Raw genomic sequence first — 55865 nt, 5'->3', positions numbered from 1 at the left:
AGGTAGGCCAACTCGTCCTCGTCGCCGGCCATCGACAGCAGGATCCGGGCCTGGCCGAGCAGGTCGAGCGCGATGTTGGCGAGCGCGACCTCCTCCTCCAGGACGGGTGCGTGGCCCATCAACTCCCCCAGGCGGTGGGAGAGCACCAGGGCGTCGTCGCCCAGAGCGAGGGCGGCGTCGGCCGTGTGCGCCGCCGTGGGCGCGGGTGCTTCGCGCGTCACAGGTGCTTCACCCCCTCCGGGATCTCGTAGAACGTCGGGTGGCGGTAGGGCTTGTCGGCGGCCGGTTCGAAGAACGGGTCCTTCTCGTCGGGCGAGGAGGCCGTGATCGCCGAGGACGGCACGACCCAGAGGGAGACGCCCTCGCCGCGACGGGTGTACAGGTCGCGGGCGTTGCGCAGGGCGAACGCGGCGTCCGGCGCGTGCAGACTGCCGGCGTGGGTGTGGGAGAGGCCGCGCCGGGAGCGCACGAAGACCTCCCACAGGGGCCAGTCCGTGTCGGTCATGCCTGCTCCACTCCTGTCCTGGTGCTGTGCTTGGCCGCGTAGGCCGCGGCTGACTCGCGTACCCACGCGCCCTCGTCGTGTGCGGCTTTGCGCTGCGTGATGCGCTGTTCGTTGCACGGCCCGTTGCCTTTGAGGACTTCCTTGAACTCGGTCCAGTCGATCGGGCCGAAGTCGTAGTGGCCCCGCTCCTCGTTCCACTTCAGATCCGGGTCGGGGAGCGTCAGACCGAGGGACTCCGCCTGCGGGACGCAGATGTCGACGAAGCGCCGGCGCAGTTCGTCGTTGGAGTGGCGCTTGATCTTCCAGGCCATCGACTGCGCGGAGTGCGCGGACTCGTCGTCGGGTGGGCCGAACATCATGAGCGACGGCCACCACCAGCGGTCCACCGCGTCCTGGGCCATCGCGTGCTGCTCCGTGGTGCCGCGGCTGAGGGCCAGCAGGAGTTCGTAGCCCTGGCGCTGGTGGAAAGACTCCTCCTTGCAGACGCGGACCATGGCGCGCGCGTACGGGCCGTAGGAGCAGCGGCACAGGGGGACCTGGTTGGTGATCGCGGCGCCGTCCACCAGCCAGCCGATCGCGCCGACGTCCGCCCAGGTCAGCGTGGGGTAGTTGAAGATCGACGAGTACTTCTGGCGGCCGGTGTGGAGCTTGTCGAGCAGATCCTCACGACTGGCGCCGAGGGTTTCGGCCGCGCTGTAAAGGTAGAGGCCGTGGCCCGCCTCGTCCTGGACCTTGGCCATGAGGATGGCCTTGCGGCGCAGGGAAGGCGCGCGGGTGATCCAGTTGGCCTCCGGCTGCATGCCGATGATCTCGGAATGAGCGTGCTGGGCGATCTGGCGCACCAGCGTCGCGCGGTAGGCGTCGGGCATCCAGTCGCGTGGCTCGATGCGCTCGTCGGCGGCCACGGTGGCGTCGAAGACGCGCTGATACGTGTCGTCGGCGTCGATGTCCCCTTCCTGCCCGGCGGACCCGTGTGTGCGGGCCGTCTGGTGCGCGGCAGCTGTCGCCATGCGGTCCCCCTTGACCTAGGGCCCCGGCTGGGCGCCGCGACCTCGGCTCTGCCCGAGCCTTCTACCGACCGATCGTTCGGTCCGTGCGATTCCATGGTGGGACGGCCGTCGTATGGTGTCAACCGCTGTGGATAACCTGCGTGCGTCCCCTGTGGACAACCGCTTCACCCCCCGCCGTTTCCTGGTGCCGTCGGGGGAGGGCTGCGCCGAACGGGTGATGCTGAGTACCGTTCGCGATTGCGCGACGCAGCGCGAGGACCACCGGGATCGGGGAACGGGGCGGAATGGACGCGTACGACGGAGGCTCCGGCGCTCCACAGGGGCGCAGCAGAGCGGACGAGCCGCAGACTCCGCGTGCCGAGGGCGCCCTTCCCGGCGGCGCCCTGCCGGGCCCGCGGTCCGAGCTGCCGAGCCCTCAGCCCGGACGGCAGGCCGACCCCGTCGACGCCGTGCCCGCTGACGCCGAGCCCGGCAGCCCCGTGCCCGGCAGCCCCGTGCCCGGCAGCCCCGGGGCCGACACCCAAGCGGCTGGCGTCCCCGAGGCGGGCAGCCAGGAGGCCCGTGTGCCCGGGGCCGGTGAGCCGGGGGGCGTCGCTGACGAGGCCGGTGACCCGGAGCCGGTGGCGGCCGAGGCCGGTGAACCGGAGGCGGGCGCTCCCGGGCCCCGTACCGGTGTGGCGGCGCTCTCCCCCCGTTATCAGGTCTGTGCCGCGCTGGCCCTCGCCGTCGTGGCGGTCGCCGTCTGTCTGCAGGTCGGGATGGTGTTCCTGCACGTCGCGCCGTCGAACACCGTCACCAAGGCGCACGGCAAGGCGATCGACGACTGGATCTACCCGGAGTTCGAGCAGAACTGGAAGCTGTTCGCGCCGAATCCGCTGCAGCAGAACATCTCCGTACAGGTACGCGCTCAGGTGCGCACCGCGGACGGCGGATCGAGTGCCACGGGCTGGTACGACCTGTCCGCGCAGGACGGCCGGGCCATCGACGGCAACCTGGTGCCGAGCCACACCCAGCAGAACGAGCTGCGCCGCGCGTGGGACTTCTTCACCGCGACGCACGACAACGACAACCGCCCGGTCGGGCTGCGAGGCGCCCTCGCCGAGACGTATCTGCGCCGCATCGTGGTGCTGCGACTGGAGCGCGGCGGCGTGACCGCCGGCGGCGGTGTCGTCGAGCGGGTCCAGGTCCGCTCCCGGACCAGCAATGTGACCCCGCCGAAGTGGAGCACCGAGAAGGTGTCGACGGACCCGGTGTACCGCGAACTGTCCTGGTGGTCGGTGCCGGACGGCGCTGCCGAAGGAGGCACGAGGTGAACCGGTTCTCACTGGCGGTGTCCGCCGGCATCGCCCGTGTCACGGAGTCGGCGGCGGGGCCGTACCAGAGCGCCGTGGTCCGTATCGGCTTCAGCGCGACGTGGCTGCTGTTCCTGTTGCGCGAGTTCCCCCACCGTGAGGAGCTCTACGGCCCCGACGGTCCCTGGAACTGGGAGCTGGCCCGGCAGCTGATCGACTCCAACGGCGCGTTCACGGCCTTGATGTGGTCCGACGGGCGGGGCTGGTTCGAGTTCGTGTACGCGCTCACGCTGCTCTCCAGCGCGCTGCTGCTGCTGGGCTGGCGCACCCGCACGATGTCGGTGCTGTTCATGGTCGGCGTGCTGTCGCTGCAGAACCGCAGCGTCTTCGTCGGCGACGGCGGCGACAACGTTCTGCACCTGATGTCGATGTACCTGGTCTTCATGCGCTGCGGCCGGGTGTGGTCGCTGGACGCGCGACGGGCCCGGCGCGAACAGGAGGCACGCGCGCGCGGCGAGCGGGTCACGGACCGGGTCGGACCCGTGCTGTGGGCCGTGGCCGGGTGCGCGCTGGTCACGGTGAGCGTGGCGGACCGTTTCCACAGCGAGTGGACCATTCCCGCGCTCCTGTGGGCGGCCTGGTGCGCGCACGGCCTGTGGTGGGCCGTCGGGCGGCTGAGGAAGTCGGCGGAGCCGCGGATCCTGCTGGACGTGATCGGCAACGTCCTGCACAACGGCGCCTTGGTCGTGATCATGGTCGAGGCCTGTCTGATCTACGCGACGGCCGGCTGGTACAAGATCCAGGGCTCGCGCTGGCAGGACGGCACCGCCGTGTACTACCCGCTGCACCTGGACTACTTCTCTCCCTGGCCGATGCTCGCCGACCTGCTCACCGCCAGCGGCACGATGGTCGTGATCGTGACCTACGGGACCGTCATCGTGCAGGTGGCGTTCCCGTTCACCCTCTTCAACCGGCGGCTGAAGAACGTCCTGCTGGCGGTGATGATGACCGAGCACGCGGTGATCGCCGTCGTGCTGGGGCTGCCGTTCTTCTCACTGGCGATGATCACGACCGACGCGGTCTTCCTGCCCACTCCGTTCCTGCACCGGCTCGGCGGCTGGGCGGTGCGCGCGTGGGAGGAGTTGTTCTCCCGGGGCGACGGCGGGGGCAGGACGGCGCCGGAGCCGGCGGACCAGGAGGGCGCCGAGCCCGCGCGCGTAGGGTTCACAGCATGACCGACCCCGTGGCCGCCGGCCTTGATCCGCTCGGGCGGTGGCGCCGCTTCGCCGGCGACGCCGTGCTGCTCGACGGCTTTCACGCCCTCAAGCACGCCGTGCGTTTCGGGGCCCGGGTCCCGGTGGCGGTCGCCGTCGACCGGCGCGCGGCCCTCGCCCTCGCCGAGGAACTCGCCCCCGACGTGCGCGACACCCTGGACGGGCTGCTGACGGAGGTCCCCGAGGCCACGTACGCCTCCCTGGTGCCGCGCCCGCATCCCACCGCGGTCGCGGCCCTGGCCGTGCGGCCCACCCGGGCGGCCAATCTGGAGCGGCTGGGGCGCGTGCCCCGGGCGGCTCCCGTGGTGGTCCTCGACCATCCGCGCAACCTGGGCAACGCGGGAGCGGTGATCCGGCTGGCCGCCGGGTTCGGGGCGACCGGAGTGGTCACCACCGGCACCCTCGACCCCTGGCATCCGACCGTGCTGCGCGGCGGGGCGGGGCTGCACTTCGCGACCGCCGTGGAGCGTGTGGCCGTCGACGAGCTGCCCGCCGGCCCGGTGTTCGCCCTCGACCCGGAGGGCGACGACCTCCGGGGCGTCAAGCTCCCGGACGACGCCCTTCTCGCCTTCGGCTCGGAGCGCAGCGGGCTCTCCGTCGAGCTGCGCGCGCGGGCCGACCATCTCCTCGCCCTGCCGATGCGCCCCCAGGTCTCCAGTTACAACCTCGCCACCAGTGTGGCCATGACGCTGTACCACTGGAGCGCCTACGGGAGCGCCCCGCCCGGCGCGCCGCCCGTCCCTTAGGCCCCCTCGCGCCCTCGCCGGTCCGGACGCCTGGTCCCGCCCGGGGCCTGGGGCCTGGGACTTGGCGGTGAGCCGGGGATTTGGCCTGGGGCTGGCCCGGGACCTGGCCCGGGACCCGCAGGATGTCTCGCGGAACTTTCAGGGGCGGCGCCGTCCCCTCGCGCCGCCGCGCCCTTCCTGCGGTCCTCAGACCTCTCTGCGGACCTCCACCACACGGAAACGGTTGGCGACGAACGCACCGTCGGTGAGAGCCGCGTTGGCCGCCGGGTTGCCGCCCGAGCCGTGGAAGTCCGAGAACGCGGCCGTCTGGTTGACGTAGACCCCGCCGGTGAGGTTCAGCGACAGCTGGGCCGCCTCCTCCAGGCAGACCTCCTGGATCGCCGCCTCCACCTCGCCTTCGGTGGTGTACGCGCCGACGGTCATCGCACCCTTCTCACGCACCGTGCGCCGCAGCAGGGCGACTGCGTCGGCCGCCGAGTCCACCGCGACGGCGAAGGAGACCGGACCGAAGCACTCGCTCATGTAAGCGGCCTCGTCGTCCGGCTTCGCACCGTCCAGCTTGACGATCACCGGGGTGCGCACGACCGCGTCCGGGAACTCCGGGTTGCTCACCTCGCGGGAGGCGAGGGCGACCTCGCCGAGACCCGCCGCGGCTTCCAGGCGGGCCTTCACGTCCGGGTTGACGATCGCGCCGAGCAGGGCGTTGGCGCGGGCGTCGTCGCCGAGGAGGCCGTCGACGGACCGCGCGAGGTCGGCGACGACCTCGTCGTAACTCTTCGGACCCTCTTCGGTGCGGATGCCGTCGCGGGGGATCAGCAGGTTCTGCGGGGTCGTGCACATCTGCCCGCTGTACAGGGACAGCGAGAACGCCAGGTTGGAGAGCATGCCCTTGTAGTTCGCGGTGGAGTGCACGATCACCGTGTTGACGCCGGCCTTCTCGGTGTAGACCTGCGCCTGGCGGGCGTTGGCCTCCAGCCAGTCGCCGAAGGCGGTGGAGCCGGTGTAGTCGACGATCCTGATCTCGGGCCGGGTGGCCAGCGTCTTGGCGACGCCCTCGCCGGGGCGCTCGGCGGCCAGCGCCACCAGGTTCGGGTCGAAGCCGGCCGCGGCGAGCACATCCCGGGCGACGCCCACGGTGAGCGCGAGGGGCAGCACCGCGCGCGGGTGGGGCTTGACCAGGACGGCGTTGCCGGTGGCCAGGGAGGCGAACAGGCCCGGGTAGCCGTTCCACGTCGGGAAGGTGTTGCAGCCGATGAGCAGGGCGATGCCGCGCGGGACCGGCGTGAAGCTCTTGGTCAGCGTGAGCGGGTCGCGCTTGCCCTGGGGCTTGCTCCACTCCGCCGTGCCGGGGGTGCGGACCTGCTCCGCGTACGCGTAGGCCACCGCTTCCAGACCGCGGTCCTGCGCGTGCGGGCCGCCGGCCTGGAACGCCATCATGAAGGCCTGGCCGGAGGTGTGCATGACCGCGTGCGCGAACTCGTGCGTCCGGTCGCTGATCCGCTTGAGGATCTCCAGGCAGACCACCGCGCGGACCTCCGGGCCCGCGTCCCGCCACGCGCGCTGTCCGGCCTTCATGGCGGGCAGCAGCTCGTCCACGTCCGGGTGGGGGTACGTCACGCCCAGCTCGAGGCCGTACGGCGACACCTCGCCGCCCACCCAGTCGTCGGTGCCGGGCTGGCCGAGGTCGAGGCGGGTGTTCAGGACGGCGTCGAAAGCGGCCTTGCCGGCCGTCATGTCCAGGCTCCCGTTCTCCCCGTATGCCTTGGGGTGTTCCGGGTGCGGGGACCAGTACGCGCGGGTGCGGATCGCTTCCAGGGCCTGGTCGAGGGTGGGCCGGTGCTGGGCGATCAGAGCGTGCGCGGTCAGTTCGGCGGCGGCCATGCGGGACCAACTCCTCGTCTTGAGAACTCTCCGTCGAGCTCATGGCCTGGCGGAAACCTGGGCGGGAACAGCCAGTCACCGCTAGAGTAACCGAACGATCGGTCGGGACAAGGGGGCCTGCCGCATCTGTGGAAAACCCCGTGCGGGAGGATCGCGCACATGACAGCACTCGACCTCAGCAGCCCCGTGGCCGTCGTCGGCGCCGGCACCATGGGCCAGGGCATCGCCCAGGTCGCGCTGGTCGCGGGCCACCCCGTGCGGCTGTACGACGCCGTTCCGGGCCGTGCCCGTGAAGCGGCCGCCGCGATCGGCGCCCGCCTCGACCGGCTCGTCGAGAAGGACCGCCTCGCGGCCGGTGACCGCGACGAGGCGCGCGGGCGTCTGCACGCCGCTCAGGACCTCGCCGACCTCGCCGACTGCGCTCTGGTCGTCGAGGCCGTCGTCGAACGCCTGGAGGTCAAACAGGAGCTGTTCCGGCAGCTGGAGGACGTGGTCGGCGAGGACTGTCTGCTCGCCACCAACACCTCTTCCCTGTCGGTGACCGCCGTGGGCGGTGCCCTGCGCAACCCCGGCCGCTTCGTGGGCCTGCACTTCTTCAACCCGGCGCCGCTGCTGCCGCTGGTCGAGGTGGTCTCGGGGTACGCCACCGACGTCACCTCGGCCACGCGCGCGTACGAGACCGCCCGCTCCTGGGGCAAGACGCCGGTCGCCTGCGCCGACACCCCCGGCTTCATCGTCAACCGCATCGCGCGGCCCTTCTACGCCGAGGCGTTCGCCGTCTACGAGGCGCAGGGCGCCGACCCGGCCACCATCGACGCCGTCCTGCGCGAGTCGGGCGGCTTCCGGATGGGCGCCTTCGAACTGACCGACCTGATCGGGCAGGACGTCAACGAGTCGGTGACGCACTCCGTGTGGCAGTCCTTCTTCCAGGACGCGCGCTTCACGCCGTCGCTCGCGCAGCGCCGTCTCGTCGAGTCGGGCCGGCTCGGCCGCAAGACCGGCCACGGCTGGTACGACTACCGGGACGGGGCCGAGCCGGCCGAGCCGCACACCGCGGAGAAGGCCCAGCCGCCCGCCTACGTCGTCGCCGAGGGCGACCTGGGCCCCGCCTCCGAGTTGCTCGCGCTGATCCGGGAGGCGGGCATCCAGGTGCGCGAGGACGAGGAGGACCACGGCACCCGCCTCGTGCTGCCCGGCGGCGGCCAGCTGGCGCTCGCCGACGGCCAGACCTCCGTGGAGTTCCGCGACGTCGTGTACTTCGATCTCGCCCTGGACTACCGCAGGGCCACCCGGATCGCCCTGTCGGCCTCGCAGGACACCGCCGCGCAGACGATGGCCGAGGCGATCGGCCTGTTTCAGGCGCTCGGCAAGGACGTCAGCGTCATCGGCGACGTCCCGGGGATGATCGTCGCCCGTACGGTCGCCCGGATCGTCGACCTCGCGCACGACGCCGTGGCCAAGGGCGTCGCCACCGAGGAGGACGTCGACACCGCGATGCGGCTCGGCGTGAACTACCCGCTCGGCCCCTTCGAGTGGAGCCGCCGGCTCGGCCGCATGTGGGCCTACTCCCTCCTGGACGACCTGCACGACCGCGATCCCTCCGGCCGCTACGCGCCGTCCCTCGCGCTCTACCGGCACTCCTACGCCACCGAGAAGCGGGAGGGCGCCTCGTGACCACGGCCAAGCGCGACACCTACACCCCGGAGACCCTGCTGTCCGTCGCCGTCCAGGTGTTCAACGAGCGAGGGTACGACGGCACCTCCATGGAGCACCTGTCCAAGGCGGCCGGCATCTCCAAGTCCTCGATCTACCACCACGTCGCCGGCAAGGAGGAGCTGCTGCAGCGAGCAGTCAGCCGTGCCCTGGACGGCCTCTTCGGGATCCTCGACGAGGAGCACGCGCGCGTGGGGCCCGCCGCCCACCGCCTGGAGTACGTCGTACGGCGCATGGTCGAGGTGCTCATCGGCGAACTGCCCTACGTCACGCTCCTTCTGCGGGTGCGCGGAAACACCGACACCGAGCGGTGGGCGCTGGAGCGGCGCCGCGACTTCGACCACCGCGTCGCCGAGCTGCTGCGGGCGGCCGCCGCCGACGGGGACGTCCGCGGCGACATGGACGGGCGGCTCGCCACCCGCCTGGTCTTCGGCATGATCAACTCGATCGTCGAGTGGTACCGGCCCGGCGGCCGGGGGATGGTCGAGAGCGAGGTGGCCGACGCGGTGGTGCGGCTGGTCTTCGAGGGCCTGCGGAGTGCCCCGGCCGGTCCGGCCACCTCGAACGGCCCGACGTCCTGAGGCCCGTGCCTCCCCGGTCCACACCTGCGGTCCCTGTCTGCGCCTCTGCCCTCGGGCTCAGCCCTGTGGCTCCAGGTCCTCCTCCTCGAACACCAGCAGAGTGCGGGTGCTGAGCACCTCGGGGATCGCCTGGAGCCGGGTGAGCACCACCTCGCGCAGCGCCCTGTTGTCGGGCGTGTGCACCAGCAGCAGGACGTCGAAGTCGCCCCCGACGAGGGCGATGTGGGAGGCGCCGGGCAGCTGTCTGAGCTGCTCGCGCACCGTCCGCCAGGAGTTCTGCACGATCTTCAGGGTGATGTAGGCGCTCGTGCCCTGTCCGGCCCGCTCATGGTTCACGCGGGCGCCGAAGCCGCGGATGACCCCGTCGTCGATGAGCCGGTTGATCCGCGCGTAGGCGTTGGCCCGCGAGACGTGGACCCGCTCGGCGACCGACCGTATCGAGGCGCGGCCGTCCGCCTGCAGCATCTGCAGGATGTCCTGGTCGATGGCGTCGAGCGGGCGCGCCGGCGGCAGCGCGCCACCGGCCGACGGCGCGAGGCCCGTCGACGCCGAGAGAGTGCCCGTCGGCGGGAGGACGGGTGACGGCGGGGGGCCGGTCGTTGCGGAATCCGTCGGCGGGAGCGCGGCACCGTTCTCCGGCCCTTCGGCCATTTGTTCAGGTGCCATGTCCCCCCGCCTTCTCCGTGTGGACGTACTGCGTCCATCTCAGGCTGTGGAGAACCGTTTGTCCACAGCCTGAGGGGCCCTGTAGCCAAAATGTGCCGACGACCGAACAATCGGTAGGTGAGGCGGGTCACAGCCGACACGCCTCCCGTAGCCGCATCCCCGAGGAGGTGCCGTCATGACGGTCATGGAGCAGCGGGGCACGTACCGGCCGACTCCGCCGCCGGCCTGGCAGCCCCGCACCGACCCCGCGCCGCTGCTGCCGGACGCGGAGCCGTTCCGCGTCCTCGGCACCGACGCGGCCGCACACGCCGACCCGGAGCTGCTGCGCCGGCTGTACGCCCAGCTGGTGCGCGGCCGCCGCTACAACGTCCAGGCCACCGCCCTGACCAAGCAGGGCCGACTCGCCGTCTATCCGTCCAGCACCGGCCAGGAGGCCTGCGAGATCGCCGCCGCGCTCGTCCTGGAGGAGCGCGACTGGCTCTTTCCCAGCTACCGCGACACCCTCGCCGTCGTCGCACGCGGCGTGGACCCCGTCGAGGCCCTCACCCTGCTGCGCGGCGACCGGCACACCGGCTACGACCCCTACGAGCACCGGGTGGCGCCGCTGTGCACCCCGCTCGCCACGCAGCTCCCGCACGCCGTCGGCCTCGCACACGCCGCCCGCCTCAAGGGCGACGACGTGGTCGCACTCGCCATGGTCGGCGACGGAGGCACCAGCGAGGGCGACTTCCACGAGGCGCTGAACTTCGCCGCCGTCTGGCAGGCCCCGGTCGTCTTCCTCGTCCAGAACAACGGCTTCGCCATCTCCGTCCCGCTCGCCAAGCAGACCGCCGCCCCCTCACTGGCCCACAAGGCCGTCGGCTACGGCATGCCGGGCCGCCTGGTCGACGGCAACGACGCGGCCGCCGTGCACGAGGTGCTGGCCGACGCCGTGCGCCGGGCGCGCGAGGGCGGAGGCCCGACCCTGGTGGAGGCGGTCACCTACCGCATCGACGCGCACACCAACGCCGACGACGCCACCCGCTACCGCGGCGACGCCGAGGTGCAGGCCTGGCGTGAGCACGACCCGATCCAGCTGCTGGAGCACGAGCTGACCGCGCGCGGGCTGCTCGACGAGGACGCCAGGCAGTCCGCGCGGGACGCCGCCGAGGCGATGGCCGCCGATCTGCGAGCCCGGATGAACCAGGACCCGGTCCTCGACCCCATGGGCCTCTTCTCCCACGTGTACGCCGAGCCCACTCCCCAGCTGCGCGAGCAGCAGGCGCTGCTGCGGGCCGAGCTCGAGGCCGAGCAGGAAGGCGCGCACTGATGACGACCGTCGCCCTCAAGCCCGCCACCATGGCGCAGGCCCTCACGCGCGCGCTGCGCGACGCGATGACCGCCGACCCGTCCGTGCACGTCCTGGGCGAGGACGTGGGCGCCCTCGGCGGCGTCTTCCGGGTCACCGACGGGCTGGCGAAGGAGTTCGGCGAGGACCGCTGCACGGACACGCCGCTCGCCGAGGCCGGCATCCTCGGCGCCGCCGTCGGCATGGCCATGTACGGCCTGCGGCCGGTCGTGGAGATGCAGTTCGACGCGTTCGCCTACCCGGCGTTCGAGCAGCTCGTCAGCCATGTCGCCCGGATGCGCAACCGCACCCGCGGCCGGATGCCCCTGCCGATCACCGTCCGGGTGCCCTACGGCGGCGGCATCGGCGGCGTCGAGCACCACAGCGACTCCTCCGAGGCCTACTACATGGCGACCCCGGGCCTCCACGTCGTCACCCCCGCCACGGTCGCCGACGCCTACGGCCTGCTGCGCGCCTCCATCGCCTCCGACGACCCGGTCGTCTTCCTCGAACCCAAGCGCCTGTACTGGTCGAAGGACGCCTGGAACCCGGAGGAGCCTGCGGACGTCGAGCCGATCGGACGTGCCGTGGTGCGGCGTCCGGGCCGCAGCGCCACACTGATCACGTACGGGCCGTCGGTTCCGGTCTGCCTCGAAGCCGCCGAGGCGGCGCGCGCCGAGGGCTGGGACCTGGAGGTCGTCGACCTGCGCTCGCTGGTGCCCTTCGACGACGAGACGGTCGCCGCGTCGGTACGGCGTACCGGCCGCGCGGTCGTCGTCCACGAGTCGGGCTCCTTCGGCGGTCCGGGCGGGGAGATCGCGGCCCGTGTCACAGAGCGCTGCTTCCACCATCTGGAGGCGCCGGTGCTGCGTGTGGCCGGTTTCGACCTGCCCTATCCGCCGCCGATGCTGGAGCGTCACCACCTGCCCGGCGTCGACCGCATCCTCGACGCCGTGGCGCGGCTGCAGTGGGAGGCCGGGAACTGATGGCACAGGTGCTGGAGTTCAAGCTCCCCGACCTCGGTGAGGGGCTCACCGAGGCGGAGATCGTCCGCTGGCTGGTCCAGGTCGGCGACGTCGTGGCCGTCGACCAGCCGGTCGTCGAGGTCGAGACGGCCAAGGCGATGGTCGAGGTGCCCTGCCCCTACGGCGGGGTGGTGACCGCACGGTTCGGCGACGAGGGCACGGAACTGCCCGTCGGCGCCCCGCTGATCACGGTCGCGGTCGGCGCGCCGGCCTCCGACGCCGTGGCCGACGCTGCGGAAGCCGGGGCCGGCACCGGGGGTTCGGGCAACGTGCTCGTCGGATACGGCACGTCGGAGGCGCCCGCGCGCAGGCGCAGGGTCCGCGCCGCGCGGCCGGAACCCGCCGCCACCGTCACGGTCGACGGCACGGCCCCGGTGGCCCCGGCGGTTTCGGTGAGCCCGGCCTCGTCGGCGGCACCGGCCGAGGCGCCCGGCGGACCCGTCCCCGTCATCTCCCCGCTGGTGCGCAGGCTCGCACGGGAGAACGGACTGGACCTGCGGGAGCTCACGGGCTCCGGGCCCGAGGGACTGATCCTGCGTGCGGACGTGGAGAACGCGCTGCGGGTGGCCGCGCCCCGAGAAGAAGAGGCACAGGCGGCGCGGGCGGCTCAGCGGCAGGCCGCCGGGCCCTCCGCCCTCACCGGAAGCCGCCGCGTCCCGCTCAAGGGCGTCCGCGGCGCCGTCGCCGACAAGCTCTCCCGCAGCCGGCGCGAGATCCCGGACGCGACCTGCTGGGTGGACGCCGACGCGACCGAACTGATGCGGGCCCGGACCGCGATGAACGCGGCCGGCGGGCCGAAGATCTCCCTCCTCGCGCTGTTCGCCCGTATCTGCACCGCGGGGCTGGCCCGCTTCCCGGAACTCAACGCCACCGTCGACCTGGCCGCCCGTGAGATCGTCCAGTTCGACCAGGTCCACCTCGGCTTCGCCGCGCAGACCGAGCGGGGCCTCGTCGTGCCCGTGGTCCGCGACGCGCACATGCGCGACGCCGAGGGGCTCACCGCGGAGATCGCCCGGCTCACCGAGGCCGGCCGCGAAGGACGTCTCACCCTCGCGGAGCTGACCGGCGGCACCTTCACGCTGAACAACTACGGAGTGTTCGGCGTCGACGGCTCCACGCCGATCATCAACCATCCCGAGGCGGCCATGTTCGGCGTCGGCCGCATCGTCCCCAGACCGTGGGTCCACGAAGGCGAGCTGGCGGTGCGCCAGGTCGTCCAGCTCTCGCTCACCTTCGACCACCGGGTGTGCGACGGCGGCACGGCGGGCGGTTTCCTGCGCCATGTCGCGGACTGCGTGGAGCAGCCGGCGGTGCTGTTGCGCACCCTGTGACCGCGGGGGCGTCGCCACGCTTCCCGCGTCCGGCGTGGTCCCTGGTGCCCGGAAGCCGGGGATCGGCCCCCATACTCGGGGGGTGAACTCGAACGAGCCCGCCGCCTACGACGCCGTCGTGCTCGCCGGCGGCGGCGCCCGTCGGCTCGGCGGGGCCGACAAACCGGGCGTGCGGGTCGGCGGGCGCGCTCTGCTGGACCGGGTCCTCGGCGCCTGCGCCGACGCCCGCGCCACCGTCGTCGTCGCAGCTCCCCGCCCCACCCCCCGACCCGTGCTCTGGACGCGTGAGGAGCCGCCCGGCGCGGGGCCCGTCGCCGCGCTGGACGCGGGGCTGCGCCGCGTCACGCAGGACGACGTCCTCGTCCTCTCGGCCGATCTGCCCTTCCTCGCCCCGGACACCGTGCGGCGGCTGCTGACCGCCCTGCGTTCCGGCGGAGCCGAGGGCGCACTGCTCACCGACGCGGACGGCCGCGACCAGCCGCTCGTCGCCGCGTACCGCACGACGGCGCTGCGCCGCGAGCTGGCGGTGCTCACCACCTCCCACGGCAACCTCACGGGGCTGCCGCTGCGCCGGCTGACCGCCGGGCTCGACCTCGCCCGCGTCCCCGACCCGGTCGGGTCCTTCGACTGCGACACCTGGGACGACATCGCCACTGCCAGAGCCCGTATCAGGGAGCATGACCACGTGTTGGATGAATGGATTTCCGCAGTCAAGGACGAACTCGGCGTCGACCTGGACGTCGACACCGGCGTCCTCCTCGACCTCGCCCGGGACGCCGCCCACGGTGTGGCCCGGCCGGCTGCCCCTCTGACCACCTTCCTGGTCGGTTACGCGGCCGCGCAGGCCGGTGGCGGCCCCGAGGCCGTCGCCGAGGGCGCGCGCAAGGCCGCCGCGCTGGCGGTGCGCTGGGCCCAGGAGGCTGAGAAGGAGGCCGGGCAGGAGGCCGGGCGGGACAAGGCCGCGGAGACCGGCGGCCCGGGACCGGACGCCGGATGACCCCGCACGGCGCCCGACAGGGCCTCGACGCCGAGGACCTCGACGTCGAGGAGGCACTCGCCCTCGTGAAGCACGGCAACGGCTCCTCCCGCCCGGCCGGCGACCTCCGCCCCGCACAGCGCGAGCCCGAGGCCTCGCCGTCCGCCCGGGCCGCGGACGCTTCCGCGCGGGCCGCGGAGGCGGGTCACCGGGCCGCCGCCGAACATCACCACCGAGCCACCGCCTGGCCGGAGGCCAGGACGATCGCCGCCCGCGCCGTCCGGCCGGGCATCCGTCCCACTCCCGTCTCCGTCGGCCTCGGCGACGCCCTCGGTCTGGTCCTGGCCGCCCCGCTGACCGCGCTCACCGACCTGCCCTCGTTCGACACCTCGGCGATGGACGGATGGGCGGTCGCGGGTCCCGGACCCTGGCACGTTCGGGAGGGCGGCGTACTCGCCGGGAGCTCCGCGCCCGCTCCCCTCGCCGACGGCGAAGCCGTCCGGATCGCCACCGGGGCCCGGATCCCCCCGGACACCACCGCGGTGCTGCGCAGCGAGCACGGTCGCACCGACGACAACGGCCGACTGCATCCGACCCGTGAGATGCAGCACGGCCAGGACATCCGTCCGCGCGGCCAGGAGTGCCGCTCCGGCGATCAGCTGCTGCTCGCCGGAGCGGTGGTGACCCCGGCCGTCCTCGGTCTCGCCGCCGCCGCCGGGTACGACACAGTGACCGCCGTGCCCCGGCCCCGGGTCGAGGTACTGGTTCTCGGCGACGAACTGCTCACCGAGGGCCGCCCGCACGACGGCCTCATCCGGGACGCGCTCGGCCCGATGCTGCCGTCGTGGCTGCGTGCCTCGGGCGCCGAGGTCATCGCCGTACGCAGGCTCCGTGACGACGCGAAGGCCCTGTACAAGGCCATCACCTCGTCCCGCGCGGATCTGATCGTCACCACCGGGGGGACCGCCTCCGGGCCCGTCGACCATGTGCACCCCACCCTGCGCCGGATCGATGCCGAACTCCTCGTCGACGGCGTCAAGGTGCGTCCCGGACACCCCATGCTGCTGGCGCGCGTCAAGGAGGACCAGCACCTCGTCGGTCTGCCGGGCAACCCGCTCGCGGCGGTCTCCGGCCTGCTCACGCTCGCTGAGCCGCTGCTGCGCACTCTTGCCGCCCGCAGTGCTCCCGAGTCGTACAGGCTGCCCTTGCGGGAGACGGTGCACGGGCACCCGCACGACACCCGGCTGATCCCGGTGGTCCTGCGGGGCGACCGCGCCGTGCCGCTGCACTACAACGGTCCGGCCATGCTGCGGGGCATCGCCGCGGCCGACGCCCTCGCCGTCGTGCCGCCGGGCGGCGCACGGGCGGGTCAGGAGACGGAGATGCTCGACCTGCCGTGGGCGACGGCCGGGATCAGTGCATGTTTCACGTGAAACGACGCATCGTTCCACGTGAAACCTCTGCCCTTCCTACGTGAAACCCCAGCTCTCATTCCACGTGAAACCTGGGCTCCGGTTTCACATGAAACCCCGCCCCGTTTCACGTGAAACAGCGTCATGCCTGTTCGGGGACCGAAGCGGCCCGGCTGACCGTGATCACCCGGTCCCCCTCCTGCAGACGGGCGAGCCGGGGGTCGGTGTAGTCGAGCAGTTCCTTGCCCCGGACGACAGCCACGACGAGATCCGCGCAGGTGCGGGGCGCCTTGCCCGCTTCCGCCTCGGTGATCGGCCGCTCGATGAGGTCCAGGCCGCTGCCGAGGGTCATCAGGCTCTCCAGCGTCCTGGCCACCGTCGGGCTGACCATCGACACGCCGAGCAGTCGTCCGGCGGAGCTGGAGCTGGTGATCACGGTGTCCGCGCCGCTCTGCTTGAGCAGCGGCACGTTCTCGTCCTCCCGAGCGGCGACCACGATCGTGGCGCGCCGGTTCAGCTGACGGGCTGTGAGGGTGACCAGGGCGGCCGTTTCGTCGAGTTGGGGCGAGACGATCACTCGTGAGGCGCTCTGTACCTCGGCCTTGATGAGCGTCTCCGAACGGGTGGCGTCCCCGGTCACCGACACCAGGCCGTCGTCCCCGGCGACGAGCGCGGCTTTGCGTTCGGTGTCCACGACGACGATGTTGTCCTTGGGGATGCCCTGCCCGATCAGGGTCTGCACCGCGTGGCGGCCTTTGGTGCCGTATCCGACGACCACGACGTGGCCGCTGGTGCGGGCGCGCCAGCGGTGGATGCGGACCTGCTGGCGGGTGCGCTCGGTGAGCACCTCCAGGGTGGTGCCGACCAGGATGATCAGAAACAGCACGCGCAGTGGTGTGATGACCAGGATGTTGACGAGCCGGGCCGTGTCACTGACCGGGGTGATGTCGCCGTAACCGGTGGTGGAGAGGGTGACGGTCGCGTAGTAGGCCGCGTCCAGCAGGCTGACAGAGCCGTCCGAGTTGTCGTTGTAGCCGTCATGGTCGGCGTAGACGATCAGGGTGGTGACGGCCAGTACCAGGAGCCCCAGGGCGAGTCGCCGCAGCACTTGCTGGAGCGGGGGCACACCGACGCGCACGGGCATCGCGATGGAGCGCCCCGCCTCGGCGTCGTCGCGGGCCTCGGTGCGCGAGCGGTACCAGAGGGACCTGAACAGTGAGAGCCTGGCCGGGCCGGGCTGTCGTTCGTGGTCCTTCATCGTGTGCCCCCTGCTGACGGTGATCCGATCGGTGGGCACCATGGTTCCCGGCGGGTTCGCGCCCGTCATGAATCAACATGTGTCCCAGACCCTCAGATGCCCATGATCCCCGGAGGTCCTCTTGCGCGACCACACTGTCGTCGTCGGCTTCGGCACGAAGGGCCGGTCCGCGATCCGGACGGCCTGTGCCGCGGGCCTGCGCAAGGAGCAGGTCGTGGTGATCGACCCGGGCGCCAAGGCGGTCGACACGGCGAAGGCCGAAGGCTACGAGGGCGTGGTCGGCGACGCGACGCGCAGCGACGTATTGCGGCGTGCGGAGGTGCAGCGGGCGGGCCGGATCATCATCGCGACCCAGCGCGACGACACGGCTGTCCTGGTCGCGCTCACCGCGCGTCAGCTCAACCCGGGCGCGAAGATCGTGGCAGCGGTCCGCGAGGAGGAGAACGCGCCGCTGCTCAAGCAGTCGGGCGCCGACGAGGTCATCACCAGCGCCGGGGCGGCCGGACGGTTGCTGGGGCTGTCCGTGCTCAGCCCGGCGGCGGGCCGGGTCATGGAGGACCTCATCCAGCAGGGCGACGGACTCGACCTGGTCGAGCGTCCGGTCACCAAGGCCGAGGCGGGCCGCGGCCCGCGCGAGACTGCCGACCTGGTGGTCAGCGTCGTCCGCGGGCATCGTGTTCTGGCCTACGACGACCCGGCGATCGGGGTGCTGCAGCTCACGGACCGGCTGGTCACCATCGTGCGGGTGGGGCCGGACCGGGTACACGCCGGCCTCGGCGCTCCCGGGATGCCGGGCGTGCCGCCGCTGCCGCCCGCCTGAACTCTCCAGCGACCGCGCGTCGTTCTGCCGCGGTCTTCCGGCGGGGGCGAGGAGTAGCGTCGTCCTCATGTATGCGATCACGATTCCCGAACCTGGCGGTCCCGAGGCGCTGGTGTGGGACGAGGTTCCCGATCCTGTCCCCGGCGAGGGCGAGGTCCTGGTCGAGGTGGTGGCCGGCGCCGTCAACCGCGCCGACATCCTGCAGCGGCAGGGCTTCTACGACCCGCCGCCCGGCGCCTCCCGCTACCCCGGCCTCGAGTGCTCCGGCCGGATCGCCGCGATCGGCCCCGGCGTCTCCGGCTGGACCGTCGGCGAGGAGGTGTGCGCGCTGCTCGCGGGCGGCGGTTACGCCGAGAAGGTCGCCGTGCCGGCCGGCCAGCTGCTTCCGGTGCCCGAGGGCGTCGACCTCCGGCAGGCCGCCGCGCTCCCCGAGGTGACGAGCACGGTCTGGTCGAACGTCTTCATGATCGCCCACCTCCGTCCCGGAGAGACGCTGCTCGTGCACGGCGGCTCCAGCGGCATCGGCACCATGGCGATCCAGCTGGCCAAGGCCGTCGGCGCGCGGGTCGCCGTCACGGCGGGCACCAAGGAGAAGCTGGACGAGTGCGCCGAGCTGGGCGCCGACATCCTGATCAACTACCGCGAGCAGGACTTCGTCGCCGAGGTGAAGCAGGCCACCGCCGGCGTCGGCGCCGACGTCATCCTCGACAACATGGGCGCCAAGTATCTGGACCGCAACGTCCAGGCGCTCGCCGTCAACGGCCGTCTCGCGATCATCGGCATGCAGGGCGGCGCCAAGGCCGAGCTGAACATCGGGGCGCTTCTCGGCAAGCGTGCCGCCATCAGCGCGACCTCGCTGCGGGCCCGTCCCCTGGAGGAGAAGGCCGCGATCGTGGAGGCCGTGCGCGAGCACGTCTGGCCGCTGGTCGCCGCGGGCCGGGTGCGTCCGGTCGTCGACCGGGAAGTCCCGATGAGCGACGCGGCCGCCGCCCACCGTGTCGTGGAGGAGAGCGGCCACATCGGCAAGGTGCTGCTGGTCGCGCCCTAGCCACCGGTCCGGAATGGTTCGCCGGGAGTCGCTCCTGCGGTGGCGTCGGGCAGACGGCGTCGAGCTGGCGCCGTCCGGCCGAGCCCTCACCTTGGAGCGGTCGCTCCGGAGCCGTCACTCCGTAGCTCTCCCTCCGGAGCGGTCCGCCCGGATCGGTGTCAGCCGCGGCGCAGGCGGAGGGCGGCGATCGCGAGGGCGATTCCCAGGCCGATCAGGACGAGACCGCTGCCGAGGGGCAGGATCTGCAGGACGGGGCCGTCGGCCCGCTCGCCCTGCGTGGCCGCCTGCCCCACGGAGTCCTGTGGCTCCGTCGAGGTCACGGGGACGGGGGACTCCGGAGGCCGGGAGGCGCCGTCGTCGGCGTGTTCGCCGTCGCCGGCCTCCGCCTCGCCGTCCCCTGAGTCGGGGTCTTCACCGGGGACGTCCTCGCCGCCCGGTTCCTGCGCTGTCCCGTCCTCGCCTTCGTCCCCGCGGCCGGGCCGCTCGCGCCCTTCGCCCGCCCGGCTGCCGGCCCGGTCGGGTTCGCGCGGGGAGGGGGAGGGCGTGGCCGGCGCGGGAGCCTGGGCGGACACCGGCACGCGTCCGTGCGCCGAGCCGGCCGCGTACGACGCGGCGCCCCCGTACGACAGGACGAGAACTCCCGCGAGGGCCGTCGTGGCCGCCCGCGTCCCGCACCATGCCCACTGCCATGGAGTCACGTCCGTGACCCCCTCCCGATGAGCGGTTGCCAAGAAAACACCCACCAAGCGTGGCATCGGCGAATTTTCACCGCATTCCGGACTCCGCCGAACGGAAACGATGGATCACCCTTCACGGGGGGCACCACGGTGATGCGGTGGAGTCGTGCGAGAGAATGACGGCATGGAGATGCCGAGGAACGAAAGCTCGCCGGAGAACGCCCAGAAGATCCTGGTCGTAGGCCAGGACGGCATGGCCCTCGGCGGCATCGACGCCGACGAGGACTCCCGCGAGATCCCGGTGACGGAGCAGGTCGAGCAGCCGGCGAAGGTCATGCGGATCGGAAGCATGATCAAGCAGCTGCTGGAGGAGGTGCGCGCGGCTCCTCTGGACGAGGCGAGTCGGGCCCGGTTGAAGGAGATCCACTCGAGCTCGGTGAAGGAGCTGGAGGACGGCCTGGCCCCTGAGCTGGTCGAGGAACTGGAGCGGCTGTCCCTGCCGTTCAACGAGGAGTCGACGCCGAGCGACGCGGAGCTGCGCATCGCGCAGGCCCAGTTGGTCGGCTGGCTGGAGGGTCTCTTCCACGGCATCCAGACCACGCTCTTCGCCCAGCAGATGGCCGCGCGGGCTCAGTTGGAGCAGATGCGCCGCGCGCTGCCGCCAGGAGTGAGCCACGAGGGCGCGGACGACCCGCGCGCCGCGGGCGGGCGTACGGGCGGGCCGTACCTGTAGCCGGCCGTACCTGTAGGCGTACGAAGTACACGTCAAGGGCCCGGCGTCGGACGCCGGGCCCTTTCACATGAGGCCGGACGCCGTCGGGCGCCATCGTCCGGTGTGGTGCGGGCGCAGCCGAGGCCGGACGACGTCAGACTCGCCGGCCGGACGTCACGCCGGGTTGCCGGTGGAGACCTTGAGCTCGATCTCGGGCATGTCCCTGGGGTCGACGTCCGTGTCGGCGGAGGGGAACTGTTCCATGACTGCCCCGTCGCCGTAGGTGTTCTCGTCGACCTTCGTGATCTTGTACTGCCAGCCGGCGGCCTGGAAGCACGCCTTGACCGAGCCGATGTACTTGAACTTGAAGTTCGGCACCCGGATTTTGGCGGGGTCGTTGTACGACTCCTGCGGTTCGGAGCACTCCGTCGCGTCGATCGTCTTGGAGGGGTCCGGCGCGCGGTAGTCCGCCGCCTTCGTCGTAGCCGGCGAGGAGCGCGTGGTCCCGCCGCCCTTCGCGTCGTCGCTGCCGCCGCCCGCGGTGAGACTGGCGATCAGACCGCCGACCGCGACCACGGCGACGACGGCCGAGCCGATGAGGACCGTCCTGCTGTTCCTGCGGCTGTCGCCCGAGCCGGAGGGGACGGCGGTCGACGGCTGCGGGCTGAGGTGATAGCCGGGCGGGGTGTGCGGCGCCTGCTGGTTGTACGCCGGAGCGGGTGTCTGGTAACCGCCCTGCTGCGGGTAGCCGTAGGACGCGGCGGGTGTCGGAGCGCCGTAGGGGTTCGGGTGGGGGCCGGGCTGGTACGGCGTCTGCACGCTCCCCTGCGGCGGGGTGCCCTGGCCGACCGGCGGGAACACCGCCGAGCCGACGCCGGCGCCGCTGGACGTCTGCGCGCCCGGGACGATGCTCGGCGGGGCCGGCTGGAAGGACGCGGCGACCCGCAGACACTCGTCACGCATGGCGACCGCGGTCGGAAAACGCTCGTTCGGGTTCTTCTTCAGCGCGCGGGCGACGAGCGCGTCGACGGCCGGGGGCAGCGCCCGGTTGACCGAGGAGGGAGCCACGGGCTCCTCCTGCACGTGCGCGTACGCGATCGCAAGCGGTGAATCGGCCTCGAACGGCAGCCGCCCGGTGACCAGTTGGAACAGCATGATGCCGACCGAGTACAGGTCGGAGCGGGCGTCCACCCCGCGCCCGAGGGCCTGTTCGGGCGAGAGGTACTGCGGGGTTCCGACGACCATGCCCGTCTGCGTCATCGAGGTGACGCCGGACTGCATGGCCCGTGCGATGCCGAAGTCCATCACCTTGACCACGCCGCGCTTGGTCATCATCACGTTGCCGGGCTTGATGTCGCGGTGGACCAGCCCCATTTCGTGGCTGATCTCCAGCGCGGCCAGGACGTCCGCGGTGATCTTCAGGGCCTTGTCGGCCGGCATCGCGCCCTGCCGGTGCACGTCTTCGTCGAGCACCGAGCCGAGCGGGCGGCCCTCGATGTACTCCATGACGATGTAGGGCGTGGTGAGCCCGTCCACGTCGTCCTCGCCCGTGTCGAAGACGGAGACGATGTTGGTGTGCGTGAGCTTGGCCACGGCCTGCGCCTCGCGGCGGAACCGCTCGCGGAAGGCCTGCTCACGGCCCAGTTCGGTGTGCAGGGTCTTCACCGCGACCTGGCGGTCGAGCACGGCGTCGTAGGCGAGGTGAACCGAGGCCATGCCGCCCTCGCCGAGCAAGTCGCGCAGCTGATAGCGTCCGGCGGCGAGCGCTCGCCCCGCGTACCGGCCCTGCGCGCCGTCCTGGCTCATTTTCTGCGTCCCCCGTAGACCTTCTGGCGCCGTTGACCGTCGTCGACCGAAAGCGCTATTCCCGGCCAAGTCTGCCGCAGGGCACCGACACGTCAAGTTCGGTGCCCGTTCCGTGACCCTAAGAGAAAGAAGCGTCGCGGAAGCGTTACAGGTGCCGTGCAGCCGGTACACAGAATTTGCACGGCTGCACGGAGTACGGGTTTGATGGCCGGTCCGTCCCGGACGGGCGCCGGGGTCCTCCCCGGGGATCGTTCCGGGGATCGTCCCGGACCGGCGGCTTGCGCGGAGGCTGTAGCGTGGCCGACGGAGACCGTGACAACACCGCGCGCACCGCGGGCAGAAACGACGGCGAGGACTGATGGCACAGCAGCGCGCTCAGGGCCCGTCCGACCCCGAGGCGACTGGCGGCGGTATGTCAGATGCGCCGGAGAACTGGGGCAACGGAGGGCTGGTCGGAGACGGCCGATACCGGTTGACCCGCAGACTCGGCCGGGGCGGCATGGCCGAGGTGTTCGCGGCCGAGGACGTACGTCTCGGCCGCACCGTCGCGGTCAAACTGCTGCGCGCCGATCTCGCCGAGGACCCCGTGTCCAAGGCCCGCTTCACGCGCGAGGCCCAGTCGGTGGCCGGCCTCAACCACCATGCGATCGTCGCCGTGTACGACTCCGGCGAGGACTTCGTGGGCGGCCAGAGCGTGCCGTACATCGTGATGGAGATCGTCGAGGGACGCACGATCCGCGACCTCCTCCTCAACGCCGAGGCGCCGGGTCCGGAGCAGGCCCTGATCATCACCTCCGGTGTGCTGGAGGCGCTCGCCTACTCGCACCAGCACGGCATCGTGCACCGCGACATCAAGCCGGCGAACGTGATCATCACGCACAACGGCGCCGTCAAGGTGATGGACTTCGGCATCGCGCGCGCCCTGCACGGCGCTTCCACGACGATGACGCAGACCGGCATGGTCATGGGCACCCCGCAGTACCTCTCGCCGGAGCAGGCGCTCGGCAAGGCCGTCGACCACCGCTCCGACCTGTACGCCACCGGCTGCCTGCTGTACGAGCTCCTTGCGCTGCGCCCCCCCTTCACCGGCGAGACGCCGCTGTCGGTGGTCTACCAGCACGTGCAGGACATCCCGGTGCCGCCGTCGCAGACCTCGGGAGGGGAGTGCCCGCCGGAGCTGGACGGCCTGGTCATGCGCTCCCTCGCCAAGGATCCGGACGACCGTTTCCAGACGGCGGAGGAGATGCGCGGCCTCGTCCAGTACGGGCTGCAGATGCTGTACGACCAGGGCGGCCACACCGGCACCTGGAACACCGGCCCGGTGAGCGCCTCGGGCGGCGTCGGCACGCCCCCCGGCGGCTTCGCGAGCACGACGGCCGTGCTGCAGCACGGGGCCCCCGGCTCCCACACCTCGCAGATCCCGCAGCCGATCCTGCCCGCCGGTTACGGCGGCGGCGACGACGGCGGCTTCGAAGGGCACGGCAACCGGGGCAGCGGCCGGGGCAAGCTGTGGATCCTCGCCGTCTTCGCGGTGATCGCCATCGCCGCGGGCGTCGCGCTCGCCGTGAACCACAAGGGCAACGGAACCGGCGGCACCGGGACCTCCCCGTCGCCCTCCGCCTCGCCGTCCGTCTCGGAGACCGCACCGAGCGAGAAGCCCAGCGACGAGGAGAGCCAGACGTCCAGCGGCGACTCCTCCGGCGACAACACCGGTTCGAACACCAACCACGACTATTCGCCGTCGTACTCGCCCTCGGCCTCTCCGACCTCCTCTCCGTCCCAGTCCGCGACGGGCGAGCCGACGGACAAGCCGACGGGCGGCCAGCCGTCGGGCGAGCCCAGCGACACGCCGACGGAGCCGAGCACCCCCGCCACGGGGACCCCGACGGGCGGGACCGACCCGGGCAACACCACCGTCGGCGGGGCTCTCGGCGGCGGGTGACCGGATCGCCGGGTGACGGGCCGGTGGATCACCGGTCCGGCGGCTGCGTCTCGTCCTCCACTTCGTCCTCCACGCGCGCGTGGGCCCTGACCGGGCTGCACGCGCGCGTGCGCGTTCCGGCGGGACCGGGCCGGGCCGAGGGGCTCCGCCGGATCAGTCCGTGAACGCCCCGCAGACGGCGTCGTACTCCCGTGTCCACCAGACGGCGAGCGCCGAGGACGCCGGGAACTGGGAGTCCGCGCGGGTGTCGCCGCGCTCGTAGTGCCAGCGCAGCATCCAGAAGTCGTTGAGCCGTTCCCACCACACGCGGTGCACGGCCGCCGCGAGTTCGCGCGGTGAGGCACCCGCCGCCCGCCGGTACGCGCGTGCGTACGTCCTCGCCTTCGGCAGGTCGAGCGTGCCGTCGGGCCGGACGAAGAAGATCGCGGCCGCGCGGACGGCCTCCTCCGCGGGGGGCTGCACCCCGAGCCGGTCCCAGTCGATGATGGCGGCGGGTGCGTCCCCGCGGTAGAGCAGGTTGAAGGGGTGGAAGTCCCCGTGCACCCAGCCGACCGGGCCGCCGTGCGGGGGGCGCCGGCCGGCGTGCCGTTCCAGGAGCCCGCGCCGCTCCAGGAGGCGGTGGCGGGCGAGTTCGTCGAAGCAGTCGGCGGGGCGGTGGCGTCGCACCCGCGCGAGGAGATCCTCGATGAGGACGAAGGTGTCCGCGGGGTCGGGGCTCGGGGCGAGGACTCCGGTTCGGCCTCGTTCCGCAGCGGCGGATCCTAAGGGGGCGGCGGGCCCGACCGGCGGCACCGGCCCTACCCGGTCGAGCCGGTCGAGCCGGTCGGCCCTGTCGGTCCGGACAGGGGCGGCGGGCGTGGGGGGACCCGCCGGGGCGGTGACGGGCTCGGCGGGCGGGGTGCGCTGCGAACGGGGGGCGCGATCGGCGCGGGCGCCGCGCCCGGCCTGGGTGGTGCGCTCCGGTTCGCGCGCCGGAGGCACCCGCGCCTCAGGCCCCGGTGCCGACTGCCCGGCGGGCGCGCGCATCACGTGCTCCAGGCTGGCGTGCACCACCCCGAGCAGCGCTCCGAGACGGCCGCACTGGCCGGGGGTGAGCTGGGAGCCGTGGCGGTGGCGGCCCTCGATCCACGGGTGGAGGGCGTAGGCGTGGCCGCCGACGACGGCGACCGTGCGGCCGTCGCGGCCGGGCAGCGGGGGAGCGACCGGGACGCCCAGATCAGCCAGGCGCTCGGTGACCCGGTGCTGACGGGTGATCGACGCGGTGTCGGCGGTGTCCGGGTCGAAGTGGTGCTTGAGGAAGTAACAACCCCGGGTGGTGCGCAGCCGGTATCCGCGGTTGAGCAGCCCCTCCTCGACGGGCTCGCAGGCGAGTGCGGAGCCGGCGGCGTACCGGTGGAGCAACGTGCCCAGAGGGGGCGCGTGGGGCATTGAGGGGGGTACACAGGAGCGCGGCACGCGCCCGATGCTAGGCCACGATTCCGGCCCGTGAGCTGGGCGTTGTCACAGATGGTCACCGGACGTCAACAGGTGTCACAGGCGGTCGCGTCAGGTCATGCCGAGGCCCGCGGCGGAGTGCCGGAGAGGGTGCCGGCGAGGGCGTCACGAGGCCCCGGCGAGCGTGCCCATGACAGCGCCACGAGAGCGCCGCGAGGAAGCCGGTGAGGGGCCCGCCGGGCGGGGCGGTCGGCGGCCGCGGGGGCCCGCAGGCCTCCTCCCCGCCCGCCCGAACGGCCGCAGGTCGCTCCCCGAGGGCTCTTCCCGTGGCGCGGGTGGCCGGGATAACGTGCCGTTGCTCCGGCCTCCTGCAAGGCTGTGACCAGGCTCCTTTCCGACTTTGCCGATTTACTTGGAAATCCAAGCAAAAACGCAGGTCAGGAGGGTTACACAGAAATGTGAAGCACTGGGTAACGTGTCGACCGCAGGGCGCTCGCCGGGGCACCTGTCACGCCTGTTCCGGCCGAGTGACACCCACCCCGTGCACGGGTGTCGGAAACAGGTGAGCCGCTCCCTCAGGCTCTTGGAGAGCCGGGGGGACCCCAGCCACCCGGCGACCCCGGGGGCCGGACCGACGGAGGAGCACACGTGACCGTGGAGAGCACTGCCGCGCACAAGCCGCGACGCAGCGCCGGAAGCAAGGCCGGCGCCAGCGGCACCGAGCGCACCCGCACCACCGCCAGGAAGAGCGCCGAGCCCGAGCTCGTGCAGCTGCTGACGCCGGAGGGCAAGCGGGTCAAGAACGCCAAGAACGCCGAGTACGCCAAGTACGTCTCCGGTGTCACCCCTGAAGACCTCCGCGGCCTCTACCGCGACATGGTGCTCACCCGCCGCTTCGACGCCGAGGCCACCGCCCTGCAGCGCCAGGGCGAACTGGGCCTGTGGGCCTCACTGCTCGGCCAGGAGGCCGCCCAGATCGGCTCCGGCCGGGCCACCCGCGAGGACGACTACGTCTTCCCGACCTACCGCGAACACGGCGTCGCCTGGTGCCGCGGGGTCGACCCGACGAACCTGCTCGGCATGTTCCGCGGCGTGAACAACGGCGGCTGGGACCCCAACAGCAACAACTTCCACCTGTACACCATCGTCATCGGCTCCCAGACGCTGCACGCGACCGGGTACGCGATGGGCGTCGCCAAGGACGGCGCGGACAGCGCGGTCATCGCCTACTTCGGCGACGGCGCCTCCAGCCAGGGCGACGTGGCGGAGTCCTTCACCTTCTCCGCGGTCTACAACGCGCCGGTCGTGTTCTTCTGCCAGAACAACCAGTGGGCGATCTCCGAGCCCACCGAGAAGCAGACCCGCGTCCCGCTCTACCAGCGCGCGCAGGGCTACGGCTTCCCGGGCGTCCGCGTGGACGGCAACGACGTGCTGGCCTGCCTGGCGGTCACCCGGTGGGCACTGGAGCGGGCCCGCAACGGCGAGGGTCCCACCCTCGTCGAGGCGTACACGTACCGCATGGGCGCCCACACCACCTCCGACGACCCGACGAAGTACCGGGCCGACGAGGAGCGCGAGGCCTGGGAGGCGAAGGACCCGATCCTGCGCCTGCGCCGACACCTGGAGGCCTCAAACCACACGGACGAGGGATTCTTCGCGGAACTCGAAGCGGAGAGCGAGGCGTTGGGCAGGCGAGTGCGCGAAGCGGTCCGCGCCATGCCGGACCCGGACCACTTCGCGATCTTCGAGAACGTGTACGCGGACGGACACGCGCTGGTCGACGAGGAGCGGGCGCAGTTCGCCGCGTACCAGGCGTCGTTCGCGACGGAATCCGAGAGCGGCTTCGCCGCGGGTACGGGGGGGAACTGAGATGGCGGTCACCGCGAGCACCAAGAACATGGCCCTGGCCAAGGCGATCAACGAGTCGCTGCGCCGCGCCCTGGAAGCGGACCCCAAGGTCCTGATCATGGGCGAGGACGTCGGCAAGCTAGGCGGCGTCTTCCGGGTGACGGACGGTCTGCAGAAGGACTTCGGCGAGAGCCGTGTCATCGACACCCCGCTCGCCGAGTCGGGCATCGTCGGCACCGCGATCGGGCTGGCCCTGCGCGGCTACCGCCCGGTGGTGGAGATCCAGTTCGACGGTTTCGTCTTCCCGGCCTACGACCAGATCGTCACCCAGCTCGCGAAGATGCACGCGCGCTCGCTGGGCAAGGTCAAGCTGCCGGTCGTCGTGCGCATCCCCTACGGCGGCGGCATCGGCGCGGTCGAGCACCACTCGGAGTCGCCGGAAGCGCTCTTCGCGCATGTGGCGGGCCTGAAGATCGTCTCCCCGTCCAACGCGTCCGACGCGTACTGGATGATGCAGCAGGCCATCCAGAGCGACGACCCGGTGATCTTCTTCGAGCCGAAGCGGCGCTACTGGGACAAGGCCGAGGTGAACACCGAGGCCATCCCCGGCCCGTTGCACAAGGCCCAGGTGGTCCGCGAGGGCACGGACCTGACCCTCGTCGCCTACGGACCGATGGTGAAGCTCTGTCAGGAGGTCGCCGCCGCGGCCGCCGAGGAGGGCAAGAACCTGGAGGTCCTGGACCTGCGCTCGGTGTCCCCGCTGGACTTCGACTCGATCCAGACGTCGGTGGAGAAGACCCGACGCCTGGTCGTCGTCCACGAGGCGCCGGTGTTCTTCGGTTCGGGCGCGGAGATCGCCGCCCGGATCACCGAGCGCTGCTTCTACCACTTGGAGGCGCCGGTTCTGCGGGTCGGCGGCTATCACGCCCCGTACCCGCCGGCGCGCCTGGAGGAGGAGTACCTGCCGGGCCTGGACCGGGTGCTCGACGCCGTCGACCGTGCCCTGGCGTACTGAGGAGAGGGTCGTGACGACGATGACGGAAGCGTCCGTACGCGAGTTCAAGATGCCCGACGTGGGCGAGGGGCTCACCGAGGCCGAGATCCTCAAGTGGTACGTCCAGCCGGGCGACACGGTGACGGACGGCCAGGTGGTCTGCGAGGTCGAGACCGCAAAGGCCGCCGTGGAACTGCCCATCCCCTACGACGGCGTCGTGCGCGCGCTGCACTTCCCCGAGGGCACCACGGTCGACGTGGGCACATCGATCATCGCGGTGGACGTGGCGGGCGGCGCGGGCCCGGTCGCCGGGGTACCGGCGCAGGCTCCCGCGCAGCCGCAGGCCTCGCCGGAGGAAGCCCGGCCGAAGGCCGAGGCGACGTCGGCCGGGTCCGTGAAGCCCGAGGCGGCGAAGCCGGCGGGCTCGGGCCGGCAGCCGGTGCTCGTCGGCTACGGCGTGGCCGCGTCCTCCACCAAGCGCCGGCCGCGCAAGGGCCCGGAGATCACCGTCCCGCGGGTCCCGGAGACCCTCCAGGCGGAGCTGAACGGCCACGGCGGCCCGGCCGCCGTGCGGGAACGGCCGCTGGCCAAGCCGCCGGTCCGCAAGCTGGCCAAGGACCTGGGCGTCGATCTCGCCACGGTGGTGCCGTCCGGCCCGGACGGCGTCATCACCCGTGAGGACGTCCACGCGGCGGCGGCCCCGGCCGCCGTGTCCGCTCCGACGGCGCCCGAGCCGGCCGCCCCGGCCCTGGTCACGGCCCCCGCGGCCGCGCCCGTGGCCTCGTACGACACGGCCCGGGAGACCCGCATCCCGGTCAAGGGCGTGCGCAAGGCGACGGCGGCGGCGATGGTCGGCTCGGCGTTCACCGCGCCGCACGTCACGGAGTTCGTGACGATCGACGTGACCCGCACGCTGAAGCTCGTCGAGGAGCTCAAGCGGGACAAGGACATGGAAGGCCTCAGGGTCAACCCGCTCCTCCTCATCGCCAAGGCTCTGCTGGTCGCCGTCAAGCGACACCCGGAGATCAACGCGTCCTGGGACGAGGCGGCGCAGGAGATCGTGGTCAAGCACTACGTCAACCTGGGCATCGCGGCGGCCACCCCCAGAGGGCTGCTGGTCCCGAACATCAAGGACGCGCACGCCAAGACGCTGCCGCAGCTGGCGGAGTCCCTCGGCGAACTGGTGTCCACGGCGAGGGAGGGCAGGACGTCCCCCGCCGCCATGCAGGGCGGCACCGTGACCATCACCAACGTCGGCGTCTTCGGCGTCGACACCGGCACCCCGATCCTCAACTCCGGCGAGTCCGCCATCCTCGCGATCGGCGCGATCAAGCTCCAGCCGTGGGTCCACAAGGGCAAGGTCAAGCCCCGCCAGGTCACCACCCTGGCGCTGAGCTTCGACCACCGCCTCGTGGACGGGGAACTGGGCTCCAGGGTGCTGGCCGACGTGGCGGCGATCCTGGAGCAGCCGAAGAGACTGATCACCTGGGGCTGAGCGGCCGAGCCCGGCGGAGGGAGCCGCGACCCGGTCGCACGGGACGCGGCTCCCTCTCCGTCGAGCCGCGCGGGGACGGGCCGGCCGTCCTCGCGCCGCGCGAGGACGGGCAGCAGTCCTCAGGCGTGCAGCCGTCCTCAGGCGGGCACGTGCACCGTCTCCACCCTGCTGGCCACCAGCCGCTCCCGCTCCCGCCGGGCCGCCCGCCCGCGCAGGCGCAGGATCTGGCTGACGCCGAGGGCCTGCAGGACGAAGACGAAGGAGAAGGCGATGGTGTAGTCGCCGCCGGTCGCGTCCAGCAGCACGCCGATCGCGAACAGCGTCGTCATGGACGCCACGAAGCCGCCCATGTTCGTGATGCCGGAGGCCGTCCCCTGGCGCTCGGGCGGGTTCGCAGGCCGGGCGAAGTCGAACCCGAGCATGCTGGCGGGTCCGCACGCGCCGAGGACCGCGCAGAGCACCACGAGCAGCCACATCGGCGCGTGGTCGCCGGGCCAGGCCAGTGTCGCCGCCCACATCAGGGCCGTCGCGCCCACCGTGCCCAGGGCCAGCGGCAGCCGCGCCCCGTGGTGACGGGCGACCGTCTGGCCGTAGACCAGACCCACGACCATGTTGCACACGACCACCAGCGTGAGGAGCTCACCGGCCGTGGCCCGGGTCAGGCCCTGTGCCTGCACCAGGAACGGAAGCCCCCACAGCAGCAGGAACACCATGGCGGGGAACTGCGTGGTGAAGTGCACCCACAGGCCCAGCCGGGTGCCCGGCTCACGCCAGGACGCGGCGATCTGGCGGCGCACGTAGGCCGCGCCCCGGTGTGGGAACGGCTCCGGTTCGTAGCCCTCGGGGTGGTCCTTCAGGAACAGCAGCAGCAGGACCAGCACCACCACGCCCGCCAGCGCGCTGCCCGCGAAGGCCGCCGTCCAGCCGACGTCGTGCAGCAGACGGGCCAGGACCAGGGTGGAGACGAGGTTGCCCGCCATCCCGGCGAGGCCTGCGAGCTGGGCGACCATCGGCCCGCGCCGCGCCGGGAACCACCGGGTCCCCAGCCGCAGCACGCTGATGAACGTCATCGCGTCCCCGCAGCCCAGCAGGGCGCGCGAGGTGAGTGCCGTGCCGTAGGACGGGGAGAAGGCGAAGCCGAGCTGACCGGCCGTGAACAGCACGACGCCGATGGCCAGCACCTTCTTCGTGCCGAGCCGGTCGACCAGCAGGCCCACCGGTATCTGCATGCCGGCGTAGACGAGGAGCTGCAGGATGGAGAACGTCGACAGAGCCGAGGCGTTCACCTGGAAACGGTCGGCGGCGTCGAGGCCGGCCACTCCCAGCGATGTGCGGAAGATGACCGCGACGAAGTAGACCGAGACGCCGATCCCCCAGACGGCCATGGCGCGCCGTCCGCCGGGGGGGTCACCCGGAAGGGTGGAGTTCACACCGCGGGACACGGGGCTCATCGGACCTCCCCGCGGGCGAGGTGGGAGAACCAGCCGATGTGCCGGCGCACGAGTTCGACGCCCCGCTCGGCGTCGCCGGAGCGCAGCGCCTGAAGGATCTCCGCGTGCTCGGTCAGGGTCTTGGCGATCCGGTCCGGATGCGAGTGCAGGACGGCGACGCCCATCCGCAGCTGGCGGTCGCGGAGTTGGTCGTAGAGCCGCGACAGGATCTCGTTGCCGCCGCTGCGCACGATCTCGGCGTGGAAGCAGCGGTCGGTCACGGCGGCCGCGGCCAGGTCGCCCGCGGCGGCCTGTTCCCTCTGCTGGGCGAGCAGTTCTTCCAGGCGTGCGACGAGCGCGGCCGGCGCGGGCACGGCCTTGCGCGCCGCGTGCTCCTCGACCAGCAGGCGGGTCTCCACCACGTCGGCGATCTCCTGTGCGGAGACCGGCAGGACCAGCGCGCCCTTCTTCGGGTAGAGCTTGATCAGCCCTTCCGCCTCCAGCCGCAGCAGTGCCTCGCGCACCGGCGTGCGCGAGACCCCCACGGCCTCGGCGAGCTCTCCCTCGGTGAGCAGGGCGCCGCCCTCGTAACGGCGTTCCAGGACACCCTTTTTGACGTGGGCGTACACACGGTCGGCGGCGGGCGGCTGCTTGACGGGGGTGAGGGCAGGCGGAGCGGAGGACTGCATGCCCACAGGATAGATACAACACGTACGCATGGGGGGACCGGTCCAGGATGCGGACCCGCGGACGGGGGCCGGTGGGAGTCGGTGCGTCGGGTCCGGGTAAGGGATGGACCAAGTAATCGGAAATTCTGCCCGGCAGACGCACAACTTTGTGTGCTACTTACGTGTCACACATGTGCGGCCCATCTGTTTCCCCCTTTGAACTTGGCCGCACCGCAGGGGCATTCGACGTAATCGGGGTATTTCAGTTGATAACCGCCATCAAGGGCGTCCGAGTCCGCAGGGCCGCAGCCGTTGCCGTCACCGCCGGCGCAGTGCTCGCGACCGGAGCCCTCACCGCGGCGCCCGCGCAGGCTGTCGCGACGCCCACGATCGCCGCCAAGACCGGCTTCGTGATGAACAACGCGAACGGCGCGGCGCTCTACAACAAGGGCATGGACACCAAGCTGCCCACCGGCTCCACCACCAAGATCATGACGGCCAACGTCGTGCTGTCGCAGGCGAACCTGAACCTGGACGCCAAGGTCACCATCCAGAAGGCCTACAGCGACTACATCGTCGCGAACACCGCGTCGTCCGCGCGGCTGATCGTCGGTGACAAGGTCACGGTCCGTCAGCTGCTCTACGGGCTGATGCTGCCGTCCGGTTGCGACGCCGCGTACGCCCTGGCCGACAAGTTCGGCACGGGCACCACGAGGGCCGCGCGCGTGAAGAGCTTCATCGCCAAGATGAACAGCAAGGCGACGGCGCTCGGCATGACGAAGACGCACTTCGACTCGTTCGACGGCATCGGCAGCGGAGCCAACTACTCGACCGCCAAGGACCTCACGAAGCTCGCCAGCAACTCGCTGAAGAACGCGAACTTCCGTGCGGTCGTCAAGACCAAGTCCTACACCGCCAAGACGATCACCAAGACCGGCTCGATCCGCACCATGGGCGCGTGGACCAACACCAACACGCTGCTCAGCAGCTACAGCGGCACCATCGGCGTGAAGACGGGCTCCGGCCCGGAGGCGAAGTACTGCCTCGTCTTCGCCGCCACCCGCAACGGCAAGACCGTCGTGGGCACGGTGCTGGCCTCCACCAGCGTGACGGTGCGTGCCGCCGACGCGACCAAGCTGCTGAACTACGGCTTCGCCCGGCTGGGCTGACCTCCGGTCGACCGCTGAGCACACGGAACAGGGCCCGTCGTGATCGTCACGACGGGCCCTGTTCCGTAGAGCGCCGCACCCGGCCCGCACCGGCTATCTGGTGACCGCGAAGTTCCGCAGAACGGCCGCCGTGAGCTCCGGCTCGCCCTCCGCCTTCACCCGGTCGGCCACCGCCTCCGCCGTCACCCGGCCGCAGGCCAGGCGGACGTACGTCTCCCAGTCGAGGGTGAACGTGGCGGCGGGCCCGAGAGCGGGGGCCGTCTCCAGGGTCCCGCGGCCCTGGATGTCCACGCGGATGGTGCGCAGGAACTCGATCGGGCCGTGCACGTCGAAGACGACCGCGGAACTGCGGGGCGCGTCGGCCTTCTCGGCGACGACCGCGGGGAGCTCGGCGAGCAGCGCGTCCCGGGCGATGTGCGCGCCCGGGGAGTCGAGGTTGCCGGGGCGGCCCAGAGCGGCGCGCAGGTCCTGCTCGTGCACCCACACGTTGAACGCGTGCAGCCGCATGGACTCCTCGAGCGTGAGCTCGGTGCCGAGCGGCCCGCGCACCGTCGTCGTGGGCTGGCGCGACTCGTTGCGCAGCTGCCGGTTGCGGCGGATGACGGTGTACTCCAGCTCGGACGTCATCTCGGGGGCCGTGTGGTGGCGGCGGACGTCGACCTGCATCTCCATGTAGCGCTGCAGGTCGTTGGTGACGTGGAAGAGGTCACGGGGCAGGGTGTGGATGGGACGAGGATCGCCGTACATCTCGCAGTCCAGCCCGATGACGTGCGACACGATGTCGCGCACCGACCAGCCCGGGCAGGGCGTCCGGCGGTTCCAGTCAGCCTCCACCAAAGGCTCCACCAGCTCGGATATCGCTTCGATGGAGTGGGTCCAGGCGTCGGCGTAGGGCTGGAGGGTGGGATGCAGACTCACGGAAACGGGACCCCTCGGCGATCGGTACTCGGGTGGGCTGTGGCGGCGTTGCCTGCGGGAGCGGGCGCTGTCGGCGGCGTCTCGAGACTCCCCCCGTTCTCGGCTGCGCTCGAATCGGGGGGACCCCCAAGCTACGCTGCTGTGAGGCACCCCGGCAGTGCTTTCGTGTGACGATCGTAGGCCCTGTGGGCTACTCGAATGCCAGGACGGTGGTAGTGTGCGCGCCTCTCTGATCCAGATCGCCGTAAATGAGGGCGAATCGGTTGAATCGCGGCGGTCGAGGGTCGCCGCGCTGGTGCGGGAACAGGCCGGCGCCGCCGACCTCGTGGTGCTGCCGGAGCTGTGGACGACCGGAGCGTTCGCCTACGAGGAGTTCGGCAGCGAGGCCGAGTCGCTCGACGGGCCGACGGCCGAGGCGATGGCGAAGGCCGCGAGCGACGCGGGCGTCTGGCTGCACGCGGGCTCGATCCCGGAGCGGGCGCCGTCCGGTGGCGCATCCGCCGGTGGCGCATCTGCGGGCAGCGCATCCGCCGGGGGCGGGAGCGCCCTCTACAACACGTCTCTCGTCTTCTCCCCCTCCGGTGACCTGGCCGCCTCCTACCGCAAGATCCACCGCTTCGGCTTCGACAAGGGCGAGGCCGTGCTGATGGACGCGGGCGAGGACCTGGTGACGGTCCGACTCCCCGGCACGACCGTCGGCGTCGCCACCTGCTACGACCTCCGTTTCCCCGAACTGTTCCGCGGTCTCGTCGACGCAGGCGCCGAGACCTTCGTCATCCCCGCGGGCTGGCCGGAGCGCCGCCGGGAGCACTGGACGCTGCTGGCCCGGGCGCGGGCGGTCGAGAACCAGGCGTTCGTGCTCGCGTGTGGAACGGCCGGGACGCATGCCGGAGTTCCGCAGGCGGGTCACTCGATCGTGGTCGATCCGTGGGGCGAGGTCCTCGCCGAGGCGGGATCCGGCGAGGAGGTCGTCACGGTCGACTTCGACCCGGCGAAGGCGGCCGTGACCCGTGAGCAGTTCCCGGCCCTGAAGGACCGGGTGCTCGGGCTGCGGCCCCCACGCCGGTGACCCCTCAGCCGTCCTTCCCGTCCCTGCCCTCCCCGTCCCCGTTCTCTCGGTCCTCCCGCTCCTTGCCCTCCCGCTCCTTGTCGGCGAGGTGGATCACGCATACCGCCACCGCGATCAGCAGCGCCGTGTCGGCGTCCTCGCGCACGATGTCGACGCTGTAGGTCTCCCGCACGTGCAGCAGACGCCGGGAGACCACGGCCAGCAGTTCGCCGTCGTACTCGACCGCGAACTCCCGGTCGAGGATCCTGCCGCTGACGTCGAGTTCGGTGCGGCCGTCCGCCAGGGCCACGCGGTAGTGGTTGCGCAGCAGCGACAGCCGCTTGCGTCTGATCGTGGCCAGCGGCTCGCCGTCCCGTTCGATCACCATGGTGTCCCGCAGGGCGAACATCTTCTGGTGGATGTCGATCAGGACGCGTCCGCGGGTGTCCTTCAGTTCGAAGGTGTCCCGCAGCCGCATCGATTTGCCGTCGACGAGGTAGACCTTGTTGCCTCGGTCGTCCTCGATCCAGTAGTCGTCACCGAAGCCGAGGAGCCGGTCGCGCACGAGGAGTCTCATACGGGTACCGCTTCCCCGGACCGGACGACGTCTCCCGGACGCGCCGGGAATCCACGAGACGTTCGACCCGACTGCCGTACCCGGTGCGCGGGAGGGGCGACGCGACGGTGAGGGCCCGGCAGGACTTCCTGCCGGGCCTCAAGGCTCCCGAGTCCTCACGTCATTCACCCACCCGAAGGCGGTTCACCCGAAGGCGGTGCACCCAAGGCCGATTCACCGGAGGCGATCGACCCGAAGGCGCCGGGCATACCGGGATGCGCATGCTCGGAGCGCCGCCTCCGCCGGTCCGTCAGGCGCCGTAGCCGTCGCTGTATCCGTCGTGGTGACGTCGTTCGGTCTCGACCACCGTGGTCGAGGCGGGCGGCACCATGACCCGGCGGCGCCGGGCGATGCTGCTGAAGGTCGTCACACCGATCAGGCCGACGATCATCAGGATGACGCCGACCAGGTCGAGGTTGACCCCCTGCATGTGCCAGTCGGTCGCAAACGTGAGGATGGCTCCCACGGCGATGAGGATGATGCATCCGCCGAGGCCCATGATGTCGCCTCCCTGTCAGGATCGCCGGTCGGTCCGGCTCCGACATCCGGGTACCCCCGCAGGCAACCGGCATGCGGGGGCGGCCCTTGGCTGCCCGGGGTGCGGCCCGAGAGGCGGCGGACCACCCCGCGGGCCGACGGGCGGCGGGCTATCCCTGGAGGAACGCCGTCAGGGCGTTGGCCAGCAGATACGGGTCGGCATCGCCGCACAACTCCCGCGCGCTGTGCATCGACAGGATGGCCACGCCGATGTCGACCGTGCGGATGCCGTGCCGGGCGGCGGTGATCGGGCCGATGGTCGTGCCGCACGGCATGGAGTTGTTGGAGACGAAGTTCTGGAACGGCACGCCGGCCTTCTCACAGGCTGCGGCGAAGATCGCCCGGCCCGAACCGTCCGTCGCGTAGCGGTTGTTGACGTTGACCTTGAGGATCGGTCCGCCGTTGACCCGCGGGTGGTGCGTGGGGTCGTGCCGCTCCGCGTAGTTGGGGTGGACGGCGTGCCCGGTGTCGGAGGACAGGCAGACGGTGCCCGCGAAGGCTCTCGCCCGGTCCTCGTACGATCCGCCGCGCGCGAAGACCGAACGTTCCAGCACGCTGCCCAGCAGCGGTCCGTCCGCGCCGGTGTCCGACTGCGAACCGTTCTCCTCGTGGTCGAAGGCGGCCAGCACCGGGATGTGGGGAAGCTCTTCGCCGCCGGTCGCCACGGCCGCCAGCGCCGCCGTCCCGGCGTGCACGGACAGCAGGTTGTCCATGCGCGGGCCGGCCACCAACTCCTGGTCGCGGCCCAGGTAGGCGGGCGGCTCCACGGAGTGGACCATCAGGTCCCAGCCGGTGACCTGGCCCGCGGCCAGCCCGGCCTCCTGTTCCAGGAACGCGATGAGATCGCCGTCGCGCAGGTCGCCGCCCAGACCCCAGACCGGCTGGAGGTGGCGCTGCTTGTCGAGCTTGAGGCCGTCGGTGTTGACCGACCGGTCCAGGTGGATGGCGAGCTGGGGGACGCGCAGCAGGGGACGGCCCACGTCCACCAGGCGCGTCGTGCCGTCGCGCAGGGTCAGCCGTCCCGCCAGGCCCAGGTCGCGGTCGAGCCAGGAGTTGAGCAGCGGGCCGCCGTAGATCTCCACGGCCACCTGGCGCCAGCCGTGCGCGCCGGTGTCGGGCTGCGGCTTGACGCGCAGGTTCGGGGAGTCGGTGTGCGCGCCGATGATCCGGAACGGCGTGTGCGGCGTGGTGCCCTCGGGCACGTGCCAGGCCACGATCGCGCCCCCGCGCAGCAGGTACTTGCCGCCGTTCGTCCCGTCCCAGGCGTCCGTCTCCGAGACCTGCCGGAAACCGGCCTTCTCCAGCCGCTCAGCGGCCGTCGCCACGGCGTGGTACGGCGACGGGCTCGCCGTCAGGAACGTCATGAGATCGTCGGTGTGGCCGCGGTCGAAGCGGGAGGGTTCGCTCATGGGGTTCACCTTAACGACGTACGAAAGCCCGCTCCCGGCGGCGGGAGCGGGCCCTCGTGTGGACAGTGTGGAGTGCTGAGCGGGAGTGCTGAGCGGGAGCGCTCGGCCGGAGCGCTCCGCCGTCGTCCGGGTGGTCCGGCTGGTCCGGACAGTCCGTCGAGTCCTAGAACGCGGCCTCGTCCAGCTCCATCAGGTCGAGCTCGACAGTCTCGGCGACCTTGCGGGCCAGGGTGACGCCGGGCAGGACGTTGGCCGCGAAGAACTTCGCCGCCGCGATCTTGCCGGTGTAGAACGCCCGGTCCTTCGCGGAGGCCGTCTCCAGCTTCTCGGCGGCGATCGCCGCGCCCTTGAGGAGCAGGTAGCCGACGATCACGTCACCGGAGGCGAGCAGCAGGCGCGTGGTGTTCAGGCCCACCTTGTAGATGTTCCTGACGTCCTGCTCGGTGGCGGCGAGGTCGGTCAGCATCAGGCCGACGATGGCCTCCAGCTCGACGGCGGCCTTGGCCAGGTGCTCGCGGGCGCCCGCCAGGTCCTCGCCGCCGGTGCCGAGCGCCAGGAACTTCTTGATGTCCTCGGCGAGCGAGTTCAGCGCGGCGCCCTGGTTGCGGACGATCTTCCGGAAGAAGAAGTCCTGGCCCTGGATCGCGGTGGTGCCCTCGTAGAGGGTGTCGATCTTGGCGTCGCGGATGTACTGCTCGATCGGGTACTCCTGCAGGAAGCCGGAGCCGCCGAAGGTCTGCAGCGACTGGGCGAGCTGCTCGTAGCCCTTCTCGGAGCCGTAGCCCTTCACGATCGGCAGGAGCAGGTCGTTGAGGGCGTGCTCGGTGCTGGAGTCCTCGCCGTCGGCCTCCTTGACCGCGATCGCGTCCTGGATCGAGGCCGTGTAGAGGACGAGGGCGCGCATGCCCTCCGCGTACGCCTTCTGCGTGATCAGCGAGCGGCGCACGTCGGGGTGGTGGGTGATGGTGACCTTGGGCGCGGCCTTGTCCATGAAGTTCGCCAGGTCGGGACCCTGGACGCGCTCCCTGGCGTACTCCAGCGCGTTGAGGTAGCCGGTGGAGAGGGTGGAGATCGCCTTCGTGCCGACCATCATGCGGGCGAACTCGATGATGCGGAACATCTGGCGGATGCCGTCGTGCTTGTCGCCGACCAGCCAGCCCTTGGCGGGGTGCCGGTCGCCGAACGTCATCTCGCACGTGTTGGAGGCCTTCAGGCCCATCTTGTGCTCGACGTTCGTGGCGTAGACGCCGTTGCGCTCGCCCAGCTCGCCGGTCTCGAAGTCGAAGAGCGTCTTCGGGACCATGAACAGGGACAGGCCCTTGGTGCCCGGTCCGGCGCCCTCGGGGCGGGCCAGCACGTAGTGGAGGATGTTCTCCGACATGTCGTGCTCGCCGGACGTGATGAAGCGCTTGACGCCCTCGATGTGCCAGGAGCCGTCCTCCTGCCGGACCGCCTTCGTGCGGCCGGCACCGACGTCCGAGCCGGCGTCCGGCTCGGTGAGGACCATCGTGGAGCCCCACTGCCTGTCGACGGCGATCTGCGCGATCTTCTTCTGGACGTCGTTGCCCTCGTCGAAGAGGATGCCGGCGAAGGCCGGGCCGGAGGAGTACATCCACACGGCCGGGTTCGCGCCGAGGATCAGCTCCGCGTACGCCCAGATCAGCGACGGCGGGGCGGTGGTGCCGCCGATCTCCTCGGGCAGGCCGAGGCGCCAGTACTCGGAGTCCATGAAGGCCTGGTAGCTCTTCTTGAACGAGGCGGGCACCGGAGCGGTGTTCGTCTCCGGGTCGAAGACCGGCGGGTTGCGGTCGGCGTCCGAGAAGGACTCCGCCAGCTCGTTCTCCGAGAGGCGGGTCAGCTCCCCCAGGATGCTCTTCGCGGTCTCGGTGTCCATCTCGCCGAACGGGCCGGAGCCGTACAGCTTGTCGCGCCCGAGTACTTCGAAGAGGTTGAACTCGATGTCGCGGAGATTCGACTTGTAGTGCCCCATGGTGACGGCTCCCGGCTCCCTAGAGAGATCGGCGAGGCACTGGATCCTCGCGCTAGTTCACGTACCAACAAGTAGCTACGATGATGCTACCCGTCGGTAATAAGTCGCAACCCCCACTCGGCCAAGTGTGAGAAGGCTCTAGTCGGCGCGACGGCGGCGACGGCGGGCGATTCCTGGCGGCGGCCGGATGATTCCCCTGCGGCTCACCGACCCGCTCGTCTCGGTACGCTTGCGCCCATGTACGGATACGGCCAGCCCATGGACGGGGCCGCACAGCAGCAGTACGCCCCGCCGCAGCAGCAGATGCCCGGCGGCCACGGCGGCTACGGCCAGCAGCCGCCGCTCTATCCGGAGCCGTCCCCGCCGTCCCTCGCGGACGCGGTGCGGGCCTTCACCACCGGTCAGTTGGCCGCCGAGGACTTCCAGCAGGTCTTCGCGACCTCCAAGGTCTACTGCCCGCGCGGCGACAACCCCGGTTTCCTCGCCCTGCACAACACCCAGCAGCCGGTGATCCCGATGTTCACCAGCCTCAAGGAGCTGCGCCGGTACGCGGGCAAGGAGTCCAAGTACTTCGTGATCACCGGGGCCGAGGTGATCGACCTGCTGCCCACCGGGTACGGCTTCGTCCTCGACATGGAGGGCGAGCACCGGATGGTCTTCGACGCGAAGGCCGTGGAGCAGATGGTCGAGTTCGCGATGCGCCGGATGTACGGCTGAGCGTTTCCGCAGGTCCTGTCCCGCCCGGTCGGCGGAGTGCCCGGAGGGAATGCCCTCCGGGCTTTCGCTGTTACGGGTGGCAGAAAGTTCAACGCTCAACTAAACTGGGACGCACGTCGCCCAAGGAGGTACGATCGACGGGATCTTCGACCACCAGGACAGCCAGGGCGGCGGCGGCACCATCACCAACGGCGACACCCAGTGGATGACGGCCGGTTCGGGCCTGCTCCACATCGAGGCGCCGCCGGAGTCGCTGGTCATGTCCGGCGGTCTCTTCCACGGCCTCCAGCTGTGGGTGAACCTCCCGGCCAAGGACAAGATGATGGCCCCGCGCTACCAGGACATCCGCGGCGGACACGTGCAGCTCCTGACCACCCCGGACGGCGGCGCGCTCCTGCGTGTCATCGCGGGCGAGCTGGACGGACACGCCGGCCCGGGAATCACGCACACCCCCATCACCATGGTCCACGCGACCCTCGCACCGGGTGCGGAACTCACTCTTCCGTGGCGTGAGGACTTCAACGGCCTCGCCTACGTCCTGGCGGGCCGCGGTTCGGTCGGCACCGAGCGCCGCCCGATCCACCTGGGCCAGACCGCCGTCTTCGGCGCGGGATCCTCGCTGACCGTCCGCGCGGACGAGAAGCAGGACTCCCACACGCCCGACCTGGAGGTCGTCCTCCTCGGCGGGCAGCCGATCCGCGAGCCGATGGCCCACTACGGTCCGTTCGTCATGAACACCCGCGACGAGCTCCAGCAGGCCTTCGACGACTTCCAGAAGGGGCGCCTGGGCACGATCCCGGCGGTCCACGGAATGGCGGAAGGCGGCCCGCAGGCCGGCTGAGTTCCGGTACCTTGCGAGAAGGCCCGAAGCCGCAACGTTGGATTGCGACTTCGGGCCCTTTCCGTTCCGCGGGGCCTGCTACGGCAGCACGTAGACCGACGCTCCGTCCGCGGTGCAGCCCGTCTGACGCACGCAGCCCCGCTTGAGCAGCATGCGCAGACAGTCGTGGACGCGCTCGTGCGAGAGGCCCGTGCGGGTGGCGATCTCCTCCACGCGGTAGCGGGCCTCGCCGCGCGTCAACGCCGGGGCGAGGAGCGCGGCGACCGCGTGCACGTCCTCGGTGACGACGAGGTTCTTCGACTTCCAGGTGGCGAGGAGCTCGCGGGGCGTCGGCTTCGACGTGTCCACGGCGGGGGGCCTCAGGGACCCGGCGATGTCCCGCAGCACGCCGGCCATCATCCGCTGGTTGTCGAGGATCTGCCCGAGGACGTCGTTCGTCCGCGCGGCTCGTTCTTCGAGACGGACGATGGCCTCGACGACCTGCGTCGGCATGACGTACGCGGTGCCGCCGGCAGGGGCGGGCTGCACGGGGGCCGGCTCCAGGGAGTAGGAGCCCTCCTGCTGGATGGTCGCGACGACCTCCGAGACCCAGAGCTTGAAGGGCTGTGACTCCGGCTTGGTGGAGCCGTTCACCAGCTGGACGAGACCGCGGAGATTCACCATCCTCATGGACTTCTTGAGCCCGTGACCTGCAATGTTGCACAAAGCGTCGGCCGTACCGACGCTTCGTGCAAGATCGTCGAGAGATGTTGTGTGCTGGTGTGCGACCCGGAGACGCAACGCGTCCCGCGTGTTCGCATAACCGAGTGCTGTGGCCACGTCCACGGCCGGGAACCAGTGGATCCCGTCCGCTGTCGTCAGCCTCCGTACCCGCGCCCCCGTCGCCGCGAAGACGAAGTCGTTGACGTCGATCGCGTCCCGCCGTGCCGCCGACTGAGGCGGCGGCGTGTTGTTCTGCTCGTGCATCGAGCATCACCTCCGCCTCGGACGCTAGGCATATGCCCCACCACCGCGTGGGCGCGTTGCGGAGGTTCATCCTTACAGGGGAGTTTGAGGCATCGATTCTTCGGTTTTGCCCGGCTCTTGGGGCTCGCAGAACTCGAACCAGATGCTCTTGCCCTCGCCCCGGGGCGCCACGCCCCAGGTGTGGGCGAGGAGTTCGATGAGGACGAGGCCGCGGCCCGAGGAGGCCAGTTCGCCGGGGCGGCGCTTGTGCGGGAGGGCGTCGCTGGTGTCGGTGACCTCGACGCGCAGCCGGCGTTCGCCGGGCGTGCCGGTGACCTCGGCGACGAGCAGCGCGTCGGCGTCGGTGTGGACGAGGACGTTGGTGAGGGTCTCGGAGACCAGCAGGACCGCGGAGTCGACCTGGTCGGCACAGGTCCAGTCGTGCAGCAGTTCGCGCACCTGCTGCCGGGCTACGGCGATCCGCTCCGGTTCGGCCTGCGCGACCGTCAGCATCGAACGGCGCACGAGCCGCCGCGCGGGCAGGAGGGCGCCCTCCTGCCCGCAGCCGCCCTCGCCCTGCCGGCACAGCAGCAGGAGGGCTATGTCGTCCTCGCGACGGTCCGCGAGGGGGCCCGTGGTGTGGTGCGAGGAGGGCCCGTGCACCGCCTGGACCAGGGCGTCGGCCAGTTCCTCCAGGTCGCCCTCGTGCGCCTCCAGGGTCTTGCGGACGCGCTGCCAGCCGGTTTCGAGGTCGTGGCCCCCGGTCTCCAACAGGCCGTCGGTGCACAGCATCAGCGTTTCGCCGGGCTCCAGGACGAGCCGGGTGGTGGGGTAGTCGGCGTCCGGGTCGATGCCCAGGGGCAGGCCGCCCGCGGTGGCCCTGACCAGCACTGTTCCGTCCGACATCCGGACCGCCGGGTCCAGATGGCCGGCCCTCGCGGCTTCCAGGACGCCGGTCGCCGGGTCGACCTCGACGTAGAGACAGGTGGCGAAGCGCAGGTCGGCGCCTCCGTTCGCGTCGGTGAGACCGTGCAGGAAGCCGGAGGCGCGGGAGAGGACGGCGTCGGGGCGGTGTCCCTCGGCGGCGTACGCCCGAAGCGCGATGCGCAGTTGGCCCATGAGGCCAGCCGCGCGGACGTCATGGCCCTGGACGTCGCCGATGACCAGGGCGAACCGGCCGCCGTCGCGCTTCGCCCGGGACGCGCCCCCGGGCAGCGGGATCATGTCGTACCAGTCACCGCCGACCTGGAGGCCGCCGCCGGTCGGTATGTAGCGGGCGGCGAGCGTCAAGCCCGGTATCTCGGGACCCAGGGTGGGCAGCATGGAGCGTTGCAGACCGTCGGTCAGCTCGCGCTGGTTCTCCGCCGCGCTCGCGCGGGTCAGCGCCTGGGCGAGCATCCTCGCGACGGTCGTGAGCACGGACCGCTCGTCGGGGGTGAAGGCCACCGGATACGTGAAGGCCGCCATCCACGCGCCCATTGTGCGGCCGGCGACGGTCAGCGGCAGGAAGGCCCACGAGTGACGGCGGAAGGGCTCGGCCAGGGGCCAGGTGAGCGGGTAGCGCTCCTTGTACCGCTCGGGCGAGGACAGATAGACGGCCCGCCCCGTGCGCACGACCTCGGCGGCCGGATAGTCGGTCTGGAGGGACATCTGAGTGAAGGGGACTTCGTCGCCAGGCTGCTGTCCGTGGTGGCCGATGATCGTCAGCCGGTCGCCCGTGACGCCGAAGACGGCCAGTCCGTCCGGTGAGAAGCCCGGCATCGACAGGGCCGCGGCGACCCGCAGCACCTCCGCCGTGGAGCGCGCCTCGGCCAGCGCCCGGCCCGCGTCCAGCAGGAACGCCTCACGCGAGCGCCGCCAGTCGCCGGTGACGGCGGTCCGTCCGGCGGCGGTGCCCGGAGTCGGCTCGGTGACCTCCTGGAGGGTGCCGATCAGCTCGTACGCCTTCCTCGCCGGATCGAACGACGGCTTCGAGCGACTGCGGACGACCCGGACGACCCGCCCCTGTTCGTCCATGATCCGGATCCGCACCTCGGCGAGGGTGCCCTCGGCGACGGCGAGCTGCACCACGCCGGTGATCTCGTTCCAGTCGACGGGGTGCAGACGGGCCCGGGTCTGGGCCTCCGTGAGGACCGTCTCCTCGGCGGGCAGACCGAGCAGCCGGGCCGCCTCGGCGTCGACCGTGACCAGCCCGGTGGCGGTGTCCCAGTGCCACACGCCGGTCGCGAGAGAGACCAGGACCTCCCCCACGGCGGGCAGCGGCTCGCCAGTGCGCATTGCCCCACTTTAAGAAGAGGGGAACGAAGAGTGCCACTGCTCACCGGCATCGCTGCCACCCGGTAATGGTGGGAGGCGATCACCACGTGCCCGGTACGCTGGGGTTGTTTCACGTGAAACACCATGAAACCCAGACCCCGATCCGCGAAGACTGGATGAACGACGATGCATCGGTACAGGTCCCACACCTGCGGCGAGCTCCGCGCCTCTGACGTCGGCAGCGACGTCCGGCTGAGCGGCTGGCTGCACAATCGGCGCGACCTGGGCGGCATCCTCTTCATCGATCTGCGCGACCACTACGGCATCACGCAGCTCGTGGCCCGGCCGGGCACGCCCGCGTACGAGGCCCTGGACAAGCTGACCAAGGAGTCGACGGTCCGCGTCGACGGCAAGGTCGTCTCGCGCGGCGCGGAGAACGTCAACGCGGATCTGCCGACCGGCGAGGTCGAGGTCGAGGTCGGAGAGGTCGAGCTGCTGGGCGCGGCCGCCCCGCTGCCCTTCACGATCAACGCCGAGGACGGGGTCAACGAGGAGCGGCGCCTGGAGTACCGCTTCCTGGACCTGCGCCGTGAGCGCATGCACCGCAACATCATGCTGCGTACGTCGGTCATCTCGGCGATGCGGCACAAGATGACGGCGCTGGGCTTCAACGAGATGGCGACGCCGATCCTGTCGGCGACCTCCCCCGAGGGCGCCCGCGACTTCGTCGTCCCGTCCCGGCTGCACGCGGGCAGGTTCTACGCGCTGCCGCAGGCCCCGCAGCAGTTCAAGCAGCTGCTGATGATCTCGGGCTTCGACCGTTACTTCCAGATCGCCCCCTGTTTCCGTGACGAGGACGCCCGTGCGGACCGTTCGCCGGGCGAGTTCTACCAGCTCGACGTCGAGATGAGCTTCGTCGAGCAGGAGGACGTCTTCCAGCCGATCGAGAAGCTCATGACCGAGCTGTTCGAGGAGTTCGGCGGCGGCCGCCATGTCACCTCGCCGTTCCCGCGGATCCCGTTCCGCGAGTCGATGCTGAAGTACGGCTCCGACAAGCCGGACCTGCGGGCTCAGCTCGAACTCGTCGACATCACCGACGTCTTCGAGGGCTCGGAGTTCAAGGCGTTCGCGGGCAAGCACGTGCGGGCGCTGCCGGTGCCGGACGTCTCCGCTCAGCCCCGGAAGTTCTTCGACCAGCTCGGCGACTTCGCCGTCTCGCAGGGCGCGAAGGGGCTGGCCTGGGTCCGCGTCGCCGAGGACGGCTCGCTGACCGGCCCGATCGCCAAGTTCCTGACCGAGGCGAACGTGGCCGAGCTGACCAAGCGCCTGTCCCTGGCCGCCGGCCACGCGGTGTTCTTCGGCGCGGGCGAGTTCGACGAGGTCTCGAAGATCATGGGTGCGGTGCGGGTCGAGGCCGCCAAGCGCGCCGGGCACTTCGAGGAGGGCGTCTTCCGCTTCTGCTGGATCGTCGACTTCCCGATGTACGAGAAGGACGAGGACACCGGCAAGATCGACTTCTCGCACAACCCGTTCTCCATGCCGCAGGGCGGCCTGGAGGCCCTGGAGACCCAGGACCCGCTGGACATCCTCGGCTGGCAGTACGACATCGTCTGCAACGGCGTCGAGCTGTCCTCCGGCGCGATCCGCAACCACGAGCCCGAGATCATGCTCAAGGCGTTCGAGATCGCCGGTTACGACCGCGAGACCGTCGAGGAGAAGTTCGCCGGCATGCTGCGCGCGTTCCGCTTCGGCGCCCCGCCGCACGGTGGCATCGCCCCCGGAGTCGACCGCATCGTCATGCTGCTGGCCGACGAGCCGAACATCCGCGAGACCATTGCCTTCCCGCTCAACGGCAACGCCCAGGACCTGATGATGGGCGCGCCGACGGAGCTGGAGGAGGCCCGGCTCAGGGAGCTGCACCTGTCGGTGCGCAAGCCGCAGCCGAAGTAGCCGGCGAGCGCCCGGCGGGGCGGCAGGAGCGCGGAAACACGGGGTGGCCCGGAACCGACGTCGGTTCCGGGCCGCTTTCGTTCTCCCGCTGCGCCGGGTCATCACCGAGGACCGGGAGGGCATCCCGCTCCTCCTTGCCCGGAAGGTGATCGGCTCCGGCGCCTGCGGACCGATCCGGAACGCGTCCGGCGACGGCGGTGGCTACGGCGGCGACGGCGGGGCCGAGGTGGGGCAGAAGCGGGGGCGGAGGCGTTCCGGCCCGCTCAGGCGTCCGGTGACGTCCCCTCCTCCAGCAGACGTTCCGCGATATCCGTCGACCACGACTGGGCCCACGTCCGCAGGGCGGAGATGTCGGGCTCGGCGAGGCCGTACTGCGTGAACGCCGAGTCCGGATAGTGGTCCGTGCCCTCCAGCCGCGCCTGCAGCGCGGGCAGGTCGAAGTCGTCGCGGGCGTGCCGGCGGGCCGCTTCCTCCAGGCCGGAGTAGGTGAAGAGGGCGTTCGCCGCGCGCGCGTCGATCATGTCGACCGCCAGTCCGCGGTCGTACAGCGCCCGGATCTTCGTGCCCACCGCGTCCTGAGGCGAGAGGGCCGGACCGTAGGGGGTCAGGACGGGCCGGCTCCAGAAGGTCTCCTTGTGCAGAGCCAGTCGCAGAACGGCGCCGGTCTCGCGGTCCCGCACGGACAGGTGCGCGGACAGCGGGTCCAGGTCCTGCGGCGTCGCCTCGTGGCGGCCCAGGGAAGTCAGCGCGGAGGCCAGCGTCTGCGCCAGCAGGGGCATCGGCTCCGCGCTCTCCGTCGCGAGGTCCACGTTGTCGTGGGGACGTCGCAGCAGCCCGTGCGCCTGCAGCGCGTAGCCGCCGGCCAGCACCCAGGAGGCCGTGGGGGCGGGCATGCCGAAGATCTCGGCGCAGAGGCGGAGGTGGGGTCGAAGAAGGTCCACCGAGTAGTCGTAGCAGGTCCGGCCGGTACGCGGGGCCGGCACACGCGGCGCGTTCGCGGCGTGGCTGCCGGGGCCGCCGGGGTGGCTGAGGCGGCTGAGGTCCGGAGCGGCCGCACTTGAAGCGGCCGCCGTCGGGAGCGGCCACCGTCGCGGGCCGCCGCGATGCCGAGGGGGCGGGGGACGGGCGGGCGTCGTGGACGGTAGCGGCCCCCCCGCCCGGCTCGGGACCGCCTCGCCTACCTCGCGACGAACTGCGTGAGGATCGCCTGCACCTCGTGGATGTCGACGCCCTTGGTGAACGTCTTCTGGATCGGCGCCGGCGTGCCCGAGACCCAGATCCGAGCAGCAGCCGGTGGTCGGTGAACAGGAGGGTGTCGCGGATCAGCCAGGAACGCGGCGTGCACCTGCTCGCCCTGACCCAGCAGACGCGCGTGGTCCTGCTGGGCCTGCCCGTTGTCGGAAGACGGTGCGGGAATCGTGAAGGCGTCCGAACGCGCGCGGGCGGTGCCGCAGAAAAAGATTCTCCTCGCGCGGCAACTCTTCCCGCGGCGGCGACCACTGACGGGTGGTAAGCACGCTCCTCCCGTAAGGATTCCCCGTGCCGGCTCCCGCCCACCGCTGGTCCCTCCGCTCACGCCGCGTCCTCGTGGTCACCGCCGCCGCCGTGGCCGCGGGCACCGGCGCGGGCGTCGTCGTGGTGAACGCCGGGGCCGGGACCGTCGGCCTGTGCCACCGGACGCTCGCCGCGAAGGACGGCCGGGCCTTCTCCGGCACGGGCACGACCGGTGGCGCCAGGGCGGATGCCGCGCACACCGACCACGACAAGACGACGCTGAAGACGACCGTCAACGGGACGCCGACCCTGACGACGGGCCTGGAGACCTCGGCGAAGAACCTGCCGACGACCCTGGCGACGACCCTGGCGACGACGACGGGCGCGGGCGTCCTGAAGTAACACCGAGACTCGCGAGGGCCGGGTGACCACGAGCCCCCGGCCCTCGCGACCACCTGTCAGGCATGCCCCCCGCAAGGCGGCACACAGGGCGCATGACCTTGTTCTCCGGGGCCGGCAGCCAGGGGAAGTGGTAGACCAGCGGCTCCACCACGTACGGATCCCGCAGCACCACACCGAGCTCGATGTTGTCGGACAGGGCGCGTTCGGTGAGGTCGGCACTTCCCCCGCAGGGCGGTGTGCCGGTCGGGGCGGCGGGCGATCTCGACGTCCCTGGCCCAGGCGAGTCTCTCTGCGTGATCGCAGACAGGCGTCGCTGCTCAGGGTGCCGTCGAGTACCTGTGACCTGATCCACCGGACAGGTCCTGACCGCCTTGATCGGCGTCCCTCTGCCGACCGGCCGGCACGGCTGGGGCGTCACGCGCCGACCCGAGGGCCAAGGCCCTGCGGTGACGGCGCAGGTGTGGACGAACACCTCGTCCTGCGAGAGGGGCAGCACGAAGGAGAGGTTCGCGCCGATCGGGAACACCTCCGGCGACCCGGCGACCCGGCGGCCGGTCTCGACCAGCTCCGCCTCGTCGTAGGCGTCGATCAGGGTGATCAGATGCGAGTTCGGCACCGCGACCGCCGTGGCATGGCGCGACGTGTGGAACGCGTCCGTGGCTACTCGTCTGCGACAACGTCCTCGGCTGTGGGAGCCGTGACGGATCGGGCGAGCCAGCGGCCGAGGGTTTCCGGGTCGTTGCAGTCCGTGATGCGTTCACGGATGTGCTCAGGCACGTCGATACCCCGTTGTTCCAGGACGAGCAGCAGAGCTTCGGCGCGGCCCTGCGCGCGGCCCTGCGCGCGGCCCTCGTCCCGGATCTCTTCCGAGATGTACGACTTGTAGAAGGAGAGGTCCACGGCCACCAGTTTCCTCCAGATCTGCTTGGCCGGGCGCTTGCCCAGACCCTGTGCGGTGAACTCGATGATGGGGTCGGCGATGTCCTCGGGGACACCCCGCAGAGCGGTGGACAGGGTTTTCAGTATGGCACCGATGTCCGGATCGGCAGCGTGTGTGATCGCGGACAGAGCGGCCAGCGCGAGGTCCGCGCGGGCCTCGTCCGGATCGGTGATCACGGGCATGTTGTGCGGGCCCACGACGAGGGGCTTCAGGGTGAGCGTGGGCAACTGGGGCGGACCGCTGGCTACCGGTTGCTGAGCCCACGCCGCTGTCGCGTGGTCCTGGCACACGACCATGAGCGCCGTGGGGATCCGGTACTTCGTCCACACGTAGGAGGTGTAGTAAGCCCAGCTGGCGGGCTTGGAGGGATCCTTCCTCCCCTGCGCCTCGATGGCCAGGATGAAGGGGCCGTGCTCCGGGTTGTCCAGACGGAAGAGCGTGTCCACGCGGCGTTCGACGGGGCTGGTCTCGGTGAGATCGGTGGGCAGAACGGTGATCTTGACGGGGGCGGGGAGTCCGAGCCCGAGGATGCGCGAGACGCGACCGAAGAGTTCGAGATCGTGTTGGAAGATCCGGTGCATCGCCTCATGCGGGGAGCTGACCATGGTGGGGTTCGGGCCTCTCGTCAGGTTGTACGCGGGCTGCGGTACGGCGGGGAGGGCGCGGCGGGCGGGTCTCTGCTGTCGGGCCGCCGCTGCTCGGCGGGCCGGGGGTTCGGGTGCCTCGGCCGGTGCGCTGCCGTGTCGGCCGGGCTGGTTGCAGGAGACCGTGCGGGTGACGATGCGGCCGCTCTCGGTGCGTTCGCGGGGGCGGGCGCAGGTAGCCGTGGGTCTCCAGCTCGCGCAGGGCGGCGGCGGTACGGGTCGGGCCCTCCGGGAAGCGGGCGGCGAGGGTCTTGATGTCGACGCGCGCGCCGGCGGGGAGGGACTGGATGTGCACGGCCAGCCCGATGGCGAGTCCTGAGAGGTCGGGGTGCTGCGCGAGGTGGTTGCCGATCAACCGTGAAGCGGGTGGTGTGGCGGGTGCTGTCATGGATGACGCCGCCGGAGTGCCCGTCCGTGGAGGCGTGACGGGGCGGGTGGTTTTTCCCGCCGATACGGGACTGGGAGTGCGGGTGCGCGCTAGGGTTTTGGGTGTCCATCGGGAAGGGCCTAACTTCCTTGGTGGTCAGGCCCTCGCCTCGGGATTGCAGTCCCGGCGGGGGCCGTCGCATGTCTGGGGGGGGGCGTGTGCTGTCGCGCTGAGCGTAGGGCAGGCAACCGGTGCCGAATCCAGCTGAGTTGGTGATGTTCACTCGCGAGAGTGAGCATGCGCCGTGGGCGGGAGGGGTGGGGCTTGGTGAGGTTTCTTTCCCTCTCGTGTTTCTTGGAGGAGGGCGTCCGAGCCACCGGATCACACGTATCTGAACTCCGGTGAGAGGTCGAGTTCGGCCCACACGGTCTTGCGGGGGTCGGGGCCGAGTTCGACGCCCCAGTGGTCGGCGAGGGCCTCGACGAGAAGGAGCCCGCGCCCGGAGTCGGCGTCGGGGGTGGGTGGTCGGCGGTGCGGGAGATCGTCACCGCGTGTGTCGGTCACCTCGATGCGGAGGGTCGCGTCGCGGGTCAGGAGGACGAGGCGGAAGTCCCGTCCGGGGAGCCGGCCGTGGGTGGCCGCGTTTGCCGCGAGCTCGGCGACGAGGTGTTCGGCGGCCTCGGCGACGCGGTGGGGCAGGTCCCGGTCGCGCATCCAGTCCGTGGCGAGCAGCCGGGCGAGGCGGGCGCCACGGGGCGTGGGTGACAGGAACACGCTGAAATGGTCTGCGGGCGAGGGGAGTTGGGTGGACTTTTCGCTGTTCACGTGACCGAGCGTGGCCTTACACGCTTACCGTGAACAGTGACAGCGCTGATACGTAGGGTGACTGTCCGGAGCTTGTCGGCCGTTGTCCGGACCGTCGGAACCGGGCCTGCGGGTAACGGCGTTACGCCACGGCAGTACGACAGAGGGGTGCGGTATGTCGGTGGACGGCGAGGCGGTACGGCTCCGGACCGAGGCGGACGAGCCGGGGTGGGAGGTGGACCCGGACGACGAGTGGGGCGTGGCCGTACTCGCCACGGTGGGCAGGCAGTTGAAGCTGCGGCGGGAAGCGGTGGGGATGCGGGCCGCCGACTTCGCGGTGGCGGTCGGGTACGGCGAGGACCTGGTCTACAAGGTCGAGGGCGGCAAGCGGATCCCCCGGCAGGAGTACCTGGACAAGGCCGACGACGTGCTGGGCGCGGGCGGACTGGTCGCGGCGGCCTGGGAGGACGTGAAGAAGGTCCGGTATCCGAAGAGAGTCCGGGAGCTTGGGAAGCTGGAGGCCCAGGCGGTTGAAGTGGGGCTGTACAGCAACCACAACATCCATGGCTTGTTGCAGACGGAGGAGCACATGCGCGCGCTCTTCCACGTGTGGCTGCCCGGCTACTCGGATGAAGAGACGGAGCGCATGGTGGCCGCACGGATGGCCCGGCATTCGATCTTCGAGCGGTCACCAGGACCGGCGCTCAGCTTTGTCCAGGAAGAGGTGACGCTCCGCCGTCCGGTCGGGGGCAGAATGGTTTGGCGTCGGCAGCTCGAGCGGCTGCTGGAGCTGGGCCAGTTGCGGAACGTCTCGATCCAGGTGATGCCGACCGACTGCGACGAACACTTCGGCACGGGTGGGCTGATCGAGGTGCTCAAGTTTCCGGACGGCACTGCGGTGGGGCGCTCCGAGGGAGCGTTCAGCGGGCGCCCGGTGTCTGACCCGAAGCAGCTCAGAATCCTTGAACTGCGCTATGGCATGATCCGGGCCCAGGCCCTCACGATCCGAGAGTCCCGGGCCTTCATCGAGCAGATGCTTGGAGAGACATGATCCGCACGTCAACCACCCGGGAGACCACCGAACTGGCGTGGTTCAAGAGCAGCTACAGCAGCAGCGGGGACGGCAACGACTGCATCGAGATCGCCACTTCCCTCTGCACGGTGCATGTCCGCGACTCCAAGAACATAGGCGGCCCTCAGCTTGCGCTCGCGCCGGAGGCGTGGACGGACTTCGTGACTTTCGCGTCGGGATGCTGATCCCGTAACCGCCGTCGCCCCGGGGTGTTCCCGACCGCGCGGCAACGCTCACGGCACCACGCGGATCGGCTCGCGAGAGCCGGTCACGTGTCGTATGTGCCGTCCCACGGGGCGGCGAAGGCGAGGCGGTCCGGGTAGAGCTCCGCCCAGGTCTCGGGGGCGCCGTCCTCGTCCTTGTCCTCGCGGATCACCAGGCCGAAGAGCACGCCCTCGTAGGTGATGCGGAAAGGGCGGACGGCGATGTCCGTGTAGGAGCGGCGGGGCAGGCTGCGCAGGAGCGTGGCCAGACGGACGCGGGCGCGGGTGAGGACCGAGTCGTCGCCGTGCGGGTCGCGCTGCTGCTCGGCCCAGGTGCCGGCGCACCAGATGTCCGAGTCACGGTAGTGGCCGTCCGCGTCGAAGGTGTGCAGCACGGTGTAGAGGCGTTTGTGCTCTTCCCAGCCGTCGTCGAGACGGAAGCCCTGGGGGAAGGCGTACGTGACCGACGCGAGGAACTGGCCTTCCGCGTACCGGCCGATGGACTCGGTGCGGTGCCTCGGCTCATAGGCGATCGGGATGACCTCGGGGACTGCCATGGCGGAAACCATACGGCTCAGCGGGAACATGCCGAAGCGGGGGGAAGCCGTCCGCCTTTTCCTCTACATCTTCTCCTTTTCGGCTTCCCCCTCAGAGGAGTGACGGACGCGTGCGGAGGGACGCGGAACATCCCTCCGCACGCGCCGTGCGTCATGCGTCGGCGCCGCCGAAGCGCTCCTTGTACGCCGCCAGGTCCTCGTCCGTGAGCTTGGCGAACAGGACCGGCGGGACGGTGAAGGGGGTGCCGGCCGGGACGGAGGCCAGGGCGCGGGCCTCGTCGGCCGTGACCCAGGCCGCCGTGTCGTCGGCCAGGGAGAACGCCTCCCGCATGACCTTCGCCGTCGCCGGGATGAAGGGCTCGGAGACCACCGCGTAGAGGTGGATCAGGTTCATCGCCGTGCGCAGGGTGAGGGCCGCGCCGTCCTTGTCGGTCTTGATCTCCAGCCAGGGGGCCTTCTCCTCCAGGTAGGAGTTGCCCGCGGACCACAGGGCGCGCAGGGCGGCGGCCGCCTTGCGGAACTGCAGGGCCTCCATCTGCGACTCGTACTCGGCGAGCAGTCCGGCGATCTGCTCACCGAGCTTCGCCTCCGCCTCGCCGGGCGCGCTGCCCGCCGGGACCTCCTCGCCGAAGCGCTTCTTGGAGAAGGACAGGACGCGGTTGACGAAGTTGCCCAGGGTGTCGGCGAGGTCCTTGTTCACCGTGGCCGTGAAGTGCTCCCAGGTGAAGGAGGAGTCGTCCGACTCGGGGGCGTTGGCGATGAGGAAGTAGCGCCAGTAGTCCGCCGGGAGGATGTCGAGCGCCTGGTCCGTGAAGACGCCGCGCTTCTGGCTCGTGGAGAACTTGCCGCCGTAGTACGTCAGCCAGTTGAAGGCCTTGACGTAGTCGACCTTCTTCCACGGCTCGCGCACGCCCAGCTCCGTGGCGGGGAACATCACCGTGTGGAACGGGACGTTGTCCTTGGCCATGAACTCCGTGTACCGGACGGGGTTCTCGCCCGTGTCCGCCTCGTACCACCACGACTTCCAGTCGCGGTTCTCCGGGTCGAGGTCGGACCACTCCTTCGTCGCGCCGATGTACTCGATCGGGGCGTCGAACCAGACGTAGAAGACCTTGCCCTCGGCGGCCAGCTCCGGCCAGGTGTCGGCCGGAACCGGGACGCCCCAGTCCAGGTCGCGGGTGATGGCGCGGTCGTGCAGGCCCTCGGTGAGCCACTTGCGAGCGATGGAGGAGGCCAGCTGCGGCCAGTCCGCCTCGTGGCGGGACACCCACTCCTCGACCTCGTGCTGCAGCTTCGACTGGAGGAGGAACAGGTGCTTGGTCTCGCGGACCTCCAGGTCCGTGGAGCCCGAGATCGCCGAGCGCGGGTCGATCAGGTCCGTCGGGTCCAGGACGCGGGTGCAGTTCTCGCACTGGTCGCCGCGGGCCTTGTCGTAGCCGCAGTGGGGGCAGGTGCCCTCGACGTAGCGGTCCGGCAGGAAGCGTCCGTCGGCCGGGCTGTACACCTGGCGGATCGCCCGCTCCTCGATGAAGCCGTTCTCGTTCAGGCGACGGGCGAAGTGCTGGGTGATCTCGACGTTCTGCGGGGAGGAGCTCCGGCCGAAGTAGTCGAAGGCCAGCGCGAAACCGTCGTAGACGGCCTTCTGCGCGTCGTGCGCCTGCGCGCAGAACTCGGCGACCGGGACGCCCAGCTCCTTCGCGGCCAGCTCGGCGGGGGTGCCGTGCTCGTCCGTCGCGCAGATGTAGAGCACGTCGTGGCCGCGCAGGCGCAGGTAGCGGGAGTACACGTCCGCCGGGAGCATGGACCCCACCATGTTGCCCAGGTGCTTGATTCCGTTGATGTACGGAAGGGCGCTGGTGATGAGGTGTCGAGCCATCGGAGGCTGCTCCCAGGTCGGTCGTGCGGGGCGGTCGTTCTACGAGCCGTGAAAGGGAAATCGTAGCCGACATGGGTGGGCCGCCCGCCTCCCGTTTTACAGGGTGGGAGGCGGGCGGCCCGGGGGGTGTCGCCCGGCGTCGGCGGAGGTTACGGCCGCCAGACGGCCAGTACGCCCTCGTAGAGCTCGGCGTCCGTGAGCTCACGCGGGGTCGGGCCCGCGTGGAAGAAGGACGTGTTGGGGGTCTTGAGCTTGCGGAGGTAGTCGAAGGCCTTGTTGTCGTGCTCGCCGAAGGCCACGAAGGAGAAGAAGACGCCGGGGTGGCTCTTCGCCGCGTCGGTGAGGGCCTGGGTGGCCGGGGTCTTCGCGTCCGGTGCGCCGTCCGTCTGGAAGACGACCAGGGCGGGGACGTCCGGGGCGGCCTTCTTCTCGTGGTGTCCGACGACGGCTTCGACCGCGGCGTGGTAGCTGGTGCGGCCCATGCGGCCGAGGCCGGCGTGCAGCTCGTCGATCTTGTTCTCGTGGTCGGTGAGGGTCAGCTCGCCGGTGCCGTCCAGCTCTGTGGAGAAGAAGACGACGTGGACCGTGGCCTCGGGGTCGAGGTGGGCCGCGAGAGCGAGGGTCTGCTCGGCGAGGGCCTGGGCGGAGCCGTCCTTGTAGTACGGGCGCATGCTCGCGGAGCGGTCCAGCACGAGGTAGACGTCGGCACGGGCGCCGGTGAGGCCGGTGTTCTCGAGGGCGGCGGCGGCTGCCTGGTAGGCGGTGGTGAGGCCGGCGAGTGCCTGGGCCGGCGGCTGGGCGGGGGCCTTGGCCTGAACCGGGGCTTGGGCGGGGGCCGGGACGGGGGTCTGCGTCTCGGCTTCGCTCTCGGCGGAGTCGTCCTCGGCCTTGCCGTCCGCACTGTAGGCATCGTCGGCAACGTCCGCACTGTCCGCACCGTCCGTGCGGCTCTCGGCGGCGGCCTCGGGCGCCTCCTGCGGGGCGTCCTCGCCGTCGGCGGCCGCGGGCTCTTCCGCGTCAGCGGCGGGTGCGGCTTCGGGTGCGGCTTCGGGCACCGGTTCGGGCTGGGGCTCGGTGGGGGTTGCCGTCTCGGGCTCGGGCTCGGTCTCTGCCTCCGGAGCGGGCTCGGGCTCGGTCTCCGCCTCCGGAGCGGGCTCGGGCTCGGTCTCCGCCTCCGGAGCGGGCTCGGGCTCGGTCTCCGCCTCCGGAGCGGGCTCGGGCTCGGTCTCCGCCTCCGGA

At 71.3% G+C, this 55865-nt stretch carries 48 protein-coding genes and 3 pseudogenes (1 of these 51 only partly in view); 25 read left to right on the top strand and 26 right to left on the bottom strand.

The window, feature by feature from the left end; all coding sequences use genetic code 11:
• The 3 genes in view from paaC to paaA are tightly spaced (each overlapping or abutting the next) and all read right to left on the bottom strand, a layout consistent with a single transcriptional unit that may run on beyond the window.
• Nucleotides 1-221, bottom strand: the start of a protein-coding gene (gene paaC, locus IE239_RS05710; RefSeq protein WP_190148153.1) for a 1,2-phenylacetyl-CoA epoxidase subunit PaaC. 520 nt of this gene lie to the left of the window's left edge; the window shows 221 of its 741 coding nt (coding positions 1-221); its start codon is at nucleotides 219-221; the stop codon falls past the left edge of the window.
• Complete coding sequence (gene paaB, locus IE239_RS05705) at nucleotides 218-505, bottom strand: 1,2-phenylacetyl-CoA epoxidase subunit PaaB (protein WP_190148152.1); 288 nt, start codon at nucleotides 503-505, stop codon at nucleotides 218-220. The genes paaC and paaB overlap by 4 nt, the downstream gene beginning before the upstream one ends.
• Complete coding sequence (gene paaA, locus IE239_RS05700; protein WP_190148151.1) at nucleotides 502-1515, bottom strand: 1,2-phenylacetyl-CoA epoxidase subunit PaaA; 1014 nt, start codon at nucleotides 1513-1515, stop codon at nucleotides 502-504. Before paaA ends, paaB begins: the two co-directional genes overlap by 4 nt.
• Before the next feature lie 284 nt (nucleotides 1516-1799).
• Between paaA and IE239_RS05695 the strand changes: the two genes are divergently transcribed.
• Genes IE239_RS05695 through IE239_RS05685 form a run of 3 tightly spaced genes read left to right on the top strand, consistent with a single transcriptional unit; the run spans nucleotide 1800 to nucleotide 4827 of the window.
• On the top strand, nucleotides 1800-2828 hold the full coding sequence (locus tag IE239_RS05695; RefSeq protein ID WP_190148150.1) for a DUF5819 family protein: 1029 nt from the start codon (nucleotides 1800-1802) through the stop codon (nucleotides 2826-2828).
• A complete protein-coding gene (locus IE239_RS05690; protein ID WP_190148149.1) occupies nucleotides 2825-4042 on the top strand; it encodes an HTTM domain-containing protein in 1218 nt (405 codons plus the stop codon). The genes IE239_RS05695 and IE239_RS05690 overlap by 4 nt, the downstream gene beginning before the upstream one ends.
• On the top strand, nucleotides 4039-4827 hold the full coding sequence (locus tag IE239_RS05685) for a TrmH family RNA methyltransferase (RefSeq protein ID WP_190148148.1): 789 nt from the start codon (nucleotides 4039-4041) through the stop codon (nucleotides 4825-4827). The genes IE239_RS05690 and IE239_RS05685 overlap by 4 nt, the downstream gene beginning before the upstream one ends.
• 186 nt (nucleotides 4828-5013) lie before the next feature.
• On the opposite strand, the gene paaN is transcribed toward IE239_RS05685, so the two are convergent.
• The gene (gene paaN, locus IE239_RS05680; RefSeq protein ID WP_190148147.1) at nucleotides 5014-6708 is read right to left on the bottom strand and encodes a phenylacetic acid degradation protein PaaN; all 1695 of its coding nucleotides are present in this window, start codon (nucleotides 6706-6708) and stop codon (nucleotides 5014-5016) included.
• A 159-nt stretch (nucleotides 6709-6867) separates the two neighbouring features.
• Between paaN and IE239_RS05675 the strand changes: the two genes are divergently transcribed.
• Nucleotides 6868-8382: a 3-hydroxyacyl-CoA dehydrogenase gene (locus tag IE239_RS05675; RefSeq protein ID WP_190148146.1), complete on the top strand. Its 1515-nt coding sequence runs from the start codon at nucleotides 6868-6870 to the stop codon at nucleotides 8380-8382.
• Nucleotides 8379-9002, top strand: coding sequence for a TetR/AcrR family transcriptional regulator (locus IE239_RS05670; RefSeq protein WP_190148145.1), 624 nt, complete (start codon nucleotides 8379-8381; stop codon nucleotides 9000-9002). Before IE239_RS05675 ends, IE239_RS05670 begins: the two co-directional genes overlap by 4 nt.
• 57 nt (nucleotides 9003-9059) lie before the next feature.
• Here IE239_RS05670 and IE239_RS05665 read toward each other — a convergent pair whose 3' ends face one another.
• A complete protein-coding gene (locus IE239_RS05665; protein WP_229877827.1) occupies nucleotides 9060-9668 on the bottom strand; it encodes an Lrp/AsnC family transcriptional regulator in 609 nt (202 codons plus the stop codon).
• A 175-nt stretch (nucleotides 9669-9843) separates the two neighbouring features.
• On the opposite strand from IE239_RS05665, the gene pdhA (IE239_RS05660) reads away from it, so the two are divergent.
• The 5 genes from pdhA (IE239_RS05660) to IE239_RS05640 all read left to right on the top strand — a co-directional run bounded on the left by pdhA (IE239_RS05660) (nucleotide 9844) and on the right by IE239_RS05640 (nucleotide 15760).
• Nucleotides 9844-10977: a pyruvate dehydrogenase (acetyl-transferring) E1 component subunit alpha gene (gene pdhA, locus IE239_RS05660; RefSeq protein ID WP_190148144.1), complete on the top strand. Its 1134-nt coding sequence runs from the start codon at nucleotides 9844-9846 to the stop codon at nucleotides 10975-10977.
• Entirely contained in the window at nucleotides 10977-11981 is a 1005-nt protein-coding gene (locus IE239_RS05655) for an alpha-ketoacid dehydrogenase subunit beta (RefSeq protein WP_190148143.1), read from the top strand. Before pdhA (IE239_RS05660) ends, IE239_RS05655 begins: the two co-directional genes overlap by 1 nt.
• Nucleotides 11981-13351: a dihydrolipoamide acetyltransferase family protein gene (locus IE239_RS05650; RefSeq protein WP_190148142.1), complete on the top strand. Its 1371-nt coding sequence runs from the start codon at nucleotides 11981-11983 to the stop codon at nucleotides 13349-13351. The genes IE239_RS05655 and IE239_RS05650 overlap by 1 nt, the downstream gene beginning before the upstream one ends.
• 82 nt (nucleotides 13352-13433) lie before the next feature.
• Complete coding sequence (locus IE239_RS05645; RefSeq protein ID WP_229877825.1) at nucleotides 13434-14348, top strand: NTP transferase domain-containing protein; 915 nt, start codon at nucleotides 13434-13436, stop codon at nucleotides 14346-14348.
• Nucleotides 14345-15760 carry a molybdopterin molybdotransferase MoeA gene (locus IE239_RS05640; RefSeq protein ID WP_190148140.1) on the top strand — a complete coding sequence of 472 codons (1416 nt, stop codon included), beginning with the start codon at nucleotides 14345-14347 and terminating at the stop codon, nucleotides 15758-15760. The genes IE239_RS05645 and IE239_RS05640 overlap by 4 nt, the downstream gene beginning before the upstream one ends.
• A 121-nt stretch (nucleotides 15761-15881) precedes the next feature.
• Here the strand turns inward: IE239_RS05640 and IE239_RS05635 are convergent, their stop codons facing one another.
• Nucleotides 15882-16997: a potassium channel family protein gene (locus IE239_RS05635; protein WP_190148313.1), complete on the bottom strand. Its 1116-nt coding sequence runs from the start codon at nucleotides 16995-16997 to the stop codon at nucleotides 15882-15884.
• Between the two features lie 121 nt (nucleotides 16998-17118).
• Between IE239_RS05635 and IE239_RS05630 the strand changes: the two are divergent.
• Both IE239_RS05630 and IE239_RS05625 read left to right on the top strand, forming a co-directional pair.
• Nucleotides 17119-17817, top strand: a pseudogene (locus IE239_RS05630) (potassium channel family protein); the annotation flags it as partial.
• Nucleotides 17818-17884: 67 nt separating this feature from the next.
• Nucleotides 17885-18865, top strand: coding sequence for an NAD(P)H-quinone oxidoreductase (locus tag IE239_RS05625; protein ID WP_190148138.1), 981 nt, complete (start codon nucleotides 17885-17887; stop codon nucleotides 18863-18865).
• A gap of 158 nt (nucleotides 18866-19023) precedes the next feature.
• Here IE239_RS05625 and IE239_RS05620 read toward each other — a convergent pair whose 3' ends face one another.
• Complete coding sequence (locus IE239_RS05620) at nucleotides 19024-19563, bottom strand: ICP22 family protein (RefSeq protein ID WP_190148137.1); 540 nt, start codon at nucleotides 19561-19563, stop codon at nucleotides 19024-19026.
• Between the two features lie 163 nt (nucleotides 19564-19726).
• Here IE239_RS05620 and IE239_RS05615 point away from each other — a divergent pair, with 163 nt between their 5' ends.
• Nucleotides 19727-20275: a bacterial proteasome activator family protein gene (locus tag IE239_RS05615; RefSeq protein ID WP_190148136.1), complete on the top strand. Its 549-nt coding sequence runs from the start codon at nucleotides 19727-19729 to the stop codon at nucleotides 20273-20275.
• A 153-nt stretch (nucleotides 20276-20428) separates the two neighbouring features.
• Here the strand turns inward: IE239_RS05615 and IE239_RS05610 are convergent, their stop codons facing one another.
• Nucleotides 20429-22060 (bottom strand): protein kinase domain-containing protein, encoded by a 1632-nt coding sequence (locus IE239_RS05610; RefSeq protein ID WP_190148135.1) that lies wholly within the window; start codon nucleotides 22058-22060, stop codon nucleotides 20429-20431.
• 412 nt (nucleotides 22061-22472) lie between these two features.
• On the opposite strand from IE239_RS05610, the gene IE239_RS05605 reads away from it, so the two are divergent.
• Nucleotides 22473-24002, top strand: coding sequence for a protein kinase domain-containing protein (locus IE239_RS05605; RefSeq protein ID WP_190148134.1), 1530 nt, complete (start codon nucleotides 22473-22475; stop codon nucleotides 24000-24002).
• A gap of 153 nt (nucleotides 24003-24155) precedes the next feature.
• On the opposite strand, the gene IE239_RS05600 is transcribed toward IE239_RS05605, so the two are convergent.
• Nucleotides 24156-25430 (bottom strand): phosphotransferase, encoded by a 1275-nt coding sequence (locus IE239_RS05600; RefSeq protein ID WP_190148133.1) that lies wholly within the window; start codon nucleotides 25428-25430, stop codon nucleotides 24156-24158.
• Between the two features lie 654 nt (nucleotides 25431-26084).
• Between IE239_RS05600 and pdhA (IE239_RS05595) the strand changes: the two genes are divergently transcribed.
• The 3 genes from pdhA (IE239_RS05595) to IE239_RS05585 are packed head-to-tail and all read left to right on the top strand — an operon-like array spanning nucleotide 26085 to nucleotide 29773.
• The gene (pdhA, locus tag IE239_RS05595; RefSeq protein ID WP_069771529.1) at nucleotides 26085-27305 is read left to right on the top strand and encodes a pyruvate dehydrogenase (acetyl-transferring) E1 component subunit alpha; all 1221 of its coding nucleotides are present in this window, start codon (nucleotides 26085-26087) and stop codon (nucleotides 27303-27305) included.
• A 1-nt stretch (nucleotide 27306) separates the two neighbouring features.
• Complete coding sequence (locus tag IE239_RS05590; protein WP_190148132.1) at nucleotides 27307-28299, top strand: alpha-ketoacid dehydrogenase subunit beta; 993 nt, start codon at nucleotides 27307-27309, stop codon at nucleotides 28297-28299.
• 10 nt (nucleotides 28300-28309) lie between these two features.
• Nucleotides 28310-29773 (top strand): dihydrolipoamide acetyltransferase family protein, encoded by a 1464-nt coding sequence (locus IE239_RS05585; protein WP_190148131.1) that lies wholly within the window; start codon nucleotides 28310-28312, stop codon nucleotides 29771-29773.
• A 137-nt stretch (nucleotides 29774-29910) separates the two neighbouring features.
• Here IE239_RS05585 and IE239_RS05580 read toward each other — a convergent pair whose 3' ends face one another.
• Both IE239_RS05580 and IE239_RS05575 read right to left on the bottom strand, forming a co-directional pair.
• Nucleotides 29911-31158 carry an MFS transporter gene (locus tag IE239_RS05580; protein ID WP_373308064.1) on the bottom strand — a complete coding sequence of 416 codons (1248 nt, stop codon included), beginning with the start codon at nucleotides 31156-31158 and terminating at the stop codon, nucleotides 29911-29913.
• 62 nt (nucleotides 31159-31220) lie between these two features.
• Nucleotides 31221-31892, bottom strand: coding sequence for a GntR family transcriptional regulator (locus tag IE239_RS05575; protein WP_190148129.1), 672 nt, complete (start codon nucleotides 31890-31892; stop codon nucleotides 31221-31223).
• A gap of 245 nt (nucleotides 31893-32137) precedes the next feature.
• On the opposite strand from IE239_RS05575, the gene IE239_RS05570 reads away from it, so the two are divergent.
• Complete coding sequence (locus tag IE239_RS05570) at nucleotides 32138-33040, top strand: D-alanyl-D-alanine carboxypeptidase family protein (RefSeq protein WP_190148128.1); 903 nt, start codon at nucleotides 32138-32140, stop codon at nucleotides 33038-33040.
• A 93-nt stretch (nucleotides 33041-33133) separates the two neighbouring features.
• Here the strand turns inward: IE239_RS05570 and IE239_RS05565 are convergent, their stop codons facing one another.
• Complete coding sequence (locus tag IE239_RS05565; RefSeq protein WP_190148127.1) at nucleotides 33134-33958, bottom strand: maleylpyruvate isomerase family mycothiol-dependent enzyme; 825 nt, start codon at nucleotides 33956-33958, stop codon at nucleotides 33134-33136.
• Between the two features lie 217 nt (nucleotides 33959-34175).
• On the opposite strand from IE239_RS05565, the gene IE239_RS05560 reads away from it, so the two are divergent.
• A complete protein-coding gene (locus IE239_RS05560) occupies nucleotides 34176-35027 on the top strand; it encodes a carbon-nitrogen family hydrolase (protein WP_190148126.1) in 852 nt (283 codons plus the stop codon).
• A gap of 4 nt (nucleotides 35028-35031) precedes the next feature.
• Here IE239_RS05560 and IE239_RS05555 read toward each other — a convergent pair whose 3' ends face one another.
• The 4 genes from IE239_RS05555 to IE239_RS05540 form a co-directional block, all read right to left on the bottom strand.
• Nucleotides 35032-35583: an LURP-one-related/scramblase family protein gene (locus tag IE239_RS05555; RefSeq protein ID WP_190148125.1), complete on the bottom strand. Its 552-nt coding sequence runs from the start codon at nucleotides 35581-35583 to the stop codon at nucleotides 35032-35034.
• Nucleotides 35584-35872: 289 nt separating this feature from the next.
• Nucleotides 35873-36121, bottom strand: a complete 249-nt coding sequence (locus tag IE239_RS05550; protein WP_109004640.1) for a DUF6458 family protein — start codon at nucleotides 36119-36121, stop codon at nucleotides 35873-35875.
• Between the two features lie 148 nt (nucleotides 36122-36269).
• On the bottom strand, nucleotides 36270-37568 hold the full coding sequence (locus IE239_RS05545; RefSeq protein ID WP_190148124.1) for a M18 family aminopeptidase: 1299 nt from the start codon (nucleotides 37566-37568) through the stop codon (nucleotides 36270-36272).
• Between the two features lie 163 nt (nucleotides 37569-37731).
• Nucleotides 37732-39558, bottom strand: a complete 1827-nt coding sequence (locus tag IE239_RS05540; RefSeq protein WP_190148123.1) for an acyl-CoA dehydrogenase — start codon at nucleotides 39556-39558, stop codon at nucleotides 37732-37734.
• Nucleotides 39559-39795: 237 nt separating this feature from the next.
• On the opposite strand from IE239_RS05540, the gene IE239_RS05535 reads away from it, so the two are divergent.
• Nucleotides 39796-40275: an SseB family protein gene (locus IE239_RS05535; protein WP_109004643.1), complete on the top strand. Its 480-nt coding sequence runs from the start codon at nucleotides 39796-39798 to the stop codon at nucleotides 40273-40275.
• Nucleotides 40276-40408: 133 nt separating this feature from the next.
• Nucleotides 40409-41116 (top strand): annotated as a pseudogene (locus tag IE239_RS05530) (pirin family protein); the annotation flags it as partial.
• Nucleotides 41117-41194: 78 nt separating this feature from the next.
• On the opposite strand, the gene IE239_RS05525 reads toward IE239_RS05530, so the two are convergent.
• Both IE239_RS05525 and IE239_RS05520 read right to left on the bottom strand, forming a co-directional pair.
• Nucleotides 41195-42082 (bottom strand): BRO-N domain-containing protein, encoded by an 888-nt coding sequence (locus tag IE239_RS05525; RefSeq protein ID WP_190148122.1) that lies wholly within the window; start codon nucleotides 42080-42082, stop codon nucleotides 41195-41197.
• 72 nt (nucleotides 42083-42154) lie between these two features.
• A complete protein-coding gene (locus IE239_RS05520; protein ID WP_190148121.1) occupies nucleotides 42155-44338 on the bottom strand; it encodes an ATP-binding SpoIIE family protein phosphatase in 2184 nt (727 codons plus the stop codon).
• Nucleotides 44339-44503: 165 nt separating this feature from the next.
• Here IE239_RS05520 and aspS point away from each other — a divergent pair, with 165 nt between their 5' ends.
• Nucleotides 44504-46267 (top strand): aspartate--tRNA ligase, encoded by a 1764-nt coding sequence (gene aspS, locus IE239_RS05515; protein WP_190148120.1) that lies wholly within the window; start codon nucleotides 44504-44506, stop codon nucleotides 46265-46267.
• 263 nt (nucleotides 46268-46530) lie between these two features.
• Here aspS and IE239_RS05510 read toward each other — a convergent pair whose 3' ends face one another.
• Entirely contained in the window at nucleotides 46531-47208 is a 678-nt protein-coding gene (locus IE239_RS05510) for a hypothetical protein (RefSeq protein ID WP_190148119.1), read from the bottom strand.
• Nucleotides 47209-47444: 236 nt separating this feature from the next.
• A pseudogene (locus IE239_RS05505) lies at nucleotides 47445-47684 on the bottom strand (PH domain-containing protein).
• A gap of 122 nt (nucleotides 47685-47806) precedes the next feature.
• On the opposite strand from IE239_RS05505, the gene IE239_RS43095 reads away from it, so the two are divergent.
• Complete coding sequence (locus IE239_RS43095) at nucleotides 47807-48163, top strand: hypothetical protein (RefSeq protein WP_308435382.1); 357 nt, start codon at nucleotides 47807-47809, stop codon at nucleotides 48161-48163.
• A 660-nt stretch (nucleotides 48164-48823) separates the two neighbouring features.
• Here IE239_RS43095 and IE239_RS05495 read toward each other — a convergent pair.
• The 3 genes from IE239_RS05495 to IE239_RS05485 all read right to left on the bottom strand — a co-directional run bounded on the left by IE239_RS05495 (nucleotide 48824) and on the right by IE239_RS05485 (nucleotide 50939).
• Entirely contained in the window at nucleotides 48824-49708 is an 885-nt protein-coding gene (locus IE239_RS05495; RefSeq protein WP_190148312.1) for an RpnC/YadD family protein, read from the bottom strand.
• The gene (locus IE239_RS05490) at nucleotides 49689-50135 is read right to left on the bottom strand and encodes a hypothetical protein (protein WP_373308057.1); all 447 of its coding nucleotides are present in this window, start codon (nucleotides 50133-50135) and stop codon (nucleotides 49689-49691) included. The genes IE239_RS05495 and IE239_RS05490 overlap by 20 nt, the downstream gene beginning before the upstream one ends.
• Nucleotides 50136-50495: 360 nt before the next feature.
• Nucleotides 50496-50939: an ATP-binding protein gene (locus IE239_RS05485; protein WP_190148118.1), complete on the bottom strand. Its 444-nt coding sequence runs from the start codon at nucleotides 50937-50939 to the stop codon at nucleotides 50496-50498.
• 154 nt (nucleotides 50940-51093) lie between these two features.
• Here IE239_RS05485 and IE239_RS05480 point away from each other — a divergent pair, with 154 nt between their 5' ends.
• A complete protein-coding gene (locus tag IE239_RS05480) occupies nucleotides 51094-51969 on the top strand; it encodes a helix-turn-helix domain-containing protein (protein ID WP_190148117.1) in 876 nt (291 codons plus the stop codon).
• A complete protein-coding gene (locus IE239_RS05475; protein WP_190148116.1) occupies nucleotides 51966-52175 on the top strand; it encodes a DUF397 domain-containing protein in 210 nt (69 codons plus the stop codon). The genes IE239_RS05480 and IE239_RS05475 overlap by 4 nt, the downstream gene beginning before the upstream one ends.
• Nucleotides 52176-52258: 83 nt before the next feature.
• Here the strand turns inward: IE239_RS05475 and IE239_RS05470 are convergent, their stop codons facing one another.
• The 3 genes from IE239_RS05470 to IE239_RS41815 form a co-directional block, all read right to left on the bottom strand.
• Nucleotides 52259-52750, bottom strand: a complete 492-nt coding sequence (locus IE239_RS05470) for a hypothetical protein (protein WP_190148115.1) — start codon at nucleotides 52748-52750, stop codon at nucleotides 52259-52261.
• A gap of 151 nt (nucleotides 52751-52901) precedes the next feature.
• On the bottom strand, nucleotides 52902-54626 hold the full coding sequence (metG, locus tag IE239_RS05465; protein WP_190148114.1) for a methionine--tRNA ligase: 1725 nt from the start codon (nucleotides 54624-54626) through the stop codon (nucleotides 52902-52904).
• A 149-nt stretch (nucleotides 54627-54775) separates the two neighbouring features.
• Nucleotides 54776-55865 (bottom strand): VWA domain-containing protein (locus IE239_RS41815; protein ID WP_229877823.1); only part of this gene is annotated, 1090 nt, incomplete at its 5' end.

The sequence above is a fragment of the Streptomyces humidus genome (assembly GCF_014649655.1).
GTDB lineage: Bacteria > Actinomycetota > Actinomycetes > Streptomycetales > Streptomycetaceae > Streptomyces > Streptomyces humidus.
The sequence above is the reverse complement of the archived record's forward strand: the minus strand, read 5'-3'. Positions and strand labels throughout refer to the sequence as shown.

What these genes read in the sequence shown, in the direction of transcription:
- paaB (WP_190148152.1), bottom strand. Translation starts at nt 505, where the DNA reads ATGACCGACACGGACTGGCCCCTGTGGGAGGTCTTCGTGCGCTCCCGG.
- paaA (WP_190148151.1), bottom strand. Translation starts at nt 1,515, where the DNA reads ATGGCGACAGCTGCCGCGCACCAGACGGCCCGCACACACGGGTCCGCC.
- IE239_RS05695 (WP_190148150.1), top strand. Translation starts at nt 1,800, where the DNA reads ATGGACGCGTACGACGGAGGCTCCGGCGCTCCACAGGGGCGCAGCAGA.
- IE239_RS05685 (WP_190148148.1), top strand. Translation starts at nt 4,039, where the DNA reads ATGACCGACCCCGTGGCCGCCGGCCTTGATCCGCTCGGGCGGTGGCGC.
- paaN (WP_190148147.1), bottom strand. Translation starts at nt 6,708, where the DNA reads ATGGCCGCCGCCGAACTGACCGCGCACGCTCTGATCGCCCAGCACCGG.
- IE239_RS05675 (WP_190148146.1), top strand. Translation starts at nt 6,868, where the DNA reads ATGACAGCACTCGACCTCAGCAGCCCCGTGGCCGTCGTCGGCGCCGGC.
- IE239_RS05665 (WP_229877827.1), bottom strand. Translation starts at nt 9,668, where the DNA reads ATGGCACCTGAACAAATGGCCGAAGGGCCGGAGAACGGTGCCGCGCTC.
- pdhA (WP_190148144.1), top strand. Translation starts at nt 9,844, where the DNA reads ATGACGGTCATGGAGCAGCGGGGCACGTACCGGCCGACTCCGCCGCCG.
- IE239_RS05655 (WP_190148143.1), top strand. Translation starts at nt 10,977, where the DNA reads ATGACGACCGTCGCCCTCAAGCCCGCCACCATGGCGCAGGCCCTCACG.
- IE239_RS05650 (WP_190148142.1), top strand. Translation starts at nt 11,981, where the DNA reads ATGGCACAGGTGCTGGAGTTCAAGCTCCCCGACCTCGGTGAGGGGCTC.
- IE239_RS05640 (WP_190148140.1), top strand. Translation starts at nt 14,345, where the DNA reads ATGACCCCGCACGGCGCCCGACAGGGCCTCGACGCCGAGGACCTCGAC.
- IE239_RS05635 (WP_190148313.1), bottom strand. Translation starts at nt 16,997, where the DNA reads ATGAAGGACCACGAACGACAGCCCGGCCCGGCCAGGCTCTCACTGTTC.
- IE239_RS05625 (WP_190148138.1), top strand. Translation starts at nt 17,885, where the DNA reads ATGTATGCGATCACGATTCCCGAACCTGGCGGTCCCGAGGCGCTGGTG.
- IE239_RS05615 (WP_190148136.1), top strand. Translation starts at nt 19,727, where the DNA reads ATGGAGATGCCGAGGAACGAAAGCTCGCCGGAGAACGCCCAGAAGATC.
- IE239_RS05610 (WP_190148135.1), bottom strand. Translation starts at nt 22,060, where the DNA reads ATGAGCCAGGACGGCGCGCAGGGCCGGTACGCGGGGCGAGCGCTCGCC.
- IE239_RS05605 (WP_190148134.1), top strand. Translation starts at nt 22,473, where the DNA reads ATGTCAGATGCGCCGGAGAACTGGGGCAACGGAGGGCTGGTCGGAGAC.
- IE239_RS05600 (WP_190148133.1), bottom strand. Translation starts at nt 25,430, where the DNA reads ATGCCCCACGCGCCCCCTCTGGGCACGTTGCTCCACCGGTACGCCGCC.
- IE239_RS05590 (WP_190148132.1), top strand. Translation starts at nt 27,307, where the DNA reads ATGGCGGTCACCGCGAGCACCAAGAACATGGCCCTGGCCAAGGCGATC.
- IE239_RS05580 (WP_373308064.1), bottom strand. Translation starts at nt 31,158, where the DNA reads ATGGCCGTCTGGGGGATCGGCGTCTCGGTCTACTTCGTCGCGGTCATC.
- IE239_RS05575 (WP_190148129.1), bottom strand. Translation starts at nt 31,892, where the DNA reads ATGCAGTCCTCCGCTCCGCCTGCCCTCACCCCCGTCAAGCAGCCGCCC.
- IE239_RS05555 (WP_190148125.1), bottom strand. Translation starts at nt 35,583, where the DNA reads ATGAGACTCCTCGTGCGCGACCGGCTCCTCGGCTTCGGTGACGACTAC.
- IE239_RS05550 (WP_109004640.1), bottom strand. Translation starts at nt 36,121, where the DNA reads ATGGGCCTCGGCGGATGCATCATCCTCATCGCCGTGGGAGCCATCCTC.
- IE239_RS05545 (WP_190148124.1), bottom strand. Translation starts at nt 37,568, where the DNA reads ATGAGCGAACCCTCCCGCTTCGACCGCGGCCACACCGACGATCTCATG.
- IE239_RS05540 (WP_190148123.1), bottom strand. Translation starts at nt 39,558, where the DNA reads ATGGGGCACTACAAGTCGAATCTCCGCGACATCGAGTTCAACCTCTTC.
- IE239_RS05535 (WP_109004643.1), top strand. Translation starts at nt 39,796, where the DNA reads ATGTACGGATACGGCCAGCCCATGGACGGGGCCGCACAGCAGCAGTAC.
- IE239_RS05525 (WP_190148122.1), bottom strand. Translation starts at nt 42,082, where the DNA reads ATGCACGAGCAGAACAACACGCCGCCGCCTCAGTCGGCGGCACGGCGG.
- IE239_RS05520 (WP_190148121.1), bottom strand. Translation starts at nt 44,338, where the DNA reads ATGCGCACTGGCGAGCCGCTGCCCGCCGTGGGGGAGGTCCTGGTCTCT.
- aspS (WP_190148120.1), top strand. Translation starts at nt 44,504, where the DNA reads ATGCATCGGTACAGGTCCCACACCTGCGGCGAGCTCCGCGCCTCTGAC.
- IE239_RS05495 (WP_190148312.1), bottom strand. Translation starts at nt 49,708, where the DNA reads ATGGTCAGCTCCCCGCATGAGGCGATGCACCGGATCTTCCAACACGAT.
- IE239_RS05490 (WP_373308057.1), bottom strand. Translation starts at nt 50,135, where the DNA reads ATGACAGCACCCGCCACACCACCCGCTTCACGGTTGATCGGCAACCAC.
- IE239_RS05480 (WP_190148117.1), top strand. Translation starts at nt 51,094, where the DNA reads ATGTCGGTGGACGGCGAGGCGGTACGGCTCCGGACCGAGGCGGACGAG.
- IE239_RS05475 (WP_190148116.1), top strand. Translation starts at nt 51,966, where the DNA reads ATGATCCGCACGTCAACCACCCGGGAGACCACCGAACTGGCGTGGTTC.
- IE239_RS05470 (WP_190148115.1), bottom strand. Translation starts at nt 52,750, where the DNA reads ATGGCAGTCCCCGAGGTCATCCCGATCGCCTATGAGCCGAGGCACCGC.
- metG (WP_190148114.1), bottom strand. Translation starts at nt 54,626, where the DNA reads ATGGCTCGACACCTCATCACCAGCGCCCTTCCGTACATCAACGGAATC.